Annotated in this window: 56 protein-coding genes (2 of these 56 running past the window's edge); 30 read left to right on the forward strand and 26 right to left on the reverse strand. The window is 68.3% G+C overall.

Features of this window, described 5'->3' with window-relative positions; genetic code table 11:
• Together LPA44_RS00880 and LPA44_RS00885 are read right to left on the reverse strand one after the other, a co-directional pair.
• A protein-coding gene (locus LPA44_RS00880; protein ID WP_230887715.1) for a CinA family protein crosses the window boundary here: on the reverse strand, positions 1 to 379 show its 5' portion. Its footprint begins 140 nt before the window's first position; only the first 379 of its 519 coding nucleotides appear in the window; the start codon lies at positions 377 to 379; its stop codon lies beyond the left edge, outside the window.
• Between the two features lie 40 nt (positions 380 to 419).
• A complete protein-coding gene (locus LPA44_RS00885; RefSeq protein WP_230887716.1) occupies positions 420 to 770 on the reverse strand; it encodes a nuclear transport factor 2 family protein in 351 nt (116 codons plus the stop codon).
• Between the two features lie 103 nt (positions 771 to 873).
• Here LPA44_RS00885 and LPA44_RS00890 point away from each other — a divergent pair, with 103 nt between their 5' ends.
• Entirely contained in the window at positions 874 to 1,980 is a 1,107-nt protein-coding gene (locus tag LPA44_RS00890) for a pyridoxal phosphate-dependent aminotransferase (protein WP_230887717.1), read from the forward strand.
• Here LPA44_RS00890 and LPA44_RS00895 read toward each other — a convergent pair whose 3' ends face one another.
• Positions 1,981 to 2,196 (reverse strand): hypothetical protein, encoded by a 216-nt coding sequence (locus LPA44_RS00895; RefSeq protein WP_230887718.1) that lies wholly within the window; start codon positions 2,194 to 2,196, stop codon positions 1,981 to 1,983.
• Between the two features lie 96 nt (positions 2,197 to 2,292).
• Here LPA44_RS00895 and LPA44_RS00900 point away from each other — a divergent pair, with 96 nt between their 5' ends.
• Positions 2,293 to 3,324 (forward strand): ArsA family ATPase, encoded by a 1,032-nt coding sequence (locus LPA44_RS00900; RefSeq protein ID WP_230887719.1) that lies wholly within the window; start codon positions 2,293 to 2,295, stop codon positions 3,322 to 3,324.
• Positions 3,325 to 3,402: 78 nt separating this feature from the next.
• The gene (locus LPA44_RS00905; protein ID WP_230887720.1) at positions 3,403 to 4,764 is read left to right on the forward strand and encodes a GntP family permease; all 1,362 of its coding nucleotides are present in this window, start codon (positions 3,403 to 3,405) and stop codon (positions 4,762 to 4,764) included.
• A 149-nt stretch (positions 4,765 to 4,913) separates the two neighbouring features.
• On the opposite strand, the gene LPA44_RS00910 is transcribed toward LPA44_RS00905, so the two are convergent.
• The 4 genes from LPA44_RS00910 to LPA44_RS00925 form a co-directional block, all read right to left on the reverse strand.
• The gene (locus LPA44_RS00910) at positions 4,914 to 6,305 is read right to left on the reverse strand and encodes a glycerate kinase type-2 family protein (protein ID WP_230887721.1); all 1,392 of its coding nucleotides are present in this window, start codon (positions 6,303 to 6,305) and stop codon (positions 4,914 to 4,916) included.
• A 108-nt stretch (positions 6,306 to 6,413) separates the two neighbouring features.
• Positions 6,414 to 7,229 carry an SDR family oxidoreductase gene (locus LPA44_RS00915; RefSeq protein WP_230887722.1) on the reverse strand — a complete coding sequence of 272 codons (816 nt, stop codon included), beginning with the start codon at positions 7,227 to 7,229 and terminating at the stop codon, positions 6,414 to 6,416.
• 50 nt (positions 7,230 to 7,279) lie between these two features.
• Complete coding sequence (locus LPA44_RS00920; protein WP_230887723.1) at positions 7,280 to 8,092, reverse strand: endonuclease V; 813 nt, start codon at positions 8,090 to 8,092, stop codon at positions 7,280 to 7,282.
• Between the two features lies 1 nt (position 8,093).
• Complete coding sequence (locus LPA44_RS00925; RefSeq protein WP_230887724.1) at positions 8,094 to 9,053, reverse strand: rhomboid family intramembrane serine protease; 960 nt, start codon at positions 9,051 to 9,053, stop codon at positions 8,094 to 8,096.
• 487 nt (positions 9,054 to 9,540) lie between these two features.
• On the opposite strand from LPA44_RS00925, the gene LPA44_RS00930 reads away from it, so the two are divergent.
• Genes LPA44_RS00930 through LPA44_RS00940 form a run of 3 tightly spaced genes read left to right on the forward strand, consistent with a single transcriptional unit; the run spans position 9,541 to position 12,160 of the window.
• Positions 9,541 to 9,975 (forward strand): DUF5788 family protein, encoded by a 435-nt coding sequence (locus LPA44_RS00930; protein ID WP_230887725.1) that lies wholly within the window; start codon positions 9,541 to 9,543, stop codon positions 9,973 to 9,975.
• Complete coding sequence (polX, locus tag LPA44_RS00935; protein ID WP_230887726.1) at positions 9,972 to 11,726, forward strand: DNA polymerase/3'-5' exonuclease PolX; 1,755 nt, start codon at positions 9,972 to 9,974, stop codon at positions 11,724 to 11,726. The genes LPA44_RS00930 and polX overlap by 4 nt, the downstream gene beginning before the upstream one ends.
• Positions 11,723 to 12,160, forward strand: a complete 438-nt coding sequence (locus LPA44_RS00940) for a Mut7-C RNAse domain-containing protein (RefSeq protein ID WP_330166469.1) — start codon at positions 11,723 to 11,725, stop codon at positions 12,158 to 12,160. Before polX ends, LPA44_RS00940 begins: the two co-directional genes overlap by 4 nt.
• On the opposite strand, the gene LPA44_RS00945 is transcribed toward LPA44_RS00940, so the two are convergent.
• Complete coding sequence (locus tag LPA44_RS00945; RefSeq protein WP_230887727.1) at positions 12,161 to 13,069, reverse strand: DUF7139 domain-containing protein; 909 nt, start codon at positions 13,067 to 13,069, stop codon at positions 12,161 to 12,163. It lies immediately after the preceding gene.
• A gap of 211 nt (positions 13,070 to 13,280) precedes the next feature.
• On the opposite strand from LPA44_RS00945, the gene LPA44_RS00950 reads away from it, so the two are divergent.
• The gene (locus tag LPA44_RS00950; RefSeq protein ID WP_230887728.1) at positions 13,281 to 13,565 is read left to right on the forward strand and encodes a DUF5789 family protein; all 285 of its coding nucleotides are present in this window, start codon (positions 13,281 to 13,283) and stop codon (positions 13,563 to 13,565) included.
• A 69-nt stretch (positions 13,566 to 13,634) separates the two neighbouring features.
• Positions 13,635 to 14,096 (forward strand): DUF302 domain-containing protein, encoded by a 462-nt coding sequence (locus tag LPA44_RS00955; RefSeq protein WP_230887729.1) that lies wholly within the window; start codon positions 13,635 to 13,637, stop codon positions 14,094 to 14,096.
• Here LPA44_RS00955 and LPA44_RS00960 read toward each other — a convergent pair.
• From LPA44_RS00960 to nreA, 3 genes are all read right to left on the reverse strand, one after another.
• Entirely contained in the window at positions 14,067 to 14,891 is an 825-nt protein-coding gene (locus LPA44_RS00960; RefSeq protein ID WP_230887730.1) for a CPBP family intramembrane glutamic endopeptidase, read from the reverse strand. The genes LPA44_RS00955 and LPA44_RS00960 overlap by 30 nt on opposite strands.
• 69 nt (positions 14,892 to 14,960) lie before the next feature.
• Positions 14,961 to 15,176, reverse strand: coding sequence for a hypothetical protein (locus tag LPA44_RS00965; RefSeq protein WP_230887731.1), 216 nt, complete (start codon positions 15,174 to 15,176; stop codon positions 14,961 to 14,963).
• Positions 15,177 to 15,226: 50 nt separating this feature from the next.
• Positions 15,227 to 16,492: a DNA repair protein NreA gene (nreA, locus tag LPA44_RS00970; protein WP_230887944.1), complete on the reverse strand. Its 1,266-nt coding sequence runs from the start codon at positions 16,490 to 16,492 to the stop codon at positions 15,227 to 15,229.
• Positions 16,493 to 16,712: 220 nt separating this feature from the next.
• Here nreA and LPA44_RS00975 point away from each other — a divergent pair, with 220 nt between their 5' ends.
• Entirely contained in the window at positions 16,713 to 16,850 is a 138-nt protein-coding gene (locus LPA44_RS00975; RefSeq protein ID WP_230887732.1) for a hypothetical protein, read from the forward strand.
• A gap of 3 nt (positions 16,851 to 16,853) precedes the next feature.
• Here LPA44_RS00975 and LPA44_RS00980 read toward each other — a convergent pair whose 3' ends face one another.
• Positions 16,854 to 19,340, reverse strand: coding sequence for a DNA topoisomerase I (locus LPA44_RS00980; protein ID WP_230887733.1), 2,487 nt, complete (start codon positions 19,338 to 19,340; stop codon positions 16,854 to 16,856).
• Between the two features lie 187 nt (positions 19,341 to 19,527).
• On the opposite strand from LPA44_RS00980, the gene LPA44_RS00985 reads away from it, so the two are divergent.
• Positions 19,528 to 19,884: a hypothetical protein gene (locus LPA44_RS00985; protein ID WP_230887734.1), complete on the forward strand. Its 357-nt coding sequence runs from the start codon at positions 19,528 to 19,530 to the stop codon at positions 19,882 to 19,884.
• Here LPA44_RS00985 and LPA44_RS00990 read toward each other — a convergent pair whose 3' ends face one another.
• Together LPA44_RS00990 and gatB are read right to left on the reverse strand one after the other, a co-directional pair.
• The gene (locus LPA44_RS00990; RefSeq protein WP_230887735.1) at positions 19,885 to 20,289 is read right to left on the reverse strand and encodes a GNAT family N-acetyltransferase; all 405 of its coding nucleotides are present in this window, start codon (positions 20,287 to 20,289) and stop codon (positions 19,885 to 19,887) included.
• Positions 20,290 to 20,344: 55 nt separating this feature from the next.
• Complete coding sequence (gene gatB, locus LPA44_RS00995) at positions 20,345 to 21,820, reverse strand: Asp-tRNA(Asn)/Glu-tRNA(Gln) amidotransferase subunit GatB (protein ID WP_230887736.1); 1,476 nt, start codon at positions 21,818 to 21,820, stop codon at positions 20,345 to 20,347.
• Positions 21,821 to 21,952: 132 nt separating this feature from the next.
• Here gatB and LPA44_RS01000 point away from each other — a divergent pair, with 132 nt between their 5' ends.
• From LPA44_RS01000 to LPA44_RS01010, 3 genes are read left to right on the forward strand one after another with little or no spacing between them, the layout of a single operon-like run.
• Positions 21,953 to 22,240 (forward strand): DUF7518 family protein, encoded by a 288-nt coding sequence (locus LPA44_RS01000; protein WP_230887737.1) that lies wholly within the window; start codon positions 21,953 to 21,955, stop codon positions 22,238 to 22,240.
• An 18-nt stretch (positions 22,241 to 22,258) separates the two neighbouring features.
• Entirely contained in the window at positions 22,259 to 25,831 is a 3,573-nt protein-coding gene (gene smc, locus LPA44_RS01005; RefSeq protein WP_230887738.1) for a chromosome segregation protein SMC, read from the forward strand.
• Positions 25,824 to 26,876 carry a segregation and condensation protein A gene (locus LPA44_RS01010; RefSeq protein ID WP_230887739.1) on the forward strand — a complete coding sequence of 351 codons (1,053 nt, stop codon included), beginning with the start codon at positions 25,824 to 25,826 and terminating at the stop codon, positions 26,874 to 26,876. Before smc ends, LPA44_RS01010 begins: the two co-directional genes overlap by 8 nt.
• Here the strand turns inward: LPA44_RS01010 and LPA44_RS01015 are convergent.
• The 3 genes from LPA44_RS01015 to LPA44_RS01025 all read right to left on the reverse strand — a co-directional run bounded on the left by LPA44_RS01015 (position 26,873) and on the right by LPA44_RS01025 (position 29,269).
• Positions 26,873 to 27,580, reverse strand: coding sequence for a DUF7504 family protein (locus LPA44_RS01015; protein WP_230887740.1), 708 nt, complete (start codon positions 27,578 to 27,580; stop codon positions 26,873 to 26,875). The genes LPA44_RS01010 and LPA44_RS01015 overlap by 4 nt on opposite strands.
• 87 nt (positions 27,581 to 27,667) lie before the next feature.
• Positions 27,668 to 28,522, reverse strand: coding sequence for an S-methyl-5'-thioadenosine phosphorylase (gene mtnP / locus LPA44_RS01020; RefSeq protein WP_230887741.1), 855 nt, complete (start codon positions 28,520 to 28,522; stop codon positions 27,668 to 27,670).
• A gap of 45 nt (positions 28,523 to 28,567) precedes the next feature.
• Complete coding sequence (locus tag LPA44_RS01025; protein ID WP_230887742.1) at positions 28,568 to 29,269, reverse strand: phosphoribosyltransferase; 702 nt, start codon at positions 29,267 to 29,269, stop codon at positions 28,568 to 28,570.
• Between the two features lie 129 nt (positions 29,270 to 29,398).
• Between LPA44_RS01025 and LPA44_RS01030 the strand changes: the two genes are divergently transcribed.
• On the forward strand, positions 29,399 to 30,778 hold the full coding sequence (locus LPA44_RS01030) for an alpha/beta hydrolase (protein ID WP_230887743.1): 1,380 nt from the start codon (positions 29,399 to 29,401) through the stop codon (positions 30,776 to 30,778).
• 42 nt (positions 30,779 to 30,820) lie between these two features.
• Positions 30,821 to 31,729 (forward strand): PhzF family phenazine biosynthesis protein, encoded by a 909-nt coding sequence (locus LPA44_RS01035; RefSeq protein ID WP_230887744.1) that lies wholly within the window; start codon positions 30,821 to 30,823, stop codon positions 31,727 to 31,729.
• Here the strand turns inward: LPA44_RS01035 and LPA44_RS01040 are convergent.
• Complete coding sequence (locus tag LPA44_RS01040) at positions 31,726 to 32,163, reverse strand: hypothetical protein (protein ID WP_230887745.1); 438 nt, start codon at positions 32,161 to 32,163, stop codon at positions 31,726 to 31,728. The two genes, LPA44_RS01035 and LPA44_RS01040, sit on opposite strands and share 4 nt — an antisense overlap.
• A gap of 175 nt (positions 32,164 to 32,338) precedes the next feature.
• Here LPA44_RS01040 and ppsA point away from each other — a divergent pair, with 175 nt between their 5' ends.
• The 5 genes from ppsA to metG all read left to right on the forward strand — a co-directional run bounded on the left by ppsA (position 32,339) and on the right by metG (position 39,745).
• Positions 32,339 to 34,588: a pyruvate, water dikinase gene (gene ppsA, locus LPA44_RS01045; RefSeq protein WP_230887746.1), complete on the forward strand. Its 2,250-nt coding sequence runs from the start codon at positions 32,339 to 32,341 to the stop codon at positions 34,586 to 34,588.
• A gap of 85 nt (positions 34,589 to 34,673) precedes the next feature.
• Positions 34,674 to 35,912 (forward strand): M48 family metallopeptidase, encoded by a 1,239-nt coding sequence (locus LPA44_RS01050; RefSeq protein WP_230887747.1) that lies wholly within the window; start codon positions 34,674 to 34,676, stop codon positions 35,910 to 35,912.
• Positions 35,913 to 35,957: 45 nt separating this feature from the next.
• Positions 35,958 to 37,028 (forward strand): tyrosine decarboxylase MfnA, encoded by a 1,071-nt coding sequence (gene mfnA, locus LPA44_RS01055; protein WP_230887748.1) that lies wholly within the window; start codon positions 35,958 to 35,960, stop codon positions 37,026 to 37,028.
• A gap of 26 nt (positions 37,029 to 37,054) precedes the next feature.
• A complete protein-coding gene (locus tag LPA44_RS01060) occupies positions 37,055 to 37,627 on the forward strand; it encodes a VTT domain-containing protein (RefSeq protein ID WP_230887749.1) in 573 nt (190 codons plus the stop codon).
• 66 nt (positions 37,628 to 37,693) lie between these two features.
• Positions 37,694 to 39,745, forward strand: a complete 2,052-nt coding sequence (gene metG, locus LPA44_RS01065; RefSeq protein ID WP_230887750.1) for a methionine--tRNA ligase — start codon at positions 37,694 to 37,696, stop codon at positions 39,743 to 39,745.
• Between the two features lie 329 nt (positions 39,746 to 40,074).
• On the opposite strand, the gene LPA44_RS01070 is transcribed toward metG, so the two are convergent.
• Positions 40,075 to 40,362 (reverse strand): GYD domain-containing protein, encoded by a 288-nt coding sequence (locus LPA44_RS01070; RefSeq protein ID WP_230887751.1) that lies wholly within the window; start codon positions 40,360 to 40,362, stop codon positions 40,075 to 40,077.
• A gap of 105 nt (positions 40,363 to 40,467) precedes the next feature.
• Between LPA44_RS01070 and pyk the strand changes: the two genes are divergently transcribed.
• From pyk to LPA44_RS01095, 5 genes are all read left to right on the forward strand, one after another.
• Entirely contained in the window at positions 40,468 to 42,201 is a 1,734-nt protein-coding gene (pyk, locus tag LPA44_RS01075; protein WP_230887752.1) for a pyruvate kinase, read from the forward strand.
• 48 nt (positions 42,202 to 42,249) lie between these two features.
• Positions 42,250 to 42,420: a DUF7312 domain-containing protein gene (locus LPA44_RS01080; protein ID WP_230887753.1), complete on the forward strand. Its 171-nt coding sequence runs from the start codon at positions 42,250 to 42,252 to the stop codon at positions 42,418 to 42,420.
• A gap of 189 nt (positions 42,421 to 42,609) precedes the next feature.
• Positions 42,610 to 43,131: an NfeD family protein gene (locus LPA44_RS01085; RefSeq protein WP_230887754.1), complete on the forward strand. Its 522-nt coding sequence runs from the start codon at positions 42,610 to 42,612 to the stop codon at positions 43,129 to 43,131.
• A 72-nt stretch (positions 43,132 to 43,203) separates the two neighbouring features.
• Positions 43,204 to 44,361: an SPFH domain-containing protein gene (locus LPA44_RS01090; protein ID WP_230887755.1), complete on the forward strand. Its 1,158-nt coding sequence runs from the start codon at positions 43,204 to 43,206 to the stop codon at positions 44,359 to 44,361.
• A gap of 67 nt (positions 44,362 to 44,428) precedes the next feature.
• A complete protein-coding gene (locus LPA44_RS01095) occupies positions 44,429 to 45,037 on the forward strand; it encodes a winged helix-turn-helix transcriptional regulator (RefSeq protein WP_230887756.1) in 609 nt (202 codons plus the stop codon).
• 175 nt (positions 45,038 to 45,212) lie between these two features.
• Here the strand turns inward: LPA44_RS01095 and LPA44_RS01100 are convergent, their stop codons facing one another.
• Positions 45,213 to 45,452 (reverse strand): DUF7123 family protein, encoded by a 240-nt coding sequence (locus tag LPA44_RS01100; RefSeq protein ID WP_230887757.1) that lies wholly within the window; start codon positions 45,450 to 45,452, stop codon positions 45,213 to 45,215.
• Between the two features lie 192 nt (positions 45,453 to 45,644).
• Between LPA44_RS01100 and LPA44_RS01105 the strand changes: the two genes are divergently transcribed.
• A complete protein-coding gene (locus LPA44_RS01105) occupies positions 45,645 to 47,480 on the forward strand; it encodes a flippase-like domain-containing protein (RefSeq protein ID WP_230887758.1) in 1,836 nt (611 codons plus the stop codon).
• Here LPA44_RS01105 and LPA44_RS01110 read toward each other — a convergent pair whose 3' ends face one another.
• Both LPA44_RS01110 and LPA44_RS01115 read right to left on the reverse strand, forming a co-directional pair.
• Positions 47,481 to 47,981 (reverse strand): DUF84 family protein, encoded by a 501-nt coding sequence (locus tag LPA44_RS01110; protein ID WP_230887759.1) that lies wholly within the window; start codon positions 47,979 to 47,981, stop codon positions 47,481 to 47,483. It lies immediately after the preceding gene.
• Between the two features lie 24 nt (positions 47,982 to 48,005).
• Positions 48,006 to 48,722, reverse strand: coding sequence for a cobalamin-binding protein (locus tag LPA44_RS01115; protein WP_230887760.1), 717 nt, complete (start codon positions 48,720 to 48,722; stop codon positions 48,006 to 48,008).
• A 135-nt stretch (positions 48,723 to 48,857) separates the two neighbouring features.
• On the opposite strand from LPA44_RS01115, the gene LPA44_RS01120 reads away from it, so the two are divergent.
• The 3 genes from LPA44_RS01120 to LPA44_RS01130 all read left to right on the forward strand — a co-directional run bounded on the left by LPA44_RS01120 (position 48,858) and on the right by LPA44_RS01130 (position 51,279).
• On the forward strand, positions 48,858 to 49,811 hold the full coding sequence (locus LPA44_RS01120; protein WP_059055800.1) for a transcription initiation factor IIB: 954 nt from the start codon (positions 48,858 to 48,860) through the stop codon (positions 49,809 to 49,811).
• Positions 49,812 to 50,100: 289 nt separating this feature from the next.
• Positions 50,101 to 50,775, forward strand: a complete 675-nt coding sequence (locus LPA44_RS01125) for a type I 3-dehydroquinate dehydratase (protein ID WP_230887761.1) — start codon at positions 50,101 to 50,103, stop codon at positions 50,773 to 50,775.
• 48 nt (positions 50,776 to 50,823) lie between these two features.
• Positions 50,824 to 51,279, forward strand: a complete 456-nt coding sequence (locus LPA44_RS01130; protein WP_230887762.1) for a zinc ribbon domain-containing protein — start codon at positions 50,824 to 50,826, stop codon at positions 51,277 to 51,279.
• Between the two features lie 14 nt (positions 51,280 to 51,293).
• Here the strand turns inward: LPA44_RS01130 and LPA44_RS01135 are convergent, their stop codons facing one another.
• The gene (locus tag LPA44_RS01135; RefSeq protein ID WP_230887763.1) at positions 51,294 to 52,460 is read right to left on the reverse strand and encodes a 3-dehydroquinate synthase II; all 1,167 of its coding nucleotides are present in this window, start codon (positions 52,458 to 52,460) and stop codon (positions 51,294 to 51,296) included.
• 113 nt (positions 52,461 to 52,573) lie between these two features.
• Here LPA44_RS01135 and LPA44_RS01140 point away from each other — a divergent pair, with 113 nt between their 5' ends.
• Positions 52,574 to 52,873, forward strand: a complete 300-nt coding sequence (locus LPA44_RS01140) for a hypothetical protein (protein WP_230887764.1) — start codon at positions 52,574 to 52,576, stop codon at positions 52,871 to 52,873.
• Positions 52,874 to 52,897: 24 nt separating this feature from the next.
• Here the strand turns inward: LPA44_RS01140 and LPA44_RS01145 are convergent, their stop codons facing one another.
• The 3 genes in view from LPA44_RS01145 to trpB are tightly spaced (at most 24 nt apart) and all read right to left on the reverse strand, a layout consistent with a single transcriptional unit that may run on beyond the window.
• Complete coding sequence (locus LPA44_RS01145) at positions 52,898 to 53,692, reverse strand: 2-amino-3,7-dideoxy-D-threo-hept-6-ulosonate synthase (protein ID WP_230887765.1); 795 nt, start codon at positions 53,690 to 53,692, stop codon at positions 52,898 to 52,900.
• A gap of 24 nt (positions 53,693 to 53,716) precedes the next feature.
• Positions 53,717 to 54,547: a tryptophan synthase subunit alpha gene (gene trpA / locus LPA44_RS01150; RefSeq protein ID WP_230887766.1), complete on the reverse strand. Its 831-nt coding sequence runs from the start codon at positions 54,545 to 54,547 to the stop codon at positions 53,717 to 53,719.
• A protein-coding gene (gene trpB / locus LPA44_RS01155) for a tryptophan synthase subunit beta (protein ID WP_230887767.1) crosses the window boundary here: on the reverse strand, positions 54,544 to 54,902 show its final stretch. Its footprint extends 949 nt past the window's final position; 359 of the gene's 1,308 nt are visible here — the last part of the coding sequence; its start codon lies off the right edge, out of view; its stop codon occupies positions 54,544 to 54,546. Before trpB ends, trpA begins: the two co-directional genes overlap by 4 nt.

A 54,902-nucleotide genomic window follows, 5' to 3' on the forward strand; every position in this document is an offset into this window, starting at 1 on the left:
CGTACGCGACGCCGATGTAGACGGTGCCGACGGGCTTCTCCTCGCTCCCACCAGTCGGGCCGGCGATACCGGTCGTGGAGACGCCCCACCGCGTGCCGGCGGCGTCGCGGGTCGCCTGCGCCATCTGCCGGGCGACGGGCTCGCTGACGGCACCGTGTTCATCCAGCGCCTCGCGGGAGACGCCGGTGTCGAGTTTGGCGTCGTACGTGTACGTCACCAGCGCGCGGTCGAAGTAGTCGCTGGAGCCCGAGACGTCGGTCAGCAGCGACCCGACGAGCCCGCCAGTACAGGATTCGGCGGTCGCGACGGTGTGGCCGGCCTCCGGGAGCACGTCGTTGAGTTTCTCCTCTATCGGCGGGTCGGCGGCGTACTCGCGCATGCTCCGGGCTACCGCGCCGGTGAGCAAGAAGGTGGTGGCGTCAGACGGTGTCGCGGTCGGTGTACGTGTACCGCTTCGCGATGCGGCCGTCCTCGAAGACGTGGATGTCTGCGAACCCGAACTCGACCGTCTCGCCGTCCTGCACGCCCGAGAACGTCCCGCGGGCGGCCGCGCGGTCCCCGTCGACGAGCACGTCGTGGACGGTGTGGCTGCCGTCCTCGAGCGGGCGGTCCTCGCGGTAGAACGCTTCGAGGTCGGCCTTGCCCTCGATTGGCTGCTGGCCGGGCCGGTCGTAGACGATGTCGTCGGCGAACAGCGCGAGCAGGTCGTCGATGCGGTCGGCGTCCACGGCGTCGTAGTACTCGTGGACGTGCTCGGTGTAGTCGGTCATGGGTCAGGTGAGGGTCGGCCAGCGAATCAACCGCACAGTACCGGCAAGCGCCGCTCGTTTCCGCGGGCGAAAGAGCCACGTGGCGGGACGGAAACGCTGGTGTATGGAGTACGAGGAGCCGCTGTTCTTCCGCGTGATGGAGTACGCGGCGAAGTCAGACAGCGACGTGGTGAACATGGTCTCGGGGAACCCCGACTGGGGGTCGCCGCCCGCGCTCGCGGAGGGCCTCCACGAGTACGCCGACACGGGCGGCCGCCAGTTCCAGTACCCGCCCAGCGAGGGGCTCCGGGAGCTCCGCGAGGAAATCGCGGCGCGCCGGCAGGTCCCCGTCGAGCAGGTCATCGTCACGAACGGCGCGGGCGAGGCGAACTACCTCGGGATGGGGCGCGCGCTCGAACGCGGCGCCGGTGACGAGGTCGTGATGACCGACCCAGTCTACCCCTACTATCCGGGGAAGACGGACATGCTCGGCGGCGAGCAGGTGTTCGTCGAGACGGCCGAGGACGGTAGCCTCGACCCCGCGGACGTGCGCGCCGCCGCCAGCGAGGACACCGCGTGCATCATGGCGACGACGCCGAACAACCCCACGGGTGCGGTGTACGGCGAGGAGACGATGCGCGAACTCGTCGCCGTCGCCGAGGAGTACGACGCCATCCTCGTCAGCGACGAGGTGTACGACCACTTCGACTTCTCCGGGCGGTTCACCTCGGCGCTGGAATTCGAGTCGGAGCACCGCATCGTCGTGAACGCGTTCTCGAAGTCGCTCGCCATCACGGGGTTCCGGGTCGGGTACTGCATCGCGCCCGAGCGCCACGCCGACCCGATGAAGTCCCGGCACATGCTGACGAACGTGGCGACGACGCGCCCGGGGCAAGCCGCCGTCCTGCACGCGCTCCGCGAGACCGAGCCGGAGTACTACGAGCGGACTCGGGAGACGCTGCGCGAGCGCGTGGACACGTTCACGTCGGCGCTGGACGACGCGGGCGCAGAGTACATCGAACCCGACGGCAGCTTCTACGTGCTCGCGCGCTTCCCGGACTTCCCCGGCACGCTGGAGAACACGTTCGAACTCATCGACGAGGCGGGCGTCGCGGGGATGCCCGGCTCCGGGTTCGGGACCGCGCGCGAGGAGTGGCTGCGGTTCGCGCTCGTCACGCCGCGCGTCGAGGAAGCAGCCGACCGGCTCGCGGACTACTTCGCGGAGCGGTAGTCAGTAGCCGCCCGCGTCTGAATTCGAGAAACACCGCCCGCAACGGCAGGCGTCGAAGTCGTCGAGCGCGCGCTCGACCGCGACCGTCCGGATATCGTCGTGGCTGACGTCGTTGGTCGCGCCACACTTCGTCCGGCTGTAGGGGTTCTCCACCCCCTTCTTGTGCACGGTCGCCGTGCGCTCGTTCAGCACGCCCTCCATGCGGACTAGTGACACGCTCTGCGCGGAAAACTGCTCCGGCCAAAACGTTCGGGACGCGCCCGCGAGGACCGCGACCGACGGATTGACCCCGCTGGGTCGCCCACTCCGTGTATGGACGAAATCGAGGTCGAGGCAGTCGACTCCCTCGACCCCGGGGTAGTCAGCGACACCGCCGAGTACGTGCTGTACGGCGGGAAGGGTGGCGTCGGGAAGACGACGATGGCGGCGGCGACCGCGCTCGCGAGCGCGAACGACGGCACCGCCACGCTCGTGGTGTCGACGGACCCCGCGCACTCGCTGTCGGACACGCTGGAGTTCGACGTGCCGAGCCGGCCCGCGAAGGTGCGCGAGGACAGCCCGCTGTGGGCGGTCGAAATCGACCCCGACGACGCGCTCTCACAGGCCGGGATGTTCGGGCAGGACGGCGGGTTCGCGGGCGGCCTCGACGAACTGCTCGGGGGCGCGGGCGGCGCTGGCGACGACGGCGCGATGATGCCGGGCGCCGACGAGGCCGCCGCGGTCCAGCTCCTCCTCGAATACATGGACGACGAGCGCTTCGACCGCGTCGTCGTCGACACCGCGCCGACGGGCCACACGCTCCGGTTGCTGGAACTCCCCGAAGTGCTGGACTCGATGGTCGGCCGCATGATGCAGATGCGCGACCGCTTCGGCGGGATGATGGACGGCCTCACCGGGATGTTCGGGCAGGGCGACGACGAGGACGAGCAAGCCGGCTTCGGGAACCTCGACGCCGTCGAGGAACGCGTCGAACGACTCCGCGACGTGCTCACGGACCCGACGCGTACGGACTTCCGCGTCGTGCTCGTGCCCGAGGAGATGAGTGTGCTGGAAGCCCAGCGGCTCACCGACCGCCTCGACGAATTCGGCGTTCCCGTCGGAACGGTCGTCGTCAACCGCGTGATGGAGCCGCTGGCGGACGCCGCGGACGTCCCCGGCGACGCGTTCGTCGCGCCGAACCACGAGGACTGCGAGTTCTGCGCGCGCCGCTGGGACGTCCAGCAGGCCGCGCTCGCGGACGCCCAGGACCTGTTTCGGAACTACGACGTCAAGCGCGTGCCGCTGCTCGCCGACGAAGTCAGGGGCGAGCGCCCGCTGCGCGTCGTCGCGGCGTGTCTGGACTGACGGCCGGCACCCACGCCGATTTCTGAACGATGCTGGGGGAGGTAATTTTATACATATTAATTGTATGAGACCGGTTGCATGTTGTCAGGAATTCCGCTGGTACTGTTGCTCTTGGCGGCAGTCGCGTTCATCATCGTCGCCACCGCGAAACTGAACCTGCACGCGTTTCTCGCGCTGCTCATCGCGGCGTACGGCACGGCGCTCGTCGCGGGCGTCGACCCGGCCGAAGCTGCCTCCCTCGTCACGGACGGGTTCGGCGGCGTCCTCGGGTACATCGGCATCGTGATTCTCGCGGGGACCATCATCGGCACCGCGCTCGAACGCTCGGGCGCGGCGATCGTCATCGCGGAGTCGATTCTCGGGGTCGTCGGTGAGGAGTACACGACCGAGGTGATGGCGATCACGGGGAGCATCGTCAGCATCCCCGTGTTCTGTGACTCCGGATTCGTCATCCTCTCCGGGCTGAACCGCTCGCTGGCCGAGCGCTCCTCGCTCTCGCTGTCCACGCTCGGCGTCGCGCTCGCCGGCGGCCTCTACGTCACTCACGTGTTCGTCCCGCCGACGCCCGGCCCCATCGCCGCGGCGGGGATTCTCGGCGCGGACATCGGTCTCGTGATGCTCGCGGGACTCGTCGTGAGCGCCCCCATCGTGTTCGTCGCGTCGGCGTGGGCCAACCGGGTCGCGTCCCGGTTCCACATCGACCCGGCGCCCGAGATGACCATGGAGGACATCAAGGCGGAGTACGGCTCGCTGCCGTCCCCCGCGGCGTCGTTCGCGCCGCTGGTCGTCCCCATCGCGCTCATCGCGCTCGGGAGCATCGCGGCGTATCCGGAAGCCGAGAACCCGGAACTCGTCACCGGCGCCCTCCAGCGCTGGCTGCTGTTCATCGGCGACCCTGCGGTCGCGCTCCTCATCGGCGTGTTCATCTCGTTCGTGGTGGTTCCCGAATTCACGACCGACATCACCGACGAGTGGGTGAGCGAGGGCATCAAGAAGGCCGCCGTCATCCTCGCCGTGACCGGTGCCGGTGGCGCGTTCGGCGAAGTGCTCGGCGCGCTCCCGCTCGAACAGTTCGTCACGGACACGTTCGGCGGTCTGGGCATCGGCCTGCTCGCCGCGTTCGTCGTCGCGGCCGCGATGAAGACCGCGCTCGGCTCCTCGACGGTCGCCATCCTGACGACCGCCAGCCTCATCGCGTCGCTGCTCGACCCGCTCGGTCTCGCGACCCAGTGGGGGCGGGTCTTCGCGGTGCTCGCCATCGGTGCAGGGAGCATGACCGTCAGTCACGCGAACGACTCCTACTTCTGGATCATCACGGAGTTCACCGACATGGAGGCGGCGACCGCCTACCAGGCGTGGACGCTCGGGACGCTCGTGCTCGGCGTCGCCAGCATCGTCTGGATTCTCGTCGTCCAGAACATCGTCGGCCTGGTGCTGTAGCGGCCACCACCCAGCCGGCGTTCACCACGCGATTCGTGCGACCGCCCCCAGCCGACGGGGGCAAAACACATCTCGGCACACAGCCGGCAACCAGACGACAGCGCCACCGACGGCAGCGACACAGCCGGACAGTCAGCTAGTCGGCTCAGTCAGGAGTAGTCCTCGACGACCAGCACCCGGAGGTCGTTGACGTTCGTGCCGGTCGCGCCCGTCCGAATCAGTTCGCCCCGCTCCCGGAGCAACGGTGTGACGTCGTTGTCGGCGAGCGCGGCGCGGGCTGCATCGGCGTCCTTCTCGCCGACCGTGTCAGCGTCGACGACGGCGCCCGCGGCGTCGGTCGCACCGTCGATGCCGTCGGTGTCGACGGCCGCCAGCGTCACGCCGTCGAGGTCTAGTTCTGCGGCGGCGCTGGTGGCGAACTCCTGATTCGGCCCGCCCTCGCCGTCGCCGCTGACCGTCACCGTCGTCTCACCGCCCGAGAGGACGACCGCCGGCGCCAAGACGGGGTTGTCGGTCGCGACCACCTCCTCGGCGACCGCGACGTGGGTCTTGGCGGCCTCGCGGGCCTCCCCGCGGACGCTCGCGGAGAGAATCATCGTCTCGTACCCCCGGTCGGCGGCGACCTCGCGGGCGGCGGTGAGTGCGGTGGACCCGTTCGCCAGGACGTAGTTGGTGACGCGGTCGAACACGGAATCGCCACTCGTCGGCGTCTCCGCGACGTCTACAGGGTCGTCAGTCGATGCCTGCACGTCTCGACAGTCGGCCGCGCGGTCGCCCCGGTCGGCGCCGCGACGGAGTCGCGACTCCACGCGTTCGGGGACCGCCACGTCGTAGGCTTCGAGGACTTCGACGGCGTCCGCGAACGTCGAGTCGTCCGGTGCGGTCGGCCCGCTACCGATGACGCTCTGGTCGTCGCCGTTCACGTCGCTCAACAGCAGCCCCACCACCGTCCCGGGCGCGGCGGCGCGAGCGAGCTGTCCGCCCTTCAGCGCGGAGAGGTGCTTCCGGACGGCGTTTATCTCGTGGATGGTCGCGCCGGACGCGAGCAGTTCGTCGGTCGTCGCCTGGAGGTCCGCGAGCGTGACGTCCCCGGCGGGCGCCGGGAGGAGGGCGCTCCCGCCACCGGTGACCACCGCCAGCACGAGCGTGTCCTCGGTCGCAGACTCGGCGAGATCGAGGACGGTGCTCGCTCCCGCGACGCCGCGCTCGCTCGGTACCGGATGGTCGCCCGGCAGGACGTCGACGTGCTCGGTCGAAGTCGGGTCGTCAGTGACGACAGCGCCGCGGTCGAGCCGGTCGCCGAGCACGTCCTCGAGGGCGGCCGCGACGTACCCGGCGGCGTTCCCGCCACCGACGACCACGACCTCGGTGTACTCGCGCAGGTCGTACTCGTCGTCGAGTACGGACAGTGTGTCTCCAGAACGAGTGACGGCCTCGCGAACGACCGACTTCGGGTGCGCCGCTCGAATCCCCGCCTCGACACACGCGAGTGCGGTGTCCCGCCCCTCGGTCGTCGCCAGCTCCTCCCGGTTCCGTATCATCAGGATAGTTCTGACGCGGGGCCACGCGGGCAAGACGATTCCGGTTGCTGTGACGACTGGCGGACTCCAGTCGCCGAGGAGTCCCGCGTCGCCCGTCTCGACGAGTAGTCAGGCGAACCGCTGGAGCAGCCGGTAGCCGGCGTCCAGCCAGCGGTCGGGGAGGAAGCGCGCGAGCACGCCGATGCGACCCGGCGTCCCGACGGGGTACCGGGACTTGGGGTCGGGGCTGACCGCGGCTTCCGTGATTACTGCTGCAACTTTCTCCGGTGGGACGGCACCGACGCCGTTGACCGCGCTGGCGTCCTCGAAGAAGGAGTAGAGTTTCTCGTAGGCGCCGCTGCGGTCCAGGCCCTCGATTTCTGCTTCGGCGCGCTCCGAGAACGAGGTTTCGACCGGGCCGGGTTCGACGATGGCGACGTCGACGTCGTAGGGTGCGACCTCCGCTCGGAGCGCGTCGCTCATCCCTTCCAGCGCGAACTTCGAGCCGTTGTACGCGCCCATCCCCGGGGTCGCGACGCGCCCGGCGACGCTGGAGACGTTGACGATGGTGCCCTCCTCGCGCTCGCGCATGTGCGGGAGCGCGGCGCGAATCAGGCGATGCGGACCGTAGACGTTCACGTCGAACTGTCGGTGGAGTTCGCGCGTCGGCACGTCCTCCAGCGGCCCGAGTTGGGCGTAGCCGGCGTTGTTCACGAGACAGTCCAGCCGGCCGTGTTCCTCGACGACCTCGTCGACGACGTTGCGGCACTGCGCGGGCTTCGTGACGTCGAGTTCGGCAGTCTCACAGCCCTCGTCGGCGAGCGCCGCGAGGTCGTCGGTGTCCCGGGCGGTCGCGACGACCGTCCACTCCTCGGCGAGCAGCGACCGGGCGGTCGCCGCGCCGATGCCCGACGAACACCCCGTCACGAGTGCGACCTTCTCCATGCCCGATGGGTCGTGGCCCCGGCAGTTAAAGGGTCGAGTCGTCGCCGCAGTCAGTCCTTCAGGTCGTCGGCGTAGGCGTCCGCGAGCCGCGTCGGCGCGGGGAGTTTGTACCCCGTGCAGGTCGCTTCCACGATGTCCACGGTGGTCTCGGCGCTGACGCGGTGGCCGGGACTCACGATGAGTGGGTTGACGTGGCGCGTCTCGGGGTTGGGGTACTGCCGGGACTGGTAGGCGTACCCGACGACGGTCCCGTCGGGTGCGTCCATCGAGTCGTCGGCTTCGATGGCGACGCGAGCACCCTCCGGCAGCGGCTCGTCCAGCGGTTCGCGAGGCGTCCCACAGAGCAAGTTCTTCGCGACGCCCACCGCGGGCACGTCGAAGAGCACGCCCACGTGCGTCGCGAGGCCGGCTTGCCGGAAGTGGATGCGGCCGCTCCCGTCGAGCACGAGCACGTCCGGCTCCACGGAGAGCGATTCGAGCGCGTCGACGATGGCGTCGCCCTCGCGGAACGCCAACAGTCCGGGAATGTAGGGCACTTCCAGTTCCGCGCGGCCCGCGGCGCGCTCGACGACGCGGCCGTCCCGAATCGCGACCGCGGCGCTCACGGAGTAGTCGTCCCCGACGAACGCCTGGTCGACGCCGACGACCACGGGCGCGTCGCTGTCGGTGAGCGTGACCTGTTCGCCGACGCTCCCCGCAGCAGTCGGCGCGTCCGTCGGCGACTCCGCCAGTTCGATGGCCGCGACGTCGAAGCCGAAGTCGTCCTCGAAGGATGCCATCGCCGCTATCTCGCGCTGGAGGGCCTCCATCTCCTCGTGGGAGCGGTCCGGGTCCGGGAGGAACTCGGGGCGAACGACCTCCATGTCAGGGACGCCGGCGGCCGGGACCGCCCGGGCCGCCCGGCCCACCGGGGCCGCCGAATTGGAGTTGCTTGGGTGCCCGCTCGCCCTCGCGCTTGAGTTTCACGCCGTACAGCAGGCCGATGCCGAGGCCGGCGAGGTGTGCGAACTGCGCGACGCCGCCCGCGCCGATGCCGCCGCCGACCGTCGAGACGAAGATGGAGTAGCCCGCGAACAGCAGGGTCGCGAGCCACAGCGGCATCGGGATGATGAAGTAGAGGTAGATGCGGAGGTTCGGGTTCAGCACCGTGAGCACGCCCATTAGCGCCGCGATGGCGCCGCTCGCGCCGAGCACCGCGGAGCCATTCTGCGTGAGCACGAGCGGCACGCCGAGCACGTCCGGGTTCATCAGCAGCGTCGCGCCGACCTGCGCGAGGCCCGCGAGCGCGCCTGCGACCACGAACAAGCCGACGAGTTTCGTGGAGCCGATGCGCTTCTCGACCACGGGGCCGAAGAAGTACAGCACGATGCTGTTCAACACGATGTGGCCGAAGCCGCCGTGCGCGAACACGGACGTCACCCACGTCCAGACGGCCAGCGGCTCCGTCGTGTTGATGGTGAAGATGTTGAACCACTGCTGGCTGTACGCCTCCACGCCGAGCGCGGGCGCGACCGCGTACTGCAGCACGAACGTCAGCCACATCACCGCGAGCAGCGCGAACGAGACGTTCCCGCGGAAGTAGCCGAGCACGCCACCCGGCCCTGTATCCACGGGCACCTTCGCCGCGAGCCCGCCGCTATCCTGGGATTGGCTCACGCTGTCGTCGAACCCACTGTCGAAGACGCCGCCGGGGTCGTTCCACTCGTCGAGGCCCGGACAGTCGTGGTTCTCCGGGAGCCTGTGGGACGAACAGAACGTGCCGCCGCAGAGCCGACACTGGTACGGCATCGACTCCTGCTCGCCACACCGGTCACACGTCGCCATTACCGGCGGTTGGGTGGGCGCGTGGTTATCGTTTTGGGTCTCGGGCTTCCGTACGGATTGTTTCACGCGTCGCAGTACGGATTGTTCTGCGGGCGACGGCTCCGGTACGTGCGAGGATTTCGTTGTCTACAACGGCTTTTCTGTCGACGACACCTCGAAAGCCCCGACTCGCTGAACCGTCCGCGGCTCGCTGCGCTCCAGTCGGTGCTTGCTTCGCCGGGGCCGGGTTCAGCGAGCCGCCCCTTTCAGTCCTCCCGTAGCCGGTTGGACAGCCGGTAACGGGTGGGACTGAAAGGGGCGAGGCTGTAGACGAAGGCAGGCGACGTAAGCACCGCAGGCCGAAGGCCGAGGAGCGCAACGATCCTCCCGAGTCTACAGCCTCGGGGCTTTCTACATCCGCGCTACAGTCGCAGAAGCACGACGAAATACACGAACCTCACTTCCAGACAGCCGGGGGGCTTTTGCGGGAGCCGGCGGTAACACGAGTATGCGCGAGTTCGAGCGGAAGCAACTCCTCGAGCGCGTCGACCGGGAGGCCGCGACGGTGGGGGCGTCGATTCCGGACACACTCGACGTGCAGGGCGAGGAGTTCGAGTTACGGGAGTTCGTCTTCGAGGTGAAGAAGCTCGATTCGGTGCCGGCCGAGCGCCGCGAGGACGTCGAGGAAGCGAAGAAGTTGCTGCGGCGGGAGCGCCTGCAGCGTCGCGAGCGCCTCGAGGAGGCGGACATCACGCGCGAGGAGGGCGAGGAAGTCGTGAACGCCATCATCGGTATCGAGCGGGCACTAAACGCGCTCGAATCGCTGGGGACGACGAGCATCGAGGCGGAAATCGAGGCGAGCGAGCGCGCGGACAAGAAGCGCTGGTTCTCGTTCCTGAAGGAGGCGCTGGGCCACGACAACGAGGAGGGCATCAAGCGATGAGTCGGAACAACGAGGTCGCGAGTGTGCTCGAGGAGTACGCGGACCTGCTGGAGGCCCAGGACGTCGGTTACAAGCCGAACACGTACCGGCGCGCGGCGTCGAACATCCGGGACTACCCAGAAGCCGTCGAGGACCTCGCGGCCGAAGGCACGGACGCGGTCCAGAAAATCGACGCGGTCGGGGAGTCCATCGCGTCGAAGGTCGTGGAGTACGTCGAGACCGGCGAAATCGAGGAGTTGGAGGAGGAACGCGAGAAACTCCCGGTGGACATCGAGCAGTTGACGTCCGTCGAGGGAGTCGGGCCGAAGACCGTCAAGAAGCTCTACGACGCGCTCGGCGTGCAGACGTTGGACGACCTCGAGGAGGCGGCTCGCGCGGGAGAGATTCAGGAAGTCGAGGGGTTCGGGCCGAAGACCGAGCAGAACATCCTCGACCACATCGGGTTCGCGCGGCAGGCCCAGGAACGGGAACTTCTCGGGAACGGCCGCCCCATCGCGGAGGACGTGCGGTCGTTCCTCGCAGACCTCGACGCCGTCGAGCGCGTTGAAGTCGCGGGGTCGACGCGGCGGTGGCGCGAGACCATCGGCGACGTGGACGTGCTCGTCGCCAGCGACGCCGGCGAGACGGTCGGGGAGGCGCTGACGGAGTGGGACCGCGTGGACGAGACGCTGGACCTGGGGCCGACGAAGACGAGCGTGCGGTCGAACCAGCTCCGCATCGACCTCCGCGTGGTGGTCGACGAGGAGTTCGGCGCGGCACTCCAGTACTTCACGGGAAGCAAGGACCACAACATCACGCTTCGCAACCACGCCATCGACCAGGGCAAGAAGGTCAACGAGTACGGCGTCTTCGACATCTCGGACGTCGAGGACCCGGACGCGGGTCAGCGCGTAGGCGAGCGGCTCGCCAGCGAAACCGAGGAAGCAGTCTACGACGCGCTCGGCCTGCCGTTGATTCCGCCGGAGATGCGCGAGGACCGCGGCGAGGTCGACGCCGCCGCCAGCGGCGACCTCCCGGACTTAATCGAGGAGGGCGACGTGCGCGGCGACGTGCACGCGCACTCGGACTGGTCGGACGGCGACCTCACGGTCCGCGAGATGGTCGAGGGAGCCGCCGACTTCGGCCACGACTACGTCGCCATCACGGACCACGCCGAGGGCCCGGGCGTGTTCGGCGACAGCGGGCTCTCCGACGCGGACGTCCGCGAGCAGGTCGACGAAATCGAGGCCGCACGCGAGGAGACGGATATCACCGTCTTCCACGGCATCGAAGCGAACGTCGACACTGACGGGAACGTCGTCGAAGTCAGCGACGACGTGCTCGCGGACCTCGACGTCGTTGTCGCGAGCCCGCACAGCGGCCTCGGCGAGGACGGCGGCGACCAGACCGAGCGCCTGATTACGGCCGTCGAACACCCGCACGTCGACATTCTCGGGCACCCCTCCGGACGGCTCATCAACGACCGCCCGGCGATGGAGTTCGACCCCGAGGCGCTCGCGGAGGCCGCCGCCGCGGCCGGCACCGCGCTCGAAATCAACAGCAACCCGCACCGCCTCGACCTCTGGGGGAGCGTCGTCCAGACGGCCGTCGACGCGGGCGCGACGATATCAGTCAACACGGACGCCCACTCCACCAGCGAGTACGACTACATCGAGTACGGCGTCCACACCGCGCGCCGCGGCTGGGCGGAAGCCGACGACGTGCTGAACGCCCGCGACGCGGACGGCGTCCGCGAGTTCCTCGACTCGTGAAACTGCTGCTGGACGCGATGCTCGGCAGCCTCGCGCGCATGCTACGAATGTGTGGGCACGACGCCGCGTACTGTCTGGACCGGGGCGTCGAGGCCGACGACGCGATTCGTGACCTCGCCGCTCGCGAGGACCGCGTGCTAGTCACGCGGGACCGCGAACTGGCCGAGCGAGCGCCCGAGAGTATTCTCGTCGAGTCCAAGGACGTCGACGACCAACTCCGCGAAGTCGCCGCCGTGGGCGTGGACCTGACACCGACGCCGGGCGAGCGCTGCGGCGCGTGCAACGGCGAACTCCACGAAGTCGGAGAAGAGACAGGGCTCCCGGAGTACGTCCCGGACGACGCGTCGCCCGTCTGGCGGTGCGAGGACTGCGGGCAGTACTTCTGGGAGGGGAGTCACTGGGACGACGTCGAGAAGCGGCTCGCAGAACTGTAACTACTGGTCGTTGCGCTCCCACCACTCGCAGGCTTCCATGTCGTCCATCTCCTCCTCGTAGAGCCCGCAGTACGGCTGCATACCGTCGTTTCCGGCGTACTCGAAGTGCCCGCAGTTCCCGCAGTACTTGTCCGGCGTCGGGCCGCCCGCGGAGGGCGAGGCGTCGCCGTCGAGCGGCGAGGAGATGTCGTCGGTGGCCGCGCCGCCGTCCGAGACGGAGGGGGACGCGCCGGCCGTCGACTCTGTCTGCGTGGTCGGGGACGACGGCTTCGGTTCGGAGGCGTTCGCGCGAGTGCGCTCGTCGGGGTCCTCGACGCCGCCGAAGACGCCGACGCCGCCGAAACTCCCGGACGCGAGTTTCTCGCGGGCGCTCTCGACGTCGTCGGCGGGCACCTCGACGGTGTGCGTCTCGCCGTCCTTCGTGACGGTGAGCGTGACGCTGCCGCCCGGGTCGTTGCGCGTCTTGAACGTCGCGACCGCGGTGAACAGACACCAGAACGTCGTGACGACGCCGGCCGCGTAGACGAGCACGAACGCCAGCGTCGCCGTCGACGGGACGCCGCCCGAATTCGGGACGTAGAGGTACGGGTACGTCGCACGGAACAACATCACGCCGAGGACGGTCAGGCCCGCACCGACGGCCGCAGCAGCGCGCTGGACGCGGCTCGCGGGCATCACGGTGAAGATGCCGACGAACACCGCGGGGACGCCCAGTCCCGCGAGGATGCCCGCGATTTCCCGGCTCTCGTACTGCCCGAAGCCGTTGTTGATGAGGAGCCCCGTCGCGCCCGCGAGAATTCCCCCGACGACGAGCAGCGCGCCCGCGGCGAACAGGCCGGTGCCGAGGTAGACGCGCCGCTGGCTGGCCTCGCCCGCGCGCCGGTCGTAGGTCTCCCCCAGGCTGGTCATGCGTGCCCGTTAGACGTGCAGGGTAAAAACAGTACGTCAGACGTTCGACGGCGCGAGCGAGAGGAGACTGGGTGTTGGTCGTGGGTTGGTGTGGTCGTCGGACGAGCACGCTGCTCGCGGTTCCCTACGGTCACCGCTCGCCATAACGTGCTCTCCCTTCGGTCGAGCACGCTCCGAAAGGTTGAATCCACGCCCCCTCGAATCGCCGGGTATGGCTGACGAGACCGACGAGGACGAGGAACCCGCCGTCGAACTCGGCGAGGGCGAGCCGGTCGAGGGCGCGCCGCTGTCGCGCGTGGCGTCCCGACTGACGTGGGCCCAGCAGAAGAGCGAGGTCGCCCGCAAGGAGGGCGATTCGGTCGTCCGAACGCCCGACGGCCCCCAGAAACTCGAAGCGCTTCTCGAAGACGTCGACATCACGTACTTCGAGACGCGCCGCGAGTTCGAGGACGCCGTCCGGGAGGTCGTCGGCACCGGGCCCGTGCCGACCGAGTAGTCACGGACGAAACCGGCGACGGCCGACGGCTCGCCGGGCTTTATTTTCGCGGCGCTCGGACTTCCGGGCATGCTGCCAATCGACCCCAGCGACATCGACCCCGAGGAGTACGGCGAGGAGCAGGCCGTGCTGGCGATGGACCACGAGGAAGCCGTCGAGCACGTCCGCGAGGCGTTCTCGGAAGCCGGCTTCGGGTTCCCCGCGGAGTTCTCGCCCTCCGAGCTGCTCAACGAGAAGGTCGACGCGGACCGCGACCCCTACTACGTGCTCGGCGCGTGCAACCCCGAAGTCGCAGACGAGGCGCTGGACGCAAGCGACAACAGAATCGGCGCGCTGTTCCCGTGCAACGTCGTCGTCTGGCAGGAGGAACCCGGCAAACAGCGCGTCTACCACGTCTCCATCATGCGCATCGCGCGGTTGCTCGGAATGGCGCCCGACGACGAGACGTGGGACGAAATCGTCGCGGAGACCGGCGAGTACGTCGACGAAGCGTTCTCGAACCTACAGGAGAGCGGCGAACGCGGAGAATAGTCCGGTTCCAGCGTCCCCACCGGTTGGGGCGAACGCCTGGATGGTGAACAGCGTCGCGTTGTAGAGGCCGTGGCAGAGCGCGGGGACGACGAGGTTCCGGGTGCGCTCGTAGACGAACCCGAACACGAGACTCGGCACCGTGAGGATGCTGATGGTGAGTGCGGCCGCTTGCGGGCTCCCGGACAGCGACAGGATGTGGGCGGGCGCGAACATCGCGGTGGCGAGGACGATGGCCCCCGCCGCGGAGAAGTGCCGGCGCAGCGACCCCTGGATGATGCCGCGGAACAGCAGTTCTTCACCGGGCCCGATGAGCAGCAGGGACGCGGGAATCATCCACAGGAGCAAGCCGCTCTCTGCGGCGGCTTGCGCGCCCTCGTTCGTCGCCGGTTCGGTCGCGAAGGCGGACGTGATGACGACCAGCGTGGCGAGCACGAGAACGAACGCGGTGAGGTAGCCGCCCACCACGTACCCGAGGTCTCGGAGCGACGGGACGGAGACCGGCACGAAGTCGAAGGAGAGCCCCGAGAACCGGATGTAGGCGTACGCGACCAGGCCGAACCCGATGCCCTGCAAGCCGACGAGCCCGAGCACGAGGAGCGCGGACGTCGTGAGTTCGAAGCCGAGCGCGACCCAGACGCCCATCAGGACCAGTGAGACGGCGAGACCGACGACGAACCCGAGGACGGCGACGCCGAACGCGACGAGCACGGCGCGCAGTTTCGACCCGGACGGTGTCGCGTCGCCGTCGTCGGGAGACGGCGAGGACGCGTCCGCGTTAGTGGAGAGCGAATCCATGCACGGCCGTTCGTCGCGGGTGTCGAAAAACCCCGGGGCTGTAGCCGCGCGCGGCGGCGCGCTGGCCGGCTACTCCTCGTCGCGGTCCCGGAGTTCTTCGCGGAGCGCGTCGACTTGCCCTTCGAGGTTGGCGACGCGGTCTTCGAGGTTGCTCGTCGAGGAGCGGCTGAGGGCGCGAACGACGGCGAGGACGACGTAGCCGACGGCGACGAGTACGACGATGTTCAGAAAGATGACTGCGAACTCCATGCCACCGGGGAGGCCGCCGACGAATGCAGGGATCATGGTGGGACTGTTCGCCCGGCTGCGGGATAAACGAACCCCCGAATCGCGGGCTACGAGAACTCCGAGAGGTCGCTCTGGACGCCCGCGACCATGCTGGACTTGCGGCGCAACGCCCCGAGCGAGACGGGGAGGTGGTCGACGACCTCCCGGACCGCGCCGTGGAACGACTGGCTCTCGCCCGGCTCGGTGTCGAAGGCGTTGCGGACGCTCTCGCGGACCTGCCAGACGCCGACGGGTGCCCAGTAGTCGTCGCTGACCTCGCGGAGGACGAGCGCCTTCGCCTGCCGGCCGATGCTGTCGAGGTGTTCGAGCACGCCGAGCCGGGACGCGTAGTACGCGCCCGCGGTCTCGTCGACGTAGCCCGAGCGCCCCTCGTAGCCCTCGCTGGCGGACGCCATCCAGATGTCGCCCGCGGGGTCGGGGTTCCAGATGCTGCCCGGGGCCTTCATCTCCACGAGCTCGTACTCCCACGACCCGGGCGCGAGCACGACCCAATAGCGGTTGCCCATGTACTCGTTGACGTGGACGGTAACGCGGTTCACGCTCGGGTTGTCCCGAATCTTCCCGCGGAGGAACTGCCCGACCGTGTCGTCGACGGCCGTAATCGACCACCGCGTCGGGACGAGCCGGCGGTGGTCGGCCTGCCCGAGCGCGCCCACGGAGAGCACGCGGTTGATGTCGTAGACGTCGAAACCGCGGCGGTAGAGGTACGTCATCGCGCCCTCCGCCGCCCAGTCGTCGTCCTCGAGGGTCTTCTCGACGTAGCGCGGCACGTGGGGGTTCTCGGTGAGCGCCGCGGACTCGGCGCTCGCGTTCGGGCCGGAGGGAGCGTTCGCCGCGGGGTTCGTGTACTCGCTGGCGTCGAAGTCCGGCGTGTCCGAGAGCCCGATTTCGACGTCCACGGGCCGGTCGGCCATCGCGACCTCGCGCTGCGTGCCGACGAAGCCGTCCCAGACGTCGTGGACGTTCACGTTCGCGGAGCGCCGCGAGTTCAGCAGGCCCGTCCGGTACTGGAGGACGTTGTCGATGTCCAGACCCTGCTGGTACCACTCGCCGCTGGTCGCGTACTCCTCGGGGTCCGCGCCGCCCGCGACTGGCGAGAGAATCCCCGCGGAGACGTTCGGATACGACGACCTGCCGACGAACACCGACGGCGCGGTCGCGCCGACGAGCGTGTCCCCCTGCACGGCGGACTCGAAGCCGGATTCGACGTCGTCGAGGTAGTCCAGCACTTCGTAGGACTTCTCCTCGGCGAGCTGGCGTCGCTGGACCGACTCGTCGGGCTGGAGTCCCTCGATGTAGTCGTCGAGACGCACGACTGCTACTTGCGCGGGCGTCCACTTACCCGCTTCGCCGCGCACACGAAACATCCCCCAGACAGCTACAGAGATAGTAATCAGTCGCCCCGGTAATAGCGTGAAAAAGACTCATACGAGCAACAATATCCGTATTTACAGTAGTACATACGATTCTATTCTCGAATTGCCAACGCTCGCCAAAATCTATTTATGTCTTCGATGTGTGGTAACGTGTAACATGAGCGTCGTGGAACAGCTCCGGCAACGCGTGGAGGACTCGCCCACCGAATTCGAGTGCGGGATTTGCGCGGCCCGCTACGAGCGCCAGCGGTTGAACTGCCCCGCGTGCGGGAGCGGCGAATTCAGAGAAGCCTGACCGCTAGTCCGCCTGCGCCTGCCACTCGCGGACGTTCTCCTCGCTGACGCCCGACACCGTCTCGGCGAGCTCGTCGGCGTCCGCGCTCGCCAGGTCGCCGACGTCCTCGATGCCCGCTTCTTCGAGTTTCTCCGCCGTCGCGGGGCCGATGCCGTCCAGCGCCTCGACGCCCTGCTTGCGCTGGCGCTCCTGGTACTCCTCGTAGTTGCAGATGGGACACCCCAATTCCCACGGCTCGTCGTCGTCGCCGTCGTGGACGACGAGTTCGGGGAGGTCGTGCTCGTCGCAGCACGTGTCGGTAATCTCGATGTCGCCGCGACGCGGCAGGGGGAGCGAGTAGTCGCAGTCCGGGTAGCGCGTACAGCCGACGAGCCGGCTGCCGGTCTGGAGTTGTTTGATGGCGAGTTCGCCGCCCTCCTCGTCGCCACATTCGGGGCACGCGCCGATGACGCGGTCCTCGCTCTCCTCGGCTTCCTCGGCCGCACAGAGCGGGCAGCCGTGGACGAACGTATCCCGTCCCGCGAGCATCTTCACCTCGTGGAGCCCGTGCTCCTCGCAGGTCTCCTCCAGGACGAGCGGTTCGCCCGTGGAGGGCAGCGGGAGCGTGAACCGACACTCGGGGTAGCCGTCACAGCCCACGAAGTACGAACCCGTCCGGGAGCGCCGCACGAGTAGCGTGTCGCCGCACTCGGGGCACTCCCCGAGCGTCTTGTCCGCCTTCAGGGAGTCGCGGAGGTGGTCGCCGATCTCCTCCCGGGAGTCGGTGAGTTCGTCGAAGACGCGGTCCAGAATCTCGCGGGACTCGGCGGTGACCTCGTCGAGAGACTTCTCGCCCTCGGCGATGGCGGTCATGTCGCCCTCCAGTTCGCTGGTCATCTGCTCGCTGACCACGAGGTCGGCGTACTCCTCGGCGGCCTCCACGACCGCCTTCGCCAGCGTCGTCGGTCGCGGCGGGTCGCCCTCGATGTAGCCGCGGTCGTAGAGCTTCTCGATGGTGTTGTGGCGCGTGGACTTCGTCCCGATGCCCATGTCCTCCATCGTCTCGATGAGCCGGCTCTGCCCGTACCGACGGGGCGGCTGCGTCTGCTTGGCCTCCATCCGGGGGTCGGTGAGGTCGAGGTGTTCGCCCTCGTCGACGTCCGGAACGTAGTTCTCGGTCGTGTTGAAGTACGGGTAGACCGCGTGGTAGCCCTCTTCGAGGAGACGCTTTCCGTTCGCCTTCAGCGACTCGCCGTCGGCGTCCGCGACGACGCGCAGGTGCTCCCAGACGGCGGGCTCGGCGAGCGTCGCGAAGAACCGCCGCACGACGAGCTCGTACACCTCCCACTCGTCCTCGGAGAGCTTGTTCCGGTCGGGGAAGTCCGGCGTCGGGTGAATCGGCGGGTGGTCGGTCGTCTCCTCGTCGCCCTCCGTCGGCGAGAGGTCGTCCCGTTCGAGCAGCATCTCGGCGTCGTCGCCGAATATCGTCTGCTCGAACTCGCCGAGCAGGTCGCGCTCGTCCAGGTCCTCGGGGTAGACGGTGTTGTCCGTCCGCGGGTACGTGATGTAGCCCGCCGTGTAGAGGTCCTCGGCGATGCTCATCGCGCGACCCGCAGAGTACCCGAGGGAGCCAGCAGCGCGGATGTACTGCGTGGTGTTGAACGGCGCTGGCGGGTCGTCGCTGCGGGTGCGCCGCGACACCGACTGCACGACCGCTTCGCCGGCCTCCCGGAGCACCGAGAACGCGCGCTCGGCGGCGTCCTCGTCCCAGACGCGCTCGGCCTCGTTACCGTCCTCGCCCTCGTAGAAGTACTGCGCCTCGAACGTCGTGTCGTCTTTCGCGAGGTCCGCGAACAGCTCCCAGTAGTCGTCGGGCTCGAACGCCTCGATCTCGCGCTCCTTGTCCACGATGAGTTTCAGCGTCGGGGACTGCACGCGGCCCACCGAGATGAAGTCCTCTCCCATTTGCCGGGCGGACAGCGAGAGGAACCGCGTGAGCGCGGCCCCCCACACGAGGTCGATGATCTGGCGGGCCTCGCCCGCCGCGGCGAGGTCGAAGTCCACCTCGTCGGGGTCCGCGAACGCGGACTTGACCTCGTTGTCCGTAATCGAGGAGAAGCGCACGCGCTGGATGGGAGCCTCCTCGTTGACCTCGCGAACGAGCTCGTAGGCCTCCTTCCCAATGAGTTCGCCCTCGCGGTCGTAGTCCGTCGCGATGACGACGCTGTCGGCCTCGCGAGCGAGGCGCTGGAGCGCGTTCACGATGTCCTCCTGCGTGGGCTCTTTCACGACGTCGGCGTGCACGAGTTCGGCGGGCTCAACGTCCCGCCAGTCGGAGTACTCGGGCGGGAAGTCGACGCCGACGACGTGGCCGGAGAGCCCGATGCAACGGCGGCCCCCCCACTCGTAGACGTTGACGCCCGCGGTCGTGTCGGTGCTTGCCCCTCCCTCCGAGAGGATGTCGGCGATGCGTCGCGCGGCGTTGTTCTTCTCTGTGACGATGAGTTCCACGGTGTACCTCCACCTGCCGGGGTGGTCTTGGAGACGGATACGCCGCTACCGCGGGTAAAGATTTCGGGACCGAGAACCGCAAGCAAGCGACGGGACAAGGCGCGCTCGCGCCTGCCCACGAGTGCGGGTACTCGCGCGCCGTGCGAGCACGCGCAACGACTAACCCCGCCGCCGTTCGAGTAGCGGCATGGTCCAACGACGCGTGAACCGCTGGGTCGGCGTCTTCCTCCTCGTCGTCGGCGTCGGCGGCTTCGTCCTGTCGTTCCCGCCGTCGCTGCTGCTCGGTGTCCAGATGGCGTTGCTCGCGGTCGCCGGCGCGCTGTTCGTCGCGGCCGGCGTGACGGACCGCGTGCGCTGGTCGCTGCTCGCGGGCGTCGGGAACGTCGCGCTCGGCTCGTCGCTGGTTGTCTCCGGCATCACGACGCTCGACGGCGCCGAGACCAGCGACTACTTCTATGCCGTCGCGGTCGGCGTCGGCGGCCTCACGCTCGCAGCAATCGGCGTCCTCTACGTCGTCGAGCACGACGCCTTCGACACCGCGTAGCTACGCCCGGTAGAACATCCCCTTCGATGCGGGCCGCGTCTCCTCGAAGCCCCACTGCTCGTAGAAGCCGTCGACGTCCGCCATCAGGTTCACGTACGCGCTCTCGGGCGCGTGCTCGTCGACGTAACTCATTATCGCGTCCATCATCCGCGAGCCCAGGCCCTGTCGCTGGTGGTCGGGGTGGACGGCCATGTCGCAGATGTGGTAGACCGAACCGCCGTCCCCGACGATGCGCGCCATGCCCACGGTCTCACCCGAGAGCTGCTCGACTATCGTCACGCCGTACACGGAGTTCGGGAGGCCTTGCTCGACGCCCTCGCGGGAGCGCTCGGCCATCCCGGCGGCCGCACGGAGTTCCCGGAAGCGTTCGGGCGTCGGGAGGGCCTCGCGGAGTTTGTACGCCATACCGGGAGTGGCGACAGCGAGAAGAAAGCCGTGTCGGTGCCGACAGCGCGCGTCGCTACTCCAACTGCTCGCGCAGCAGTTCGTTGACCTGGCCGGGGTCGGCGCTCCCGCCGGTCTTCTGCATCACCTGGCCGACGAGGAAGTTCAGCGCGCCCCCCTCGCCCGCGTAGTAGTCCTCGACTGCGTCGGGGTTCTCGTCGATTGCTTCCGCGACCGCGGCCTCGACCTCGCCGCCCGTGGTCTTCCCAAGGTTCTCGGCTTCCACGACCTCGTCGGGCTCGCGGCCCTCGTCGAGCATCTCCCGCAGCACGACTTCCTCGGCGTTCTTCGCGGTAATCTCGTCCTCGGCGACGAGCTCCACGAGGCGCGCGAACTCGTCGATGCGGTCGGCGATGTCACCGACCTCCATGCCGCGGTAGTTGAGTTCGCCGAGGACGTTGTCCGCGACCCACGTCGCCGCCAGGCCTGGGTCGTACTCCTCCGCGAGTTCCTCGAAGAGGTCCGCGACGGCCTTCCGCGACGTGAGTTTGGAGGCTGTTTCGGCGCCGAGGTCGTACTCCTCGCGGAACCGCTCGCGGCGCGCGTCCGGGAGTTCCGGAATCGGAATCTGCTCCTTCCAGTCCGAGACCTCCAGCGGCGGGATGTCCGCCTCCCGGAAGTAGCGGTAGTCCTTCTCCTCCTCCTTCGAGCGCATCGACACCGTGATTCCCCGGGACTCGTCCCAGTGGCGGGTCTCCTGTTCGACCTCGCGGCCGCGCTGAATCTGGTTGCGCTGGCGCGTAATCTCGTAGGAGAGCGCCTTCTGTGCGCCCTTGTGGCTGGAGATGTTCTTCACTTCGGTGCGGTTCGCCGCTTCGAGCGCCTCGTCGCTGATGCCACCCTCGAGCGTGGCGGCGTCGACCATCGAGATGTTGGCGTCCACGCGCAGGCTGCCGTCGCGCTCCGCGTCGAAGATGCCCAGGTACTCGAGGACGTCCGTGAGTTTCGCGAGGAACGCGCGCGCCTCGTCGGCGCTCCGGAAGTCCGGCCGCGTGACGATTTCCATCAGGGGCGTGCCCGCGCGGTTGTAGTCCACGAGCGTGTAGTCGGCGGTGTCGATGCTGCCGCCGACGTGCTGCAGGCTCCCCGGGTCCTCCTCGAGGTGCGCGCGCTCGATGCCGATTTCGCGGCGCTCGTCCTCGACGGTCACCACGAGCTCGCCGTCCTGGCAGATGGGGGCGTCGTACTGCGTAATCTGGAACCCCTTCGGGAGGTCGGGGTAGAAGTAGTTCTTCCGGTGGAAGCGGGTGCGCTCGGGGATGGCCGCGTCGATGGCCTTCCCGAGTTTCACGGCGGCCTCGACGGCCCCCTCGTTCAGCACGGGGAGCGCGCCCGGCAGCCCGAGACACACCGGACACGTGTGCGTGTTCGGCTCCGCGTCGCCGGTGTCGGTCGAACACCCACAGAAGATTTTGGTGTCCGTTTCCAGTTGCACGTGGACCTCCAGGCCGATGACCGCGGCGAGGTCCTGCGTGGCGGCCTGCGTACTCATTACGCCACGATTCGGGGGGTGGCCGCTTAGGACTAACGAAGGGGCCACGCGGGCGGCCCCACGCGACCAACCAGAATTTGTCTGACGCTCGTCCGACCTATACTTATCCGTCTCGCGTCCCCTTCAGGACGTATGACTGGCGACACCGACGTCGAGGAACTCGAACAGCGCGTCGAAGAACTGGAAGCGACCGTCCGCGGCCTCACCGAGGAACTCGTGGACGCCAGCGAGCGCATCCGCACGCTGGAAGCCGAACTCGACCGCACGCCGAGCACGGAGGAGCTCCGCGAATCCCGCGAGGGCGGCGTCATCGAGCCCGACGACGACCCCGACACCGAGGCAGACGAAGCGACTAAACCTGTGGACGGCGAGGCTGACGACAACGAGGAGTCGGGCCTCGACGACATCATCGTCGCGTAGGCCGCTCCCCTCCCCAGCATGTACATCGACGAAATCGTCCTCCAGAACTTCAAGAGCTTCGCCGGGACGACGCGCATCCCGTTCTACGAGGACTTCACGACGATTAGCGGGCCGAACGGCTCCGGAAAGTCGAACATCATCGACGCGGTGCTGTTCGCGCTCGGGCTCGCGCGCACCTCTGGGATGCGCGCGGAGAAGCTCACAGACCTCATCTACAACCCCAGCCACGAGGGCGAGGACGCGACCGCCGGCCCGAAGGAGGCCAGCGTCGAGGTCGTGCTGAACAACAGCGACGGGACGCTCTCGCGCTCGCAGGTCGAGGCCGCCGCGGGCTCGGAGAAGGTCGGCGACGTGGACACCATCACCGTCAAGCGCCGCGTGAAGCGCACGGACGACAACTACTACTCGTACTACTACCTGAACGGCCGCTCGGTGAACCTCTCGGACATCCGCGACCTGCTCGCGCAGGCGGGCGTCGCGCCCGAGGGGTACAACGTCGTGATGCAGGGCGACGTCACGGGCATCATCAACATGACGCCGGGCGAGCGACGCGAAATCGTCGACGAAATTGCGGGCGTCGCCGAATTCGACGCGAAGAAGGAGGACGCCTACGCGGAGCTGGAGGTCGTCGAGGAGCGCATCAACGAGGCGGACCTGCGCATCGACGAGAAGCGCGAGCGCCTCGAGCAGCTCGAAGACGAGCGCGAGACCGCGCTCGAGTACCAGGGCCTCCGCGACGAGAAACAGGAGTACGAGAGCTACGCGAAGGCCGCCGAACTCGAGGAGAAGCGCGACGACCTCGATGCCACGCGCACGGACATCAGTGAGCGCGAGGACGAACTCGACGAACTTCAAGAGGAACTCGACGAGCGCCGCGGCGTCGTCCTCCGCTTGGAGGAGGACCTCGAGGACCTGAACGCGGAAATCGAGCGGAAGGGCGAGGACGAACAGCTCGCCATCAAGCGCGAGATGGAGGAAGTGAAAGGCGACATCTCGCGCCTCGAGGACAAGGTCGAGGCCGCCGAAGAGCGCATCGAGGCCGCGGAGAACGAGCGGCGGCAGTCGTTCGTGGAAATCGACCGCAAACAGGAGCAAATCGACGACCTGGAGGGCGACATCAAGGACCTGAAAGTCGAGAAGGCGTCCGTGAAGGCGGACATCCAGCAGCGCGAGTCCGACCTCGCAGACGTCGAGGCGGAAATCGAGTCCGTGGATACGGCGTTCGACGAACTCAAAGCCGAACTCGCCGAGAAGAAAGAGGAGTTGGAGGCCGCCAAGAGCGAGCGCAACGACCTCCAGCGCGAGCAGGACCGCCTGCTGGACGAGGCCAAGCGCCGCTCGGAGGCCGTCGACGAGGCCAAGTCCGACCTCGAGGACGCCCGCGAGCGCCTCCCCGAATTGGACGCGGTGCTGGACGACCTCGAGGACGAACTCGCGAAGGCGAAGCGCAACCGCGAGCAAATCGTGGAGGTCGTCGAGGACCTCAAGCAGGAGAAGCGGGAGCGCCAGGACGACCTCGAGGACGTCGAGGACGACCTCTCCGCGGCACAGGAGGAGTACGCGCGCCTCGAAGCGCAGGCCGACCAGTCCGGGGACAGCTCGTACGGGAAGGCCGTCACGACGATTCTGAACAGCGACGTCGAGGGCGTCCACGGCACGGTCGGGCAACTCGGCGGCGTCAGCGAGCAGTACGCGACCGCCTGTGAGACGGCGGCTGGCGGCCGACTGGCGAACGTGGTCGTGGACGACGACGGCACGGGCCAGCGCTGCATCGAGTACCTCAAGCAGCGCAACGCCGGCCGCGCGACGATGCTCCCCATCACGAAGATGCGCCACCGCTCGCTCCCCAGCACGCCGGAGATGCCGGGCGTGGTGGACTTCGCGTACAACCTCGTGGACTTCGACGAGCAGTACGAGCCCATCTTCTCGTACGTGCTCGGGGACACGCTCGTCGTGGAGAACATGGAGACCGCGCGCGACCTGATGGGCGACTTCCGGCTCGTGACGCTCTCGGGCGAACTCGTGGAGAAGTCCGGCGCGATGACCGGCGGGTCGCGCTCCGGCTCCCGGTACTCGTTCTCGAAGTCCGGCAAAGGCCAACTCGAACGGGTCGCCGAGCGCATCCAGCGCCTCGAGGACGAGCGCGCCGAGATTCGGGAGGACGTCCGCGAAATCGACGACCGCCTGGAGGACGCCCGGGACCGCCGGCAGGACGCTACCGACCAGGTGCGCTCGCTCCAGAACGACGTCGAAGATGCCGAGAGCGAACGCGAGGACGTCGAAGAGAGAATCGACGTCCTCGAGGCGAAAATCGAGGAGTTGCAGGGCGAGCGCGAGGACGTCGACGAGGAGATGCAGGAAATTGAGGCCGACATCTCCGCGAAGCAGGACGAGCTCGCGGCCTTAGAGGACGACATCGCGGAGTTGGAGAGCGATCTCGCGGACTCGAAGATTCCCGAGCTCACCTCGCAGAAGGAGGACATCGAGGCGGACATCGCGGACCTCGAGTCGCGCGTGGACGACCTCAACGGCGAACTGAACAGCCTCCAATTGGAGAAGGAGTACGCCGAGGACGCCGTCGAGGACCTCCACGACGACATCGAGGAGGCGCAGAACGAGAAGGCCGAACAGGAGGAACGCATCGGCGACCTCCGGGAGCAAATCGAGGCCAAAGAGGAGACGCTCGCCGAGAAGGAGGAGGCCGTCGCCGAGTTGGAGGAGGAGTTAGCGGACCTCAAGAGCGAGCGCGAGGACCTCAAGGACGACCTCAAGGAGGCGAAGTCGGCCCGCGACGAGCAGGCCAACGAGGTCGAGAAGGTCGAGAACCGCCTAGAGAGCCTTCGACGGGCGGAGTCGCGGCTCGCTGACGAAATCGACGACCTTGAAGAGGCCGTCGGCGACTACGACCCCGAGGAGATTCCGGACCTCGACGAGGTCGAGGAGAACGTCGCGCGCCTCGAACGACAGATGGAGGCGCTCGAACCGGTGAACATGAAGGCTATCGAGGAGTACGACGACGTCGAAGCCGACCTCGACGACCTCGAAGCCAAGCGCGAGACGCTCGTGGAGGAGCGCGACGGCATCCAGGACCGCATCGACCAGTACGACGAGCAGAAGAAGTCGACGTTCATGGACGCCTTCGACGCCATCAACGACCAGTTCCAGCGCATCTTCTCGCGGCTCTCCGCGGGCACGGGCGAACTCGAACTGGAGAACCCCGAGGACCCCTTCGAGGGCGGGCTGACGATGAAGGCTCAGCCCGCGGACAAGCCCGTGCAGCGCCTCGACGCGATGAGCGGCGGGGAGAAGTCGCTGACCGCGCTCGCGTTCATCTTCGGCATCCAGCGGCACAACCCCGCGCCGTTCTACGCGCTCGACGAGGTGGACGCGTTCCTCGACGCCGTCAACGCCGACCGCGTCGGCGAACTCGTCGACGAACTCGCCGGGGACGCGCAGTTCGTCGTCGTCAGCCACCGCTCGGCGATGCTGGACCGCTCCGAGCGCGCCATCGGCGTCACGATGCAGGAGGACAACCGCAGCATCGTCACGGGTATCGACCTCTCCGCGCCGGGGGCGACAGCGAATGACTAGCGCGGACGAGCGGAGCGAGTCCGCGGAAAAGGCGAGCGACGACCGGCAGGAGCCGCGAACCGACGGCGGGTCCGACGACGTCCCGCTGGACATCACGGGCCACGAGGACCGGAAGGCCGAGCGGGAGTCCAGCGACGCCGAGCCGGACGGCGGACTGACGACCGCGGACGCGCCCGGAGACGACACCGACGACACGCCCGACAGCGCCGCCGAGTTGATTGCACAGTCGCCGGCCGAACCAGAGGCGAACCCCGACGACGAGGTCGAGCCCGTGGAGTTGCTCGTGCAGCTCGCGAAGAACGGCGAAATCGAGCCGTGGGACATCGACATCGTCGCGGTGACGGACAAATTCCTCGAGGCGCTCGACGAGGCCGACCTGCGGACGTCCGGGCGCGCGCTGTTCTACGCGAGCGTCCTCCTGCGGATGAAGAGTGACGTGATGCTCGACGACGGCGACGACGAACCCGAGGAGGAGGAAGTCGAGCGGCCCCCGTGGGAGGCGCCGCCCGCGGAGGCAGACGATGACGGTCGCCCGGCCTACGACCCCGTGGACGCGCTCGAATCCGAGATGGACCGCCGGCTGGAGCGCAAGCAGGCCCGCGGCAACCCGGAGACGCTGGACGAACTCGTGCGCGACCTCCGGGAGGCCGAGCGCGGGTCGTGGTGGAAAGAATCGCGGGAGTACGACACCAGCGACTCCCCGAAGGGGTTCCGGCGCGGCGTCCAGGAGTTAGATTACCACTCCGGAGACGAGTTCCGGATGGACGACGAGCCGACCGCCGAGGAGGCGCTCGGGAACGCCCACGAGGAGGACATCGAGGCGACCATCGCGGACGTCCGGACGGTGCTGGACGAGAAGTACGGCGGCGGCCGCACGGAAGTGCTCTACGAGGAGGTCGCGGACGCCGGCGAGTCGCGCGTGCAGACGTTCCTCGCGCTCCTGTTCCTCGCGCACCGCGGCTCGGTTACGCTCGAACAGGACGACCTGTTCGGCGACCTCTGGGTCTGCGAGAACGCGGAGACGGAAGCGCCGACGCCGAACTAGAACGCGAACCAGTCGGTGACGCGGCCCGAATCGTGGAGCCGCCAGCGCTGGCGGACGGTTCCTTCTGCACCGGTTTCGACGGAGAGCGTCGCGTCGAACAGCGGCTCGACCGTCGCGAGGAGCGCGTCGTCGGCGCTCGCGGAGACGTGGAAGTGGCCCATACCGTCCACACTGCGGACGGAACTCGTGAGGAGGTGGAGGAAGCGGAACAGCCGCTCCTCGGAGACCTCGCCCGAGTGCACGGTGTCGAAGAACGGGTCGAGGCCGTCCACGCAGAGTCGGAGCTCGCTGGGGTTGTCGGCGGACTCGGCGACGCGGTCGAAGGCGTCGGTGACGGCGGTGGTGAGCGCCGCGAAGTCGGTGGGGTCGTCGACGCGCTCGTACCACTCGCCGAGCGGTGTCGGGAGGTCGCTCGTACCGGAGGACGCGGCGGCCGCCGAACGTGCGCCCGTCGCAGGCGTGGCGTCCACGACGCCGAGCGTCGAAGGGTCGGTGCGGCGCGGGCTATGACGGTCCAGCACCGTCGAGACGTCCGACGACGTCTCGAGGAAGACGTGGCGGCGGTCGAGTTCGGGAGCACCGAGCAGACGCTCGCAGGCGGCGTCGCGGCCAGCGGCGTCGCTGACGACGAGAACGTTGCAGCCGTCGCGCTTCAGCGCCGCGAGCTCGGTCGAGAATGCTTCGGCGTCCGCGTGCTCCCCCATAGTCGACCTAACAAACGCGGGAATGGTATTTACATTTTGGGTCCGCGGCCGCGAATCTTACCGCGTTACCCGCCTCAGCGCCCGGCCTCAGAGGTAGTCGCCGACGAGCGCGTCGACGCGCTCGCGGGTCTCCTCGGGGATGGCCTCGGTGGGCGTGTTGACGGTGCCGTCGAGGGCGTGCCCGCAGTCGCAGTCGCGCTCCTCGGGCAGCGTCTCGATGGCGTGCTCGACGGTGCGCTTGATGGCTTCCTCGTTGGCCGCGGCGTTCTCCAGCACCTCTTCGAGCGTGACCTCGCTGTCCGCCTTCCAGACGTCGTAGTCGGTGACGCCCGCGACGGTCGCGTAACACATCTCGGCTTCCCGCGCGAGCTTCGCCTCCGGGATGGCGGTCATGCCGACGAGGTCCCAGCCCTGGGCCTTGTAGAACTCAGACTCCGCGCGCGTCGAGTACTGCGGACCCTCGATACAGACGTACGTGCCGCCTTCTTGTGTCTCCGCGTCGGTCGCTTCCTCCGCGGACTCGTGGAGGTGTTCGACCATGTGCGGGCAGTACGGGTCCGCGAACGGCTGGTGGACGACGATGCCGTCGCCGAAGAACGTGGAGTCGCGGTGCTTCGTGCGGTCGAAAATCTGGTCCGGGACGACCAGCGTCTGCGGCGGCAGCTCCTCTTTGAGGCTGCCGACGGCGTTCGACGCGAGGATGCGTTCGACGCCGAGCTGCTTGAGCGCGTAGATGTTCGCCTTGTACGGGAGGTTCGTCGGCGAGCGCTGGTGGTCGGGGCCGTGGCGCGGCAGGAACGCGACTTCCGTCCCCGTGTCGCCGAACTCGCCGACGGTGACGGGCGCGCTCGGGTCGCCGTACGGCGTCGTCACGTCCTCCTCGCGGACGTCGTTCAGCGGGAGCGCTTCGTAGATGCCGGAACCGCCGATGAAGCCAATCATGAGACGACGTGGGCGGCGGACGCACCTAAACGAAACGATGCCGGCTCAGGCGTCGACGCGGAGCTTCCACTCCTCGGGGCCGGCCTTCACGAGCACGTCGCGGCGTACCATCTCCTCCAGCACTTCGTCGAGGCGGTCGGGCTGGGCGATTTCCATCTCGATGCGTTCGACGTCGTGGTACGACGCGAGGAGGTTCTGGATGCCCTCGCGCGTGTAGGGACCGTCGCCGTCCTTCTCCATGACGCCGGAGATGAGGTCGATCATGTCCTCGATGAAGTTCCAGGGGTAGACGACCCACGCCCACTCGTCGAGGTACTCGCCGACGTAGTCGGGGTCGTACTCGCTGGTGCCGAGCAACTGGAGGGTGGCGGTCCGAATCTCGTTGGCGTCCCGTTCGGCGACGTACTCGTGGGCGCGCTCGATGGAGCCGCCGGTGTCGGCGATGTCGTCGATGATGAGGACGTCTTTGTCCTCGACGGAGCCCTCCGGCATCGGGTACCGGACCTCGGGCTCGTCGGCCTTCTCGGCGGTGCCGACGTAGTGCTCCATCTTGAGACTCGTGAGGTCGTCGAGGCCGAGGAAGTCACAGAGACACCGGCCCGCGAACCAGCCGCCGCGGGCGAGCGCGACCACGACGTCGGGCTCGAACTCGGAGGTTTTGACGTCGTCGCTGACGTCGCGGCAGAGACCGTAGATGTACTCCCAGTTGGTGATAGTACACTTGAACTCGTCCGGGAGGTCGCTCATTACGTATTGGCCCTCGGGCACCTCGCTACTTAACGGTTTACAGGTGCGCTCGGCCGCCTGAACGTGTCAGCGAGTCAGTCAGCGAGAACGCGGGAAACGTTCAAGCCGCGCGTGGTCGAAGCGGGCCACGTGACCACGCCCTCCAACGACACGTCGACCAACCACAGTCGCCGTCGGGTCCTCCAGTCCGCGGCCGCAGTCGCGCTTGCCGGCCTCGCGGGCTGTTCGGGCGGCGACGGCGACGGAGCCACGACCGCGCCGACCCAGACGACGGCGGAGTCGACTACGACTACGCCGACGACCGTCAGCGACGCCGACCAACGCGAGAAAGCAATCGAGTTCGTGCAGACGCTGGCGGCCGGCGAGTACGAGACGGCGTTCGGGATGCTCTCCGAGAACATTCGGAGCCAGTACTCCGCCGCGCGGTTGGAGACGGACTGGACGCAGACGACCGCCGACTACGGCCGCTTCGAGGGTATCTCGGGGACGACTCGAGAGCCGACGGGCGGCTACGACGTGCTCGTCGTGCAGGCGCAGTTCGAGGCGGGCGTGCTCGGCGTGCAGTTGGCCTTCGAACAGGCGTCCATCGAGGGGCTGCAGTTCGTGCCGCTCCAGGGGGCGTACTCGCCGCCCACGTACGCCGACGAGTCCGCCTTCGAGGAGCGCGAACTGGCGCTCGACTCGCCGGCCTGCGACCTGGGTGCGACGCTGACAGTGCCGACCGACGGCGCGGACACCGGCGTCGTGCTCGTGCACGGCTCGGGACCGAACGACCGCGACGAGACCATCGGCCCGAACAAGCCGCTGAAGGACCTCGCGTGGGGGCTGGCGACCGAGGGCGTCGCCGTGCTGCGGTACGACAAGCGCACGTACGCCTGCGACGTGGCGACCGGTGACCTCGGGTTCGACGCGCTCGTCGCCGACGACGCGCTGACCGCGCTCGACCGCCTGCGCGCGGAGACGGACGTGAGCAATTCCGCGGTCGTCGGCCACAGCCTCGGCGGGTACGCCGCCCCCTACGTCGCCGAACGGGACGGCGACGCGGCCGCGTTCCTGCTCGCCGCGCCGTCGCGCCCGCTGTACGAACTCGTCCCCGACCAACTGCGCTACCTCGCCAACCTCGACGATACGGTGACCGATGCCGAACGCTCGCGCATCGAGGACGCGGAAGCGACCGCCGAACGGCTCGCGAACGGCAACTACGAGAGCGGCGGCTTCGCGTGGAGCGCGGACTTCTGGCGCGCGGTCGCGGAGTACGACCCCGTGGCGACTGCGACGTCGCTGGACGGCGAGGTGTACGCGCTACAGGGTGGCCGCGACTACCAGGTGAGTCCGACCGAGGACTTCCCCGCGTGGCAGGACGCGCTCAGCGAGTCCAACACGGCGCTGTACGACGACCTGAACCACCTGTTCGTGGCCGGCGCGGGCGACCCGAACCCGAACGAGTACTTCCGGGGCGGGAACGTCGCCGAAGCAGTCGTGACGGACCTCGCGGGCTGGCTCGGGTAGGGAAGGAAAACACGCAACACGCGGGAGCGAGAAGCCGCGTCCATGACAGCGACGCGAGCGCTCCTCGTGGACGCGTTCACCGACGAGCCGTGCGCGGGGAACGCGGCTGGCGTGGTGCCGGACGCCGACGACCTGACGGAGGGACAGATGCAGGCCATCGCCGCCGAACTCGGCGCGAGCGAGACGGCGTTCGTCCGCGAGAGCGACGACGCCGACCGCCGGATTCGGTACTTCACGCCGACGACCGAAGTGGACCTCTGCGGGCACGCGACCATCGCGAGCCACGCGCACCTGTTCGCGGACGGTGCCATCGAGGCGGGCGAGCACACGCTGGAGACGAACGTCGGCGTGCTCGACGTCGACGTCGAGGACGACGGCACGGTGTGGATGACGCAGAACCCACCCGAAATCCGGGAAGTGGACGTGACCTACGAGCGTGTCGCGGCTGCGACGGGGCTGGACGAGGAGTCGCTCCGGGGCGCCAGCGACGACCTGCCGCTGGCGGTGGCCTCGACGGGACTGCCGTTCCTCGTCGCGCCCGTGACGTACCTCTCGGACCTGGGCGACGCGAGTCCGGACTTCGACGCAATCGAGGCGCTCGCCGACGAGGTGGGCGCGGCTGGCGTGTACGCGTTCTCGTTCGACGCACTGGCCAGCGCGTCGACGCTCCACGGGCGTGCGTGGGTGCCGGGCGTGGGCATCGACGAGGACCCCGTGACGGGGACGGCCAGCGGCGCGACGGGCGCGTACCTCGAGCACTACGCGGCGTTCGGCGGCGACGTCGCGGAGGAGATGGTCTTCGAGCAGGGGCACTTCGTCGACCGGCCGGGCCGCGTCCGGGTGCGCGTGCAGGACGGCGGCGCGCCGAAAGTCGGCGGAACGGCCGTCGAGACGCTCGACGGCGACCTACAGGTGCCGCCGGCCGAGACCGACGACATCCTCGAAGCCTAGTCCTTGGAGTTCGGCGCGTCGCCGAATTCGAACGCGTCGTCCTCCTTGAGTTTACGGAGTTCCCGGTTCACCGACTGGAGGTCGTTCTGCATGTCCGCGAGCCGGTCGTCGAGCACGCTGACGATGTCGCTTTTGACGTGCTGAGTGTCGAAGGTGTCCGAGAGCGCGTCCTCGTTGGCGGCGGTGAACGTCTTGTACAGCGACCACGCCTTCCCGAAGCGGTAGACGAGCAGGCCCGCGACGGCGAGCGCGATGCCGGGCGCGGCGGCCGACAGCGCTTGCCCCGTCGCCGAGGAGTCCGCCGAGAGGATGTCCCACGCTTCGAGCCCGCCGAGCGCGACGCCGCCGCCGACCAGCGCGAGGCCAACGACCGCGAACGCGGACGTGAACAGGAAGTACTTGCCAGCGTGAACGGCTGCGCGTTTCGCGTCCATGCCCGAGTGGTGACGAGCCGCCGGCTAAAATCCTCCGCTGGCGGTTGCGAGGCGAGCGCAGTCGGCGGCGACCACGCCTCGAACGGACAATCAGTACTCGGAACCGAGTTTGCAATTATTGCGCGTGAGCCGTTCGCAACCTTCTTATGAGCCGTTCCGGTGTATCTACCTGTCAATGGCTGTTCGATGGCTGGAAGACGTACGGGCCGACGACATCGACAGTGTCGGCGGCAAGGGCGCGTCGCTCGGCGAACTCACGGACGCCGGGCTCCCCGTCCCCCCGGGGTTCGTCGTGACCGCGGGGACGTACCGCACGTTCATCGAGGACGCGAACATCGACGACGAACTGTTCGACGCCGTCGAAGTCGACCCCGAGGACTCCAGCGCGCTCGCCGACGCCGAAGCGGCCGCGAAAGACCTCATCCTCAACACCGAACTCCCGGAGCACATCCGAGAGGACATCCTGTCGTCGTACGACGACTTGGACGACGGACAGGCGTCGGTCGCGGTGCGGTCGTCGGCGACCGCCGAGGACCTCCCGGACGCGAGTTTCGCGGGCCAGCAGGAGACGTTCCTCAACATCACCCGCGAGGACCTCATCGACCGCGTGAAGCGCTGCTGGGCGTCGCTGTTCACGCAGCGCGCCATCTACTACCGCGAGGAGCAGGGCTTCGACCACCGCAAGGTCGACATCGCGGTTGTCGTCCAGAAGATGGTCGACGCGGAGAAGTCCGGCGTGATGTTCACGAGTCACCCCTCGACGGGCGCTCACGAGGCCATCATCGAGGCCGCGTGGGGGCTCGGCGAGGCAGTCGTCTCCGGCTCCGTCTCCCCGGACAACTACCACGTCGACCGCGACACGAACACCGTCGAGGAGGTCTCGGTCGCCGACAAGAAGGTGATGTGCGTCCGCGACCCCGACACCGGCGAGACCGTCGAGCGCGAGGTCCCCGCGGAGAAGCGCGAGCAGCGCGTGCTCTCCGACGAGGAGATTCTGGACCTCGTCACCATCGGCGAGCGCGTCGAGGAGCACTACGGCGAACCACAGGACGTCGAGTGGGCGATGACTGACGGCGACATCTACATGCTGCAGTCCCGCCCCATCACGACCATCGACGAGGACACCGAGATGACTGAAAACGGCGAAACCGGCGAGGAACTCGTGAACGGCCTCGGCGCGAGCCCCGGCATCGCCTCGGGCCCGGCTCGCGTCGTCACCAAGCTCGACCAGCTCGACAAGGTCGGCGAGGGCGACATCATCGTCACCGAGATGACGACCCCGGACATGGTGCCCGCGATGAAGCGCGGCGCTGGCATCGTCACCGACGAGGGTGGCATGACCAGCCACGCCGCCATCGTCTCCCGCGAATTGGGCTGTCCCGCGGTCGTCGGCGCGACGAACGCCACGGACGTGCTCCACGACGACCAGATTATCACGCTCGACGGCGACCGCGGCACCATCACCGAGGGCCGCACCGAGGAGGAGTCCGAGCGCAAGCCCATCGAGGAAGCGCGCCCGACGACCCCCGTGAAGCCGATGACCGCGACCGAAGTGAAGGTCAACGTCTCGATCCCCGAGGCCGCCGAGCGCGCCGCCGCGACGGGGGCCGACGGCGTCGGCCTGCTCCGCACGGAGCACATGATTCTCTCCACGAACAAGACGCCCGAGCGCTACATTGAGGACCACGGCGAGGACGCCTACGTGGACGAACTCGTCTCCGGCGTGCGCACGGTCGCCGAGGAGTTCTACCCGCGCCCCGTCCGCGTCCGCACGCTCGACGCGCCGACCGACGAGTTCCGGCAACTGGAGGGCGGCAGCGACGAACCCCACGAGCACAACCCGATGCTGGGCTACCGCGGCATCCGCCGCAGCCTCGACCGCCCCGAGGTGTTCAAGTACGAGCTGGAGGCGTTCAAGGAACTGTACGAGATGGGCTACGACAACGTCGAAATCATGTTCCCGCTCGTGAACGACGCCGACGACGTCCGCCAGGCCCGCGAACTCATGACCGAGGTCGGCCTCGACACCGAGAAGCGCACCTGGGGGGCAATGATCGAGACGCCCGCGGCCGCACTCTCCGTCGAGGAACTCGCCGCCGAGGGCATCGACTTCGCCTCGTTCGGCACGAACGACCTCACGCAGTACACGCTCGCCGTCGACCGGAACAACGGCAACGTCGCCGACCGCTTCGACGAACTCCACCCCGCCGTCCTGGACCTCATCGAGGGCGCCATCGAGACGTGCCGCGAGCACGACGTCGCCACCAGCATCTGCGGGCAGGCCGGCTCGAAGCCCGAGATGGTGAATTTCCTCGTGGAGACCGGCATCTCCTCGATTTCCGCGAACATCGACGCCGTCCGGGACGTCCAACACGAGGTCAAGCGCGTCGAACAGCGCCTCATCCTCGACTCCGTCCGGGACTAGCCGCTCGTCCCACCCCGACTTCCGCTCCTCCGGTCCGCTCGGCGACACGACAGACGTTTTCACCGCCGAGTTCGTATCCCGGGGTATGCTCGCGTATCACGCCGTCTTCCTGCTGTTGGTCGCCGGTTCGACCGGCTTCTTCGTCGCGCTCGCCGCGCTGAACGTCCAGCACGCCGACCGGACCGTCCGCGAGCGCACCGAGTGGCTGGCCGACACCGTCGGCGTCGACGACCCCGAACGCCTGCTGGACTACCACCGGCTGACGACCGCCGCCAGCCAGCTGCAGAGCGTCGTCGTGCTCGGCGTCGTCCTGCTCGTGCTCTACACCGGCCTGTTCGGGGACGCCGTCGCGGCTGCCTACGACGTCATCGGGAACGACCTGCTCGCGGGCGTCGCGGTGTTCGTCGGGGCCGCGCTCGCGTTCCAACTGCTGCGCGTGCCCTTCGACGCCTTCGAGACGTTCGCCGTCGAGGACGCGTTCGACTTCAACGAGCAGTCTCCCACACTCTTCGTCCGCGACAAGCTCGTCAGCACCGCGTTCACCGTCGTGCTCGTCGCCGCGCTCGGCGCGGCCGTGCTGTTCGTCGTGGACGCGTTCCCGGAGTGGTGGTGGCTCGCCGCCACCGGCGTCGTCGGCGTCTTCCTGCTCGCCACCCAGATTATCGTGCCGCGCGTGTTCCTCCCGCTGTTCTACGACTTCGAGCCCGTCGAAGATTCGAGCCTCCGCGACGCCGTCGACGACGTCTTCGAGCGCGCGGGCTTCACCTGCGACGACGTCTACGTGATGAACGCAAGTTCGCGCTCGGGCCACTCGAACGCCTTCTTCACGGGGTTCGGCGCGACCAAGCGCGTCGTCCTCTTCGACACGCTCGTCGACCAGCTCGACGAGACCGAACTCCAGAGCGTGCTCGCGCACGAACTCGCGCACTGGAAGAAGGGCCACATCTGGCAAGGGATGGCCGCCAGCGTCGTGCAGGCCGGCATCCTCCTGTTCGTCGCGCAGTTCCTCGTGGAGTCGTCGTGGCTGTACGCGATGTTCGGCGCACCCGAGGTGCCCGCTGCGGGCCTGCTGCTCGCGGCGCTGTGGGTCGAACCCGTGAGCCAGTTCGCCAGCCCGCTCTCGAACCGGCTCTGGCTCGCGAACGAGCGCGAGGCCGACGCGTTCGCCGTGGACGTGATGGACGGCGGCCAGCCGCTCGCGGGCGCGCTCGCCGCGCTCACCAGCGAGAACCTCGGCAACCCCTTCCCGCACCCGCTGTACGAGACGTACCACTACCAGCACCCGCCCGTCCCCGAGCGCATCCGCTACCTCACGGAAGACTGACCCGAGAGCGGAACCGCTAAATCGCTCCTTCGACTGGCAGACAGTATGCCACGCGCGGAGCCGACGCCCACCCCGCAGGACTTCGAGCGCGTGCTCTCCTCGATGTGTACGGAGCCCCACCCGGCCGCCCGCGACGCCGCGGTGGCGTTCCTCGCCGACAACCCCGGCGACCCCGCCACCTACCCCGCCGTCGCGGCCCTCGAAACGGAAGCGGTCGACGCGCTCGGCGAGGTCGTCGGACTCGACGACCCGCACGGCTACGTCGGCTCCGGCGGCACCGAGGCGAACATCCAGGCAGTTCGTGCCGCTCGCAACCTCGCCGACAGCGACGTGAACGTCGTCGCGCCCGAGAGCGCGCACTTCAGTTTCCAGAAGGCCGCCGACGTGCTCGACGTCGAACTCCGGCTCGTGCCCACGGACGACGACCACCGCGCGGACGTGGACAGCGTCGTCGACCTCGCGGACGACGACACCGCGCTCGTCGTCGGCGTCGCCGGCACGACCGAGTACGGCCGCGTCGACCCGATTCCCGCGCTCGCTGACGTCGCCGCCGACGTGGACGCTCGTCTCCACGTCGACGCCGCGTGGGGCGGGTTCGTCCTCCCGTTCACCGACCACGAGTGGAGTTTCGCGGACGCGCCCGTCGACACGATGACCATCGACCCCCACAAGATGGGGCAGGCGCCGATTCCCGCCGGCGGCTTCCTCGCGCGGGACGCCGAGACGCTGGACGCGCTCGCCATCGACACTCCCTACCTCGAATCCGACACGCAGCCGACGCTCGGCGGTACGCGCTCGGGCGCCGGCGTCGCCGGCACCCACGCCGCCCTCGACGCGCTCTGGCCGGACGGCTACCGCGACCAGTACGAGCGCTCGCAGGCCAACGCCGACTACCTCGCCGCGGAACTCGACGCGCGCGGCTACGACGTCGTCGACCCCGTGCTCCCGCTGGTCGCTGCCAACCTCCCGGACGCCGAGTTCGAGGCGCTCCGCGACGAGGGCTGGCGCATCTCCCGCACGGGCACCGGCGAGCTCCGCGTCGTCTGCATGCCCCACGTCACCCGCGAGATGCTCGACGACTTCCTCGCGGCGCTGTCCGGTGTCGGTAACGTTTAATCCCGCGACAGTCCACCACATAGACAGTGCTCTCGTCCGTTCTGCTCGCGCTCTCCATCGACCTCAGCGCCGTCGAGGGAGCGGTCCGTGCCGCGACGGGCTGGCCGGGACTCGGCATCATCTTCGTCTACTCGTTCCTCATCGCGTTCGTCCTCCCGCTGCCCAGCGAAGTCGTATTGTGTCCCGCCGGCTACGTCTGCGGGAGCGCCGCGACGCTCGGCCTCGGCCTCCCTGGTCCCGCACTCGTCGCGGTCGTCGTCGTCGTCAGCGGCGTCGGGAAGTCCCTCGGCAGCGTCATCGCGCTCTCGGTCGGCCACGGCGCCAGCCACTCCAGCGTCGTCGTACGCGCGCTCCGCCGGCTCGGTTTCGATCCCGTCGAGTGGTCGAAGACTCGCATGGTCGAACTCGTTCAGACGTACGGCTACTACGGGATGGCCGTGGGGCTCAGCGTCCCGTTCTTCCCGGACACCATCTCGCTGTACGCGTTCTCCGTCATCGAGAAGGACTACCGGCGGTTCGCGCTCGCGACGTTCGCCGGCAGCGTCGGCCGCCTCGCGATTACTATCGCGCTCATCGAGGGCGTGCTGTTCGTCGCGTGACGACGAAACCGGAACGTCGAGACGCAACCAGCGGGCTTTAGGCCCGCGCCGGGAGAACGAGAAACCATGACCTACGAGGACTTCCCGACCGACGAGCAGACGGTGGTCACTGCGGGGTTACCGTACGCCAACGGCGACCTCCACATCGGCCACCTGCGTAGCTACGTGAACGCCGACGCGTTCACGCGCGGCCTCCGGAAACTCGGCCAGGACGCCATCTACGTCTCCGGGAGCGACATGCACGGCACCCCCATCGCCGTCAACGCCGCCGAAGAAGGCGTCAGCCCCGAGGAGTTCGCGCTCCGTCACCACGAACAGTACGAACAGACGTTCCCGAAATTCAACGTCGACTTCGACCAGTACGGCCACACCCACGACGAGACCAACACCGAGCTCACGAAGGAGTTCGTCCGCAAGTGGGAGGAGAACGGCCACGTCCACGAGAAGGAGATCAACGTCGCCTACGACCCCGAAGCCGACCAGTGGCTCCCGGACCGCTACGTCGAGGGTACGTGCCCGTACTGCGGCGAGCACGCCCGCGGCGACGAGTGCGACGAGGGCTGCCAGCGGCATCTCGAACCCGGCGAAATCGAGGACCCCGTCTCCACGCTCACCGGCAACCCCGCGGAGTACCGCGTGCGCGACCACAAGTTCCTCCGACTCTCGGACGTGCAGGAGCACCTCCAGGGGTTCATCAACCGACTCGAGGGCACGAGCAACGCCCAGAATCAGCCCCGCGAGTGGATCGAGGGCGAACTGGAGGACTTCTGCATCACGCGGGACATGGACTGGGGCATCGACTACCCGGGTGAGGGCTCCGAGGACCTCGTGCTGTACGTCTGGGTGGACGCCCCCATCGAGTACGTCTCCACCACCAAGCAGTACAGCGAGCGCACGGGCGACTTCGACTGGGAGCCCGTCTGGAAGGACGGCGACGGCCACATCGTCCACATCATCGGCCGCGACATCATCCAGCACCACACCGTCTACTGGCCGGCGATGCTGGAGGCCGCCGACTACGCCGAGCCGCGCGCGGTCTGCGCGACCGGGTTCGTGAACATCGACGGCAAGGGCCTCTCAACGTCGAAGAACCGCGCCATCTGGGCCGAGGAGTACCTCGACGAAGGGGTCCACCCGGACCTACTGCGGTACTACATGGCGACCGCCAGCGGGTTCGAGCGCGACGTGAACTTCTCGTGGGACCGGTTCGCCGAGCGCGTGAACAGCGAACTCGCGGACGTCGTCGGGAACTTCGTCTATCGCGCGCTGCTGTTCGCGACCCGGAACTTCGACGGGACGCCGGACGCGGACGTCTCCGCGGACGTCGAGACCGAAATCGCGGACGCGATGGACGACTACGAGGACGCGCTCAACGACTACGACCTCAAGTCCGCTGGGGAACGCGCGGTCGCGCTCGCTCGCTACGGCAACGAGTACATCCAGCGCAACGAGCCCTGGAAGCTCGACGACGAGGAGGCCGCGCCGGTCATCCGCGACTGCGTACAGCTCGTGAAGGCCGTCGCGGTCCTGCTGCAGCCGTTCGTCCCCGAGAAGGCCGACGAAATCTGGGCGCAAATCGAGGAGGACAATTCCGTGGCGGACGCGACCATCGGCGACTGCCTGCAGGCACCGCCCGCGGCGTTCGGCGAGCCCGAGGAGCTGTTCACGAAGGTCGAGGACGAGCGCGTCGAGGAACTCGACGAGAAGCTCCAGGAGAAAATCGAAGCCGCTAGTAGCGACGAGGAAGAGAGCGAGGACGTGAGCGAAGCATCCGAGACCGAGCTCGAACCGCTCGCCGACGAGCGCGTCAGTTTCGAGGACTTCCAAGCCCTCGACCTGCGCGTCGGCGAAATCGAGGCTGCGGAAGGCATCGAGGGTGCCGACGACCTCGCGCGCCTCGAAGTCGACATCGGCCACGAGGTCCGTCAGATCGTCGCGGGCATCAAGCAGCTCCACGACCTCGACGAACTGCCGGGCAAGCGCGTCGTCATCGTCGCGAACCTCGAGAAGGCCGAGCTGTTCGGCGTCGAGTCCAACGGCATGATTCTCGCCGCCGGCGAGGACGCCGACCTCCTCACCACGCACGAGGACAGCGAACCGGGCACGAAGATAAAATAGGGCTTGCAGGCGGCGAACGGAGTCCGGTGCGCGCTACCGCCGTTCCGATTCCGAGCGCACCGGCCTGCGGTCAGGTCACGCGCTGGGTTGGTCCCAGCTTCCTACTTGAACCTACGCAGAGAGTAGCGATTCTACTGACCGAGATACCGACGCGCTAGCATCCGCGAGCCGAGCGGTCTGAAAGACCGAGGCGAGCGGTTCACCGCGCGAACGGTGTGAGCGCGGGCCGACGACTGAGGGACGGAACGGACCGAAAGAGGAGTGCTTTTTCCGCAAGTTTTTGCAAGCGACGGCGCGCTACGCGCGCCGAGCGCTGGAAAAAGTGCGTTCTAGAGATCCTCGACGATGTCGCCGAGTTTCTCGACGTCCATGGCTTCCATAGTCTGCATGTCGATACCGTAGCATTCGGCGGCGATGGAGGCTTGGAGGGCGGCTTCGCGGTCGGGGGCGTCGAAGAGGAGGAGGACGTCGCGCTCCCCGAGGAGAACGTAGGCGTCCCGGAGGTCGCAGTCCTGGGCTTCGAGGTCGGCGCGGACGTCGCCCCAGATAGCAGCGAGTTCTTGGGCGTTCTGGAACTGGCCGGTCTCGACGTTGGCGATGGCGGCGTACGTCGGCATACGCGGGGGTTGGGTCGGCCGCCGAAAAGTCGCTGTGGCCGGGCTGTAACTCGGCGGCGAGTTAATCACGTACGTTTTTGCGTGGCGGCGTCGTAGCCGCGGCGTATGAGAAACGCGAAAATCGTCTGTACGCTGGGACCGGCGACAGACGACGAGTCGTCGATACGGTCGCTGGTGGAGGCGGGGATGTCGGTCGCGCGCATCAACGCGAGCCACGGCAACCTCGACGACCGCCGCGACCTGATTGGGACGGCGCGGCGGGTCGACGAGCTGACCGAGAAACCAGTCGCGGTCATGCTAGACACGAAGGGACCGGAGGTCCGGACGGCCGAGACCGACGAACCAATTCACATCGAGACTGGGGGACTGGTGGACTTCGTGCCGGGCGGCGAGACAACCGGCGAGACCATCGGCCTCTCGACGAGCGTCGCGGCGGCCGAACCCGGGGACCGCGTGCTGCTGGACGACGGCCGCATCGAGACCGTCGTGGAGGACGTCGAGGGCGACGTCGTCACCGCACGCGTGGAGTCCGGCGGCGAACTCGGCAGCCGGAAAGGCGTGAACGTCCCGGGCGTCGACCTCGACCTCGACGTGGTCACGGAGAAGGACCGCCGCGACCTCAAACTCGCGGCCGAGGAGGAAGTTGACTACGTCGCGGCGAGCTTCGTGCGGGACGCCGACGACGTCCTCGAAGTCGAGCGCGTGCTCGAATCGTTCGGCGCCGACGTCCCCGTGGTCGCGAAAATCGAGCGCGCGGGTGCAGTCGACAACCTCGACAGCATCGTGGAAGCCGCCGACGGCGTGATGGTCGCGCGCGGCGACCTCGGCGTGGAGTGCCCGATGGAGGACGTGCCGATGATTCAGAAGCGCATCATCAGGAAGTGCCGGGACGCCGGCGTCCCCGTCATCACGGCGACGGAGATGCTGGACTCGATGGTGCACGCGCGCCGGCCGACGCGCGCCGAGGCCAGCGACGTCGCGAACGCCGTCCTCGACGGCACGGACGCCGTGATGCTCTCCGCCGAGACTGCGGTCGGCGACAACCCGACGCGCGTCGTGGAGACGATGGACCGCATCGTGCGCGAAGTCGAATCCAGCGGCGAGTACGCCGAACTGCAGGAGCAACGCGTCCCGACCGCGGACGGCACGGCGAAGACCGACGCACTCGCGCGGTCGGCGCGCTACCTCGCCCGCGACATCGACGCGAGCGCGGTCGTCGTCGCCTCCGAATCCGGCTACACCGCGCGGAAGGCTGCGAAGTTCCGCCCACGCGTCCCGGTCGTCTGTGCGACGCCCTCCCACCGCGTGCGCCGCGAACTCGCGCTCAACTGGGGCGTCCACGCCGAGTATGCCGCAGTCGCGGAAGGCGACGCGACGACGGTCGTCGAGCACGCGGTCCAGTCGGCGGTCGACTCGGGCATCGTCGACAGCGGCGACACCGTGGTCGTCCTCGTCGGCATGATGACCGACCTCGAAGGCGCGAGCACGACGAACACGCTGAAAGTCCACGTCGCCGCGGAGACGCTGACGGTCGGGCAGTCCGTCGTGAAGGGGCGCGTCACCGCGCCCGTCGCGGTGCTCGATGACGGCGACCTGTCCAATGTCCCCGAGCGCGCGGTGGTCGTGCTCGGCCCGGACTTCGACGACGAGTTCCACGGCGACCTCTCGAAGATTGAGGGCATCGTGAGCGCCCAGTCCGGGATGACCGGCTACCCCGCGATGGTCGCGCGCGAACTCGACGTGCCGATGGTCGGGGACGCCGACCTCGACGACATCGCGGACGGCGACACCGTCACCGTGGACGGCGAACGCGGCGTCGTCTACGCCGGCGAGTCCTGAACCCACCGAACCCGCGAGTTTTTCCACGTCGACGGAGTAGAGACGAGCATGTCAGAGAACGACGAGCGCGCGTGGCGCTACGAGGTCGACGAAGTCGGCCCCGACGCCGAACCCGACGTGCGAGCCATCGAACCCGGGTCGCCGAACCCGGAGAACGTCGCGTTCTTCCTGCTCGGCGTCGCCGCCATGGTCGGCGTGCTCGCGCTCCTGCTGTTCTGAGAGGACGACCTCTTTCGGATTAGCCACGCGGCTCACGCATCGCTTCGCTCGCGGCTCCCGGTGGTCGCCGCTCGTCGTCCTGTGCCCTCCCTGCGGTCGGGCACACGCTCCGCGTTCGCGCTAACGTGGCCTCGCTGCGCTCGGCCACGCGGGTAAACGGTTTTCCCGCCGCGCGCCTAACTCCCGGGTATGGCCGAACTGTTCGGACAGTCGCTGTCGTTCCTGCTCGTCCTCGCCGGGACGGCGCTGTGCATCATGGAGGCGCTCGCGCCGGGTGCACACCTCATCGTCCTCGGCGTCGCGCTCCTGGCCGCCGGCCTCATCGGGCTGTTCGTGCCGGCGGCAGCGACGCCGTTCGTGCTCGCGGGCCTCGTGCTCGGCATCGGGCTTATTTCGCTCTACCTGTACCGCAACTACGACATCTACCAGGGGACGGGGCGCGGCCAGACGCTGGATTCGGAGGACCTCCGCGGGAAGCGCGGCTACGTCCTCGAAGAGGTGACACCGCGCTCGGGTCGCGTGAAACTCGAATCCGGCGGGTTCAACCCGACGTACGGCGCGCGCAGCATCTCGGGCACCATCGAGGAGGACACGGAAGTCGTGGTCGTCGACCCCGGCGGCGGCAACATCCTCACCGTGGAAGCCGTCGACGGGGCTGACGACATCGACCGGGAACTCGACCGGGACCGCGGCGACGCCGACAGCGCCTGATTCTACGGGGCGGCGGTCGCTCGCGGCGCGAAGCGTACCAACACTTATTGTCCGCTCGCCGAACGTTCACACATGGAATTGACCCCGCTACAGACGGGCGGCGCAGTGATACCAGCAGTCGGACTGCTGTTGTTGCTGCTGTTGGCCGTCGTCGTCTACGAGACCGTCGAAATCGTGGACGCCTACGAGAAGAAAGCGCTCACGGTGTTCGGGGAGTACCGCGGCCTCCTCGAACCCGGTATCAACATCGTGCCGCCGTTCGTCGCGCGCACGTACCCCTTCGACATGCGCACGCAGACCATCGACGTGCCCCGGCAGGAAGCCATCACCCGCGACAACTCGCCGGTGACCGCCGACGCCGTCGTGTACATTCGCGTGCGGGACGCCAAGCGGGCGTTCCTCGAAGTCGACCACTACAAGACCGCCGTCTCGAACCTCGCGCAGACGACGCTGCGCGCGGTCTTGGGCGACATGGAACTGGACGACACGCTGAACAAGCGCCAGGAAATCAACGCGCGCATCCGCACGGAACTGGACGAACCCACCGACGAGTGGGGGATTCGCGTCGAGAGCGTGGAGGTCCGGGAAGTCAACCCCTCCCAGGAGGTCCAGAAGGCGATGGAGCAACAGACCAGCGCCGAGCGTCGCCGCCGCGCGATGATTCTCGAAGCGCAGGGGGAGCGGCAGTCCGCCATCGAGAACGCGCAGGGTGACAAGCAGTCGAACATCATCCGCGCACAGGGGGAGAAGCAGTCCCAGATTCTCGAGGCGCAGGGTGACGCCATCTCCACCGTCCTCCGCGCGAAGTCCGCGGAGTCGATGGGCGAGCGCGCCATCATCGAGAAGGGCATGGAGACGCTGGAGGGCATCGGCGACGGCGAGTCGAACACCTTCATCCTCCCGCAGGAAGTCACCAGCCTCGTCGGCCGGTACGGCAAGCACCTCGCCGGCAGCGACGTCGCCGGCGGCGGCACCGAACTCGATAGCCTCGAATTCGACGCCGAGACCCGCGAACTCATCGGCCTCGACAACATCGACGAGATTCTCAACCAGATTAGCGAGGAAGCCGACATCGACCCCGAGAAGCTCGAAGAGCAGGCCGAGGCCGTCCAGCGTGGCGAGGATTCCGGTCTGACGTCGACCGACGAGGTCATCGAGGAGATGGACCAGGAACTCGACACGGGCGACAGCGCGCCCGGCGGCAGCGGTGACGACGAGAAGGACGCGTAACGCGTCCGCGCTGGCGTGCTATCCGGTACCGAACGTTTTTCTCGGGTGACCGCTTACGACCACGTAGATGGGCATCGACGAGGACAAGCGCTCGACGCTCCGCCGGTTCGCCGCCGTGGGCGCAGCGAGCCCGCTGACGCGACTCGCCGGCGGTGACGACGACGGCGAGGGCGGCGACAGCGACGTCCGTGACGCCATCACGGGTTACGTGACGGCGACGCCGGGCGCGCACTTCTCGAAGCTCCGGGACGACCTCCAACTGGGGACCGGAGAGACCCAACACCACCTCCGGCGGCTGCTGGAGGAGGCCGCCGTCGAGAGCGAGCGCGACGGCGACTACAAGCGCTTCTTCCCCGCAGAGCGGTTCTCACCGTTCGAGAAGCGCGCGCTCGGCTACCTCCGCCGGGAGACGCCGCGCGGGATGGTCGTCGAACTCCTCCGGAATCCGGACGCGACTGCCAGCGACCTCGCGGAGTCGCTGGACGTGTCGCCGGCGACGGTGAGCAAGTACGCCGCGCAACTGGAGGACGCGGGCGTGCTCTCGCGGGCGGACGGCTACGCCGTCAAGCGCCCGGAGACCCTCATCACGCTACTCGTGCGGTACGCCGACTCCTTCGACGCGAACGCCGCCGAGTTCGCCGGCGAGGCCGCCGACCTTCTCTCCTACGAACCCTGACTGCGAGCCGAATCGTGTGCTCGTATCCCGACCCGTAGCGACGGCTCCGTAGCAGAAAACGAGTGCAGCCCGAGTGGGACTGCGACAGACACTGGATTCCCGGCAGAGCCGAGGAGAACGCGAATCCCGCGCGGGTGGATGACGAGTCCGCGCGGGCCGAACCGTCAGACGGCGGTCAGGCCTCGACCTTCCACGTCGTCGAGGAGGAGTACCCCCAGCGCTCGACGTCGATGTCGAACTCGCCAGCCTCGATGGCGGGCATGTTGGCACCGACCTCCTTCGCGGAGAGGTCGAGTTCGTCGCCGATGAGCCGCGACTTGAAGTACGTGCGGTCGTCGGCGTGGTCGCGGAGGTAGTCGAGGATGCGACGCTGCTTCGGGGTGAGTGCCTGACTCGCCGCGGCTGTCGCGCTCATACCAGTACAGTGGCACGGCCACCCCAAGAGGGGTTTGGTACGTGTGGTAAATCGGCCGCTGTCTTGCGGTTTTGGTGTGCTCGGTGCCGGGGGTGGTGGCCCCGAGCGGGCGTATTGGTAGGCGCGGTTAACGCCGGGTGGCGCGCCCCGAGGCAGAAAGTTCTTACCCGGTCACGGCCGAATTCTCGGATAATGACAGCGTCGCGCGTCGAAGTGAGCGTCGTCCTCCCCGCCTACAACGAGGCCGACACCATCGAGCGAACGGTGCGGACGACGCTCTCGACGCTCGACGCCTTCCTCCCAGCGGGCAGCTACCAGGTCATCGTCGCGGAGGACGGCTGCGAGGACGAGACGCCCGAAATCGCCTCGCGGCTCGCCGCAGAAGACGACCGCGTCCGCCACTTCCACAGCGACGAACGGCTGGGCCGCGGTGGCGCGCTGAACGCTGCGTTCCGAGCGGCCAACGGGGACACGCTGGCGTACTTCGACACGGACCTCGCGACAGACATGCGCCACCTCGAAGAACTAATCGAGAGCGTGCGCTCCGGGGACGCGGACGTCGCGACGGGGTCGCGGTGGATTCCCGGCGAGCAGGCCGACCGCCCCGCCAAGCGCGGCATCCCCTCGCGGGGGTTCAACCTCGCCGTGCGGACGCTGCTGGGCTCGGACCTGCGCGACCACCAGTGCGGGTTCAAGGCGTTCAGCCGCGAGGCCTTCGAGAGCCTCGTCGACGAGGTCGAGGACGAGCACTGGTTCTGGGACACGGAGATGCTGGTGCGCGCCCAGCGCCGCGGGTTCACGGTCGCGGAGTTCCCCGTCGACTGGACGCCGAAGGGCGACTCGAAAGTCGACCTGGTGCGGGACGTCTTCGGGATGGGCAGCCAGATTCTGCGCTGCTTCTGGGAATTCAACGTGAGTCCGTACGCGAACCGCCGCACGGGCACCGTCGTCGGCGTGCTGCTCTCGGTGCTGGCGTTCGCGCTGATGTTCGTCTACATCGACGTCGGCGCATTCGTGGACGCCGTACAGGACGCGGACCCCGCGCTGGTCGCGGCGGGTGCGGCCGTCTACCTGACGTCGTGGCCGCTGCGTGGCCTGCGCTACCGCGACATCCTCGCGGAGTTGGGCTACCGCGAGAACACGTGGTTCCTGATGGGTGCGGTGTTCATCAGTCAAACCGGGAACCTCGTGATACCCGCACGTGCTGGTGACGCCATCCGCGCGTACGTCGTGAAAGCGCGGCGCAACATCCCGTACACGACGGGGTTCGCATCGCTGACCGTCGAGCGCGTCTTCGACCTGCTCACCATCACAGTGCTCGCCGGCGGCGTGCTCGTCACGCTCACCGCGTTCGCACCCGACACAGTCGCCGAACTCGCAGCGACCGCCGCAGGCGAAGGGCTCGGTGGACAGGAATCACAGGCCGTTCGGCAGGCCGTCGTCGTCGCCTCGGTCGTTGGCGTGCTCGCGGTCGCTGCGGTCGTCGTCATCGTCTGGTCGGCGCGCTCGGACACCAACTACGTCCGGCAGGTCGTCGAGTGGGCGAGCGACGACTCCTACACGGAGATGGTGGCGAGCGTCTTCGAGCAGTTCGTCGGCGACATCCAGCGGGTCGCTGCGGACGGCCGCGCGTTCGCGCGCATCGGCGCGACGAGCGTGCTCATCTGGACTATCGACGTCGCCACCGCACTGCTCGTCTTCCTCGCGTTCGGGCTCGACGTGGCGCTCGTGAGCCTGCTCGCGGTCGGCTTCTTCGCCGTCAGCGTCGGCAACCTCGCGAAAGTCATCCCGGGGCCGCCCGGTGGCATCGGCATCTACGAGGCGGCGTTCGCGGCCATCGTCTCGACGCTGCTGCCCGTCTCGTTCGGCCTCGCGCTCGGCGTCGCCATCGTCGACCACATCGTGAAGAACGTCGTGACGGTCGCGGGCGGTGCGGCGTCGATGACGTGGCTGAATGTCTCGCTGACGGAAGCCGTCGAGGGCGACGAGGCGGACCTCTCCACGGACGCCGCCGCCGTCGAGGAGTAGTCAGTAGTAGTCGGTGACGAACGGCCCGAGCGCGCCAGCGACCGCCGTTCGGAGCGCTTCAGTTCTGTTCGTGATACCACCGGTCAGCACGCCCGCCGCGCCCTGGTTCTCCGCGACACCCGAGGTGTCCAGCAGGTCGTCCATCACGGGGCCGAGTTCCGCGCCGTCGCGGAGCCGCGCGGCCACGTCGTCCGGGAGGCGCATCCGCGGCCCACCGCCGGTTTCGACGCGCTTGCCGTCCGTGGCGGCAGCCCACATAATGAGAAAGAGGTCGCCATCGCGTTCTGCCACTCCTCCTTCGAGTCCGACGCCGAGGTCGTACTCGCCAGCGTCGAGCGCGCGCTCCGCGCGGTTCCGCGCGCCCTCGATAGTCTCGTCGTCGCCCCACGGCTGCTCGGGGACGCCGCTGGCGACGCTGACCGATTCGACTGTCGCGTCCGGGAGCGCGGCCGCGACCGCGTCGCGCTTCACCGGGTTCCCGGAGCCGACTGCGATTCGCATACCGGGAAGCCGAGGGCCCGCGCCTTAGTCGCCGCGGATTCGCGCGGCGAGTGTTTCGAGGCCGTCGAGCAGTCGGGGACTCGGTTGGTTGAGGAGGTTGTCGTCGATAACGTGGATGTCCGCGTCGAACTCCCACCCCCGTCCCGCGAAGTCCGGGTCGACGCTGTCACCCTTCCCGCAGACGTGGACGACCGCGTGCTCTGGGTCGGCGGCTTCGACCGCGCTCGCTTCGACCTCGCGGGAGCGCTCACCGGCGTCCACGAACGGGTAGCGGCCGCCCGCGGCTTCCACGACGTCGGGTACCCAGTTCCCGGCAGCCATCGGCGGGTCCGACCACTCCTCGCAGTAGACGACCGGGCCGTTTTCTGGTGCGGTTTCCCGGATTCCTCGGACGCGCTCGCGGCTCTTGGCTTCCAATTCGATTCCTGCGTCGGGGAGGCCGACGGCGTCACCGATTTCCGCGAACGACGAGAGGACGTCGTCGAGCGTCGCTGGCTCGACGTGGTGGACGTCGAAGCCGCGGTCGCGGAGGTCGTCCCGGACGCCGCGCTGGAGGGCGTCGCTAGTGAGAACGATATCCGGGTCGAGGTCGGCCACCGTCTCGAAGTCGGGGTTCAGCCAGCCGCCGACGACAGGGGCGTCGATATCTCTGGAGTGTGCGGTGACGCCGACGAGCCGGTCGCTGCCGCCGAGGGCGGCGACAGTGGCTGTGGCGCTCGGTGCGAGCGAGACGACGCGCATGCCCGTGGGTTCGTTCCCCGTGGTAAAAACCGACGCGGTCGGGTCTCCCCTCGTCGGAATAGCGCAACGGTTAAGTGTGTTTTGTCCCAACCGATTGGCTACGACTCACCCGGGTTTTCCGGTGATTTCACGCTAATGACAGATGCACGCATGCGCTCCCGAGAGCAGGAGCGCACGGACGAAGAAGAGACGACGGACGGCTGCCCGGAGTGTGGCGGTCTCGTCGTCCAGGACGAAGAGCACGGCGAGTCGGTCTGCGCCGACTGCGGCCTCGTGGTCGAGGAGGACGGCATCGACCGCGGGCCCGAGTGGCGCGCGTTCGACTCCAAAGAGAAAGACGAGAAATCCCGCGTCGGCGCCCCCACCACGAACACGATGCACGACAAGGGGCTGTCGACGAACATCGACTGGCGCGACAAGGACGCGTACGGCAACTCGCTGTCCTCGAACCAGCGCCAGAAGATGCAGCGGCTGCGCAAGTGGAACGAGCGCTTCCGCACCCGCGACGCCAAAGAGCGCAACCTCAAGCAGGCGCTCGGCGAAATCGACCGCATGGCCTCCGCGCTCGGCCTCCCGGACAACGTCCGCGAGACCGCCTCGGTCATCTACCGCCGCGCACTCGAGGACGACCTGCTGCCCGGCCGCTCCATCGAGGGCGTCGCGACCTCCTGCGTGTACGCCGCCGCCCGACAGGCCGGCGTTCCGCGCAGCCTCGACGAGATTGCGGACGTCTCCCGCGTCGAGAAGTCCGAAATCGCGCGCACGTACCGCTACGTCGTCCGCGAGCTCGGCCTGGAAGTCGCGCCCGCCGACCCCGAGAGCTACGTCCCGCGGTTCGCGTCCTCGCTGGAACTCTCCGACGAGTCCGCCCACCGCGCCCGCGAACTCCTCAAGACCGCGAAGGACAAGGGCGTCCACTCCGGGAAGAGCCCGGTCGGCCTCGCCGCGGCCGCGGTGTACGCCGCCGCGCTGCTGACCAACGAGAAGACCACGCAGGCGAAGGTCTCGGAGGTCGCTGACATCTCCGAGGTCACCATCCGCAACCGCTACCACGAGCTGCTCGAAGCCGAAGACACGATTCCGGTCTGAGCGTTCCGAACGCGACGCCGCTTTTCCGCGTGTTCCTCGCTCGACAGCCGGCGGCTTCGCCAGCTAATCAACCGGTGTCGGGTGGGCCGAAAGCCCCGGCGGGCTCGCGTTTACGTGGTCGTCTCGCTGGCCGCTATCCCGAGCGAAGCGAGGGATATGCCAGCGAGCGACCGCGAGCCCGCCGGGGCTTTCGAGGAGGTAGAGGCGTGAAGGAGTTCGTCGAAGAAAGACGGCGAATCTCGCCCAGGACTCCGAAACCGTATTGCGGGCGGCCCGCACAGGACACCCCATGGACTTCGAGGAGTTCGTGTTGGCGGCACCCGTCTCCGACCTCGGGGACGAGCCGGCCGCCCGCGAGCACGCCGACGCCGTCGAGTTCCGGATGGACCTCGCCGACGACCCGTTGCCGGGGCTCGACGACTACGACGGCGAGCTCCCGATTATCGCGACGAATCGCGCCGAGTGGGAGGGCGGCGAGGCGGGCGAGGACGGCCGCATCGACGCGCTCGCGGAGGCCGCGCGCACCGACTGCGTGGACGCCATCGACGTCGAACTCGCGGCGCTCACGGAGGAGGACGGCGACGGCGTCGAGGCGCTGGCGGCCGCGCGCGCCGAGGACACCGCGGCCATCGTTTCCGTGCACGACTTCGAGGAGACGCCCGAGATGGGCGTGCTCGCAGAGTTGCTGGGCGAAGCGTGCTCGCTGGGGGACGTCGGGAAGCTCGCAGTCACCGCCGAGGACAACGGGGACGCGCTGGACCTGCTGCGCGTCACCCACGAGTTCAGCGCGGTGGACGCGCCCGTCGCCACGATGGCGATGGGGGAGGCAGGCCGGCACACGCGTGCGGTCGCGCCGCTGTACGGCTCCCGCATCGGGTACGCGCCCGCCGACCCCGAGAACGCGACCGCACCCGGCCAGTACGACGCCGCGACGCTGCGCACGCTCGTGGACAACCTCCAGTAGTCGCCGTTCGGTGGCTTTAGGAGCGCGCGGCCCCGAGTCCCGGTAACTGTGGTCAATCGACGCGGCGTCATCGCGGCGGTACTCGGTTTCGTCTACCCCGGCCTCGGACACGTCTACCTGCGGCGCTGGGTGCGCGCCGTCTCGTGGTTCGTGCTCGCGCTCGTGACGGCCGCGCTGGTCGTCCCCGAGTCGGCGTACCAGGCGTTCCAGACCGACGGCTTCGCGGGCCTCGTGGAGGCCAGCGAGAGCTTCGGGCTGGAAGTGACGCTCAGTCTGCTGGTGATTCGCGTGTTGAACGTCGTCGACGCGTACCTCGTCGCGGTGCGGGACACGGCGAACGAGGTCGCCGAGCGCGTGCCGACGCCCGGCGGGGCCGACGCGGACGCCGCTGGCGAACCGGCCGAATGTCCGGAGTGCGGCAAAGAACTCGACAGCGACCTCGACTTCTGTCCGTGGTGTACGACGCGCTTCGACACCGCGACCGACGACGCCGAATCCGCGTAGCGGCCGACGGCTCCTTACTGTTCGATGATGCGCTCGTCGATGGCTTCGCCGAAGTGGCGACCGCCCTCTTCGAGGTAGGCCAGAATCTCGTCGTCCTCGTCGAGGTCCGTGACGGCGGTTCGGCCCTCGCGCGTGGAGACTTTGATGGTCTCGGCGTTCTGGAGCAGCGTCTCGATGCGGTCGCCGGACTCCGTCTCGGCTTCGACGCGGAACATCGGGCGCTTCTCGATTTTCGCGCGGCCGACCACCGCGGTCCGCGTGTGGCCCTCGCGGTCGACGACCTGCACTTCGTCGCCACTGGAGAGTTCCGCGAGGTACTTCGTGCCGCCATCCGGCGTCCGGACGTAGGCGTGGACGGCCCCCGCGTTCACACGGAACGGGCGGGACGCGACGTACGGCGACTCGGCGGTCTCGGCGTGCACGAAGAACAGCCCGCGGGACATCGACCCGACGAGCATCCCCTCGTCGTCCTCCATGAGGGTGCCCGTGTCGACGCAGACGCGGTCCGCGCTCCCGGCTTCCTCGATTTCCGTGACGGTGACCCACGCGAGGTCGAGGCGCTCGCGCTCGGCGGCGTCCCGTGCCTGCACGGTGCGGCGAATCTCGTCCGGGTCGTCGCTGTCCAGTAGCACGGCGTCGGCGCCGATGTCCAGCGTCTCGAAGGCGGTTTCGGCTTCTGCCGCGGACTCGACGCCCGCGACGAGCGTGGTCTCGTCACCGATGCGCGCGATGAGGTTCTCCAGCGGGATGATGGTCCAGTCCTCGCCGACGACGATGGTGTGTTCGGCGTCCTGAGCGGCTTCCTCGGCGAACGCCTCGTAGCGCTCGTCGAGGATGCGGACGTAGGCGGCGTCGGCGTTGCCGCGGCGAATCGTGGAGAGGTCCGCGCTCCCCGAGAAGTCCTCCGGCAGGTCGACGGTACCGTCGCCCTCGCCGTCCTTCCCGACGACGTACGCGTCGGGCTCGGCGGGCTCCTCGCTGTCGGCCTCCTCGATGACGTCGCCGTCGTCCGTGCGGAACGCCGCGACGTTCACCGAGCCGAGTTCGCGGACGCGCTCGACGTCCTCGTCGTCGACGAGCACCCAGTCGACGCCGGCCTCCAAGCCGGTCGTGATGCGTCGCTTGCGCGTCTCCCAGTCACCGACAGTGTCGTCGGCCTTCAGCCAGACGGACCGTGTCATTAGGCAGATGGAGACGTGGTGCGGCCTTGAACGTACCGGAGCAACGCGTACTTGCTGGCGGCGCGTGTGCCGGGATGACACGATTTATACTGCTGAACTACCGAGGGCGTGGTATGGCAACGAGTGGACAGGGCCGCATCATGGGCGAGCGTGTGCCGTTCGCGCTCGACGCCGCCGAGTCCCTCAGTTGGGACCTCGGCTCCGAGCTCGTCGACCGGAAACCCGAGTGCGCGCACCTCGAACGCGCGGGCGGCGGCTCGCTGACCGCGTTCGAGGCGACCGACCACACGGTCGTCGTGCGGGTGCGGACGGCCGTCGGCCGCGAGAAGTTCTACGGGCTGGCCGCCACGGAGTTCCGGAGCGCGCTCGACACGCTCCCGGGCGCGTGGGAACTCGCGTACGCCGACGTCTGAGAAGAGAAAACGACGGCCGACCGGTCAGGCTTCGATGGGGAGGCCGGCCTCGCGGAGCGCTTCGTCGGGCGTGGCGTCCTCGTGGACCACGGCGGCGATGGCGGCCGTCATCGCGCCGGGGTCGTCGTGCTGGAAGACAGTGCGACCAGTCGAGACGCCCGCAGCGCCGGCGTCGATCGCGTCGCGGATGTCCTGGAGGGTCTCGCGGTCGCCGTCGGGGCTGCCGCCGGCGATGATGACCGGTTTGCTCGTGGACTCGACGACGCGCTCGAAGCTCTCGCGGCTCCCGGAGTAGGCGGTCTTCACGACGTCCGCGCCGAGTTCCTCGGCGAGTCGGACGGCGTGGCCGAGGCTCTCGGCGTCGTGTTCGTCGACGCCCGGGCCGCGGGCGTACGCCATCGCGAGCACGGGCATCCCGAGGTCCTGGGCGTCGTCGACGACTTCCGCGAGCTGCGTAATCTGGTCGGGTTCGTGGTCACTGCCGACGTTGATGTGGAAGGAGACGGCGTCGGCGCCCGCGCGGACGGCTTCCTCGACGGTGCCGGTGAAGCGCTTGTCGTTGGAGTCCGGCCCGATAGACGTAGAGGCGTTGAGGTGGACGATGTAGCCGGCGTCGTTCTTGTTCCCGTGGACGCGGGGGGCGATGCCTTTCTGCGTGAGCACGGCGTCAGCGCCGTTGCTCGTGACGGCGTCGATGGTGGATTCGATGTCGACGAGGCCGTCTACCGCGCCGAGTGTGATTCCGTGGTCCATCGGGATGGTGACGAATCGGCCATCCCGGCCGATGCGGTCGAGTCGCGCTGTCTTCCCTGGTGTCATTGGTAGTGAGTAGCAAACGGTCGGCTATTTGCGTTCCGGTTCGGGCAGACCCTTCCGCGCCCCCGCCTTCAATTCCGCGGCGAGCGCTTCGAGGCGGTCGGCGACCTCCTCGGTCGGCAGGTCGTTCTCCACGCCGTCGGCGATGATGTCGACGTACGCGCTCCCGACGATGACGCCGTCGGCACCGCTCGCGACGACCTCGCGGGCCTGCTCGCCCGACGAGATGCCGAACCCGACGGCCTTCGGGACGTTGGCGTCCTGCAGGCGTTCGAGCGCCTCGGGCGTGTTCTCGCTGACCTCGTCGCGTGCGCCGGTCGTGCCGAGTCGCCCCTGCACGTAGACGAACCCGGTGGTGCGGTCGAGCATGGACTCGAGGCGCTCGGGCGTCGTCGTGGGCGCGACGATGAATATCAGGTCGAGGCCGTGCTCGCGGCACGCTTCGTACATCGGTTCGGACTCGTTCACCGGGAGGTCCGGCACGACGAACCCGGAGATTCCCGCGTCCGCCGCTGCCGCCACGAACTCCTCGGGACCTGCCTCGTCACCATACTGGTAAATCAGATTGTAGTACGTCATGCAGACGATGGGCACGTCAACGTCGAGGTCGCGCACGAGGTCGAGGTAGGCCTCCGGGGTCATCCCGGCCTCTAGCGCGCGCTTGATGGCGTTCTGAATCGTGGTGCCTTCAGCGACCGGTTCGGAGAACGGGAGGCCGAGTTCGACGACGTCGGTGCCGCCGTCGACGAGTGCTTCGACGTACTCCTTCGTGGCGTCCGCGCTCGGGTCGCCCGCGGCGACGTAGGAGACGAGCGCGGGGCCGTCGTCGAACGCGGCGCGAATCTCGCTGCGGGTCACTCCTCGAACACCTCCATCGTGGGCGCGCCGGCGATGTCGCGCGCGGCGGACTCCTCGATGACCGTGTCGAGGTCCTTGTCGCCCCGACCAGAGACGTTCACGACGACCGGGCCGTCACCCTCGTACTCCTCGAGGTAGGCGACGGCGTGACTCGATTCGAGCGCCGGGATGATGCCCTCCTCGCGGGAGAGGCGATGGAACGCTTCGAGTGCGGCGTCGTCGTCGACGTTCACGGGCTCGACGCGGCCCTCGTCCACGAGGTACGCCAGTTCCGGGCCGACGCCCGCGTAGTCGAGGCCCGCGCTCACGGAGTGGGACTCGACGATTTGGCCCTCCTCCGTCTGGAGGAGTTTCG

The sequence above is a fragment of the Halobacterium sp. KA-4 genome (genome assembly GCF_021028995.1).
In the GTDB taxonomy this organism is placed as follows: Archaea; Halobacteriota; Halobacteria; order Halobacteriales; family Halobacteriaceae; genus Halobacterium.

Excerpts from the sequence above, each read along its gene's own strand:
- LPA44_RS00885 (WP_230887716.1), bottom strand. The coding sequence starts at position 770 with ATGACCGACTACACCGAGCACGTCCACGAGTACTACGACGCCGTGGAC.
- LPA44_RS00890 (WP_230887717.1), top strand. The coding sequence starts at position 874 with ATGGAGTACGAGGAGCCGCTGTTCTTCCGCGTGATGGAGTACGCGGCG.
- LPA44_RS00900 (WP_230887719.1), top strand. The coding sequence starts at position 2,293 with ATGGACGAAATCGAGGTCGAGGCAGTCGACTCCCTCGACCCCGGGGTA.
- LPA44_RS00905 (WP_230887720.1), top strand. The coding sequence starts at position 3,403 with ATGTTGTCAGGAATTCCGCTGGTACTGTTGCTCTTGGCGGCAGTCGCG.
- LPA44_RS00910 (WP_230887721.1), bottom strand. The coding sequence starts at position 6,305 with ATGATACGGAACCGGGAGGAGCTGGCGACGACCGAGGGGCGGGACACC.
- LPA44_RS00915 (WP_230887722.1), bottom strand. The coding sequence starts at position 7,229 with ATGGAGAAGGTCGCACTCGTGACGGGGTGTTCGTCGGGCATCGGCGCG.
- LPA44_RS00920 (WP_230887723.1), bottom strand. The coding sequence starts at position 8,092 with ATGGAGGTCGTTCGCCCCGAGTTCCTCCCGGACCCGGACCGCTCCCAC.
- LPA44_RS00925 (WP_230887724.1), bottom strand. The coding sequence starts at position 9,053 with ATGGCGACGTGTGACCGGTGTGGCGAGCAGGAGTCGATGCCGTACCAG.
- LPA44_RS00930 (WP_230887725.1), top strand. The coding sequence starts at position 9,541 with ATGCGCGAGTTCGAGCGGAAGCAACTCCTCGAGCGCGTCGACCGGGAG.
- polX (WP_230887726.1), top strand. The coding sequence starts at position 9,972 with ATGAGTCGGAACAACGAGGTCGCGAGTGTGCTCGAGGAGTACGCGGAC.
- LPA44_RS00945 (WP_230887727.1), bottom strand. The coding sequence starts at position 13,069 with ATGACCAGCCTGGGGGAGACCTACGACCGGCGCGCGGGCGAGGCCAGC.
- LPA44_RS00950 (WP_230887728.1), top strand. The coding sequence starts at position 13,281 with ATGGCTGACGAGACCGACGAGGACGAGGAACCCGCCGTCGAACTCGGC.
- LPA44_RS00955 (WP_230887729.1), top strand. The coding sequence starts at position 13,635 with ATGCTGCCAATCGACCCCAGCGACATCGACCCCGAGGAGTACGGCGAG.
- LPA44_RS00960 (WP_230887730.1), bottom strand. The coding sequence starts at position 14,891 with ATGGATTCGCTCTCCACTAACGCGGACGCGTCCTCGCCGTCTCCCGAC.
- LPA44_RS00965 (WP_230887731.1), bottom strand. The coding sequence starts at position 15,176 with ATGATCCCTGCATTCGTCGGCGGCCTCCCCGGTGGCATGGAGTTCGCA.
- LPA44_RS00975 (WP_230887732.1), top strand. The coding sequence starts at position 16,713 with ATGAGCGTCGTGGAACAGCTCCGGCAACGCGTGGAGGACTCGCCCACC.
- LPA44_RS00985 (WP_230887734.1), top strand. The coding sequence starts at position 19,528 with ATGGTCCAACGACGCGTGAACCGCTGGGTCGGCGTCTTCCTCCTCGTC.
- LPA44_RS00990 (WP_230887735.1), bottom strand. The coding sequence starts at position 20,289 with ATGGCGTACAAACTCCGCGAGGCCCTCCCGACGCCCGAACGCTTCCGG.
- gatB (WP_230887736.1), bottom strand. The coding sequence starts at position 21,820 with ATGAGTACGCAGGCCGCCACGCAGGACCTCGCCGCGGTCATCGGCCTG.
- LPA44_RS01000 (WP_230887737.1), top strand. The coding sequence starts at position 21,953 with ATGACTGGCGACACCGACGTCGAGGAACTCGAACAGCGCGTCGAAGAA.
- smc (WP_230887738.1), top strand. The coding sequence starts at position 22,259 with ATGTACATCGACGAAATCGTCCTCCAGAACTTCAAGAGCTTCGCCGGG.
- LPA44_RS01010 (WP_230887739.1), top strand. The coding sequence starts at position 25,824 with ATGACTAGCGCGGACGAGCGGAGCGAGTCCGCGGAAAAGGCGAGCGAC.
- LPA44_RS01015 (WP_230887740.1), bottom strand. The coding sequence starts at position 27,580 with ATGGGGGAGCACGCGGACGCCGAAGCATTCTCGACCGAGCTCGCGGCG.
- mtnP (WP_230887741.1), bottom strand. The coding sequence starts at position 28,522 with ATGATTGGCTTCATCGGCGGTTCCGGCATCTACGAAGCGCTCCCGCTG.
- LPA44_RS01025 (WP_230887742.1), bottom strand. The coding sequence starts at position 29,269 with ATGAGCGACCTCCCGGACGAGTTCAAGTGTACTATCACCAACTGGGAG.
- LPA44_RS01035 (WP_230887744.1), top strand. The coding sequence starts at position 30,821 with ATGACAGCGACGCGAGCGCTCCTCGTGGACGCGTTCACCGACGAGCCG.
- LPA44_RS01040 (WP_230887745.1), bottom strand. The coding sequence starts at position 32,163 with ATGGACGCGAAACGCGCAGCCGTTCACGCTGGCAAGTACTTCCTGTTC.
- ppsA (WP_230887746.1), top strand. The coding sequence starts at position 32,339 with ATGGCTGTTCGATGGCTGGAAGACGTACGGGCCGACGACATCGACAGT.
- LPA44_RS01050 (WP_230887747.1), top strand. The coding sequence starts at position 34,674 with ATGCTCGCGTATCACGCCGTCTTCCTGCTGTTGGTCGCCGGTTCGACC.
- mfnA (WP_230887748.1), top strand. The coding sequence starts at position 35,958 with ATGCCACGCGCGGAGCCGACGCCCACCCCGCAGGACTTCGAGCGCGTG.
- metG (WP_230887750.1), top strand. The coding sequence starts at position 37,694 with ATGACCTACGAGGACTTCCCGACCGACGAGCAGACGGTGGTCACTGCG.
- LPA44_RS01070 (WP_230887751.1), bottom strand. The coding sequence starts at position 40,362 with ATGCCGACGTACGCCGCCATCGCCAACGTCGAGACCGGCCAGTTCCAG.
- pyk (WP_230887752.1), top strand. The coding sequence starts at position 40,468 with ATGAGAAACGCGAAAATCGTCTGTACGCTGGGACCGGCGACAGACGAC.
- LPA44_RS01080 (WP_230887753.1), top strand. The coding sequence starts at position 42,250 with ATGTCAGAGAACGACGAGCGCGCGTGGCGCTACGAGGTCGACGAAGTC.
- LPA44_RS01085 (WP_230887754.1), top strand. The coding sequence starts at position 42,610 with ATGGCCGAACTGTTCGGACAGTCGCTGTCGTTCCTGCTCGTCCTCGCC.
- LPA44_RS01090 (WP_230887755.1), top strand. The coding sequence starts at position 43,204 with ATGGAATTGACCCCGCTACAGACGGGCGGCGCAGTGATACCAGCAGTC.
- LPA44_RS01095 (WP_230887756.1), top strand. The coding sequence starts at position 44,429 with ATGGGCATCGACGAGGACAAGCGCTCGACGCTCCGCCGGTTCGCCGCC.
- LPA44_RS01100 (WP_230887757.1), bottom strand. The coding sequence starts at position 45,452 with ATGAGCGCGACAGCCGCGGCGAGTCAGGCACTCACCCCGAAGCAGCGT.
- LPA44_RS01105 (WP_230887758.1), top strand. The coding sequence starts at position 45,645 with ATGACAGCGTCGCGCGTCGAAGTGAGCGTCGTCCTCCCCGCCTACAAC.
- LPA44_RS01110 (WP_230887759.1), bottom strand. The coding sequence starts at position 47,981 with ATGCGAATCGCAGTCGGCTCCGGGAACCCGGTGAAGCGCGACGCGGTC.
- LPA44_RS01115 (WP_230887760.1), bottom strand. The coding sequence starts at position 48,722 with ATGCGCGTCGTCTCGCTCGCACCGAGCGCCACAGCCACTGTCGCCGCC.
- LPA44_RS01120 (WP_059055800.1), top strand. The coding sequence starts at position 48,858 with ATGACAGATGCACGCATGCGCTCCCGAGAGCAGGAGCGCACGGACGAA.
- LPA44_RS01125 (WP_230887761.1), top strand. The coding sequence starts at position 50,101 with ATGGACTTCGAGGAGTTCGTGTTGGCGGCACCCGTCTCCGACCTCGGG.
- LPA44_RS01135 (WP_230887763.1), bottom strand. The coding sequence starts at position 52,460 with ATGACACGGTCCGTCTGGCTGAAGGCCGACGACACTGTCGGTGACTGG.
- LPA44_RS01140 (WP_230887764.1), top strand. The coding sequence starts at position 52,574 with ATGGCAACGAGTGGACAGGGCCGCATCATGGGCGAGCGTGTGCCGTTC.
- LPA44_RS01145 (WP_230887765.1), bottom strand. The coding sequence starts at position 53,692 with ATGACACCAGGGAAGACAGCGCGACTCGACCGCATCGGCCGGGATGGC.